This is a genomic window from Stackebrandtia albiflava (assembly GCF_007994225.1).
GTDB classification, from domain to species: Bacteria; Actinomycetota; Actinomycetes; order Mycobacteriales; family Micromonosporaceae; genus Stackebrandtia; species Stackebrandtia albiflava.
In genome coordinates, this window is sequence record NZ_VLLL01000011.1 from 1 (window position 1) to 55850 (window position 55850).

Consider the following 55850-nt stretch of genomic DNA (forward strand, 5'->3'; position numbering starts at 1 on the left):
CACACGACTAGAGGGTCTGAGCCCGGTCGAGTACCGGGCCCAGACCCTCGCGGCCTAACCTTCAATAACCGGTCCAACTATCAGGGACCAGTTCACATGACCGCCGGCCCCCTCCACGTCATTGCTTGAGTCCCTTGATGCCCTGGAACAGGGCGATCGGGTCGCCGTCGTCGACGGGTTCGATCATGTCCTCTCTGGACGCCCGGCCGATCCGCCACCGCGCGCGTTTGCCGCGCCGCAACGCGGCGACCCCCAGGAGGGCGGCGGTGAACACCGCGAGCGCGGCCACGCCGGCCGACGTCGCCCACCGCATGGCCATCGCGTCGAACTCCTGGTTCTGCACCTGTTGCTCGGTCAGTACCGGCGGGTCCATGCTGAGCACCGGTTCGGGCTCGGAACCGCTGAGTCGTTCGGTGGCCGCCCGCACCGGGTCCACCATGCCGTACCCGTACTGGTCGGAGCGGGTGGCGCCGGCGACGCTGCTGGCGGTGCCCATGATCTGGATCGCGATCTCCTCGGGCGTCCAGTCCGGGTACATCTCGACGAGCAGCGCGGCGGTACCCGCCACGTAGGCGGCCGCGCTGGAGGTGCCGCCGAAGGCGATCTGGAAGTTCCCGTCGTGTTGCGGCGCACCGATCTCCAGGCCGGGAGCCACCACGTCCACCCACGGCCCCCACTGCGACTCGGCGGTCTTGACGAGGTGGGAGTTGACGGCTCCGACACCGATCACGCCCTCGTACGCGGCCGGGTACGACGGCGTGGTGGCCGCCTCGGGGTCCTCCTCGATGTTGCCCTCGTTGCCGGCCGAGGCGACGAGCACGATCCCCGCGTCCACGGCGGCGGCGACGGCCTCGGCGATCACCGGGTGGTCGACGGAGAACTTCAGCGACATGTTGATGACGTCGACGTCCTGCGAGACCGCGTAGTCGATGGCGGCGGCGAAGTCGTTCTGGTCGACGAGGATGTTGTCGTCCTTGTCCTCGTTGGCGTCGTCCTGGTCGGCGGGGACGGTGTTGGCGATCCGGATGGGAAGGATCCGGGCGTCGGGCGCCATACCGTGGAAGCCGTTCTCCGGCGATTCGCTGCCGGCGATGATGCCGGCGACCGCCGTGCCGTGACCGACACAGTCCCGTGTGGCGCCGTCGCCGAGGTTCTGTTCGTCCTTGTCGGTGGACTCCACGTCGATGTACGCCTTGCCGGAGTCGACCTTGCCGTCCAGCAGCGGATGATCGGCCTGCACACCCGAGTCCAGAACAGCGACGGTGACGCCCTCGCCGGTGGCGTTGGGCCACACCAGTTCCGGCTTCAGAAGCCGTTGCGGCCACAGGTTGGCGTCGGGTACCTCGTCGGCGACGACGCTGTCCCGAGGCTTGTTCTCGCAGTCGTCGCCGGCCCACGCGGGCTGCGGTGACGCGACCAGCAGGCCGGCGGCGGCCACACTCGATACGGTCAGAGCGGCGAGCCGGGGGACGAGTCTCATTCCTCGGGCTCCTTGTCGTTGGCGAACGCCGTCTCGATCGCCGCCTGCGGGTCGAGGGCCGCGCCCTGCGGCACCAGGCTCAACAGGCCCGCCGACATGACGACGGCGTGGGAGGGCTCGTATCCCATGGCGGACAACGGGTCTTTAGCCGCGACGATCTCGTACCGGGCTTCCTCGTTCTTGGTGGGCATCACGATCGGGAAGTTCTGGCCGCCGACGATGAGCGAGAACGCGCCCTCGGTGCCGCCGGTGCGCACCAGCATGCCGCGTCCCGGCGGCACGACGATGCGGTCGGCGTAGACCTCGCCCTCGGTCGACAGGCGCTGCGTCTCGATCCCCGGGTTCACCGGGAGAGAGGCGGACAGTTCGATGCCCGGCTCGTCGCCGTCGAAGCCGACGCAGGCCGGGGAGGCCGCCCAGTTGTCCGGGACGGTGGGGATCTCGGTCGGCAGCGCCGCACGCCAGGCCGCCTCGTCGTCACGGTCGGGAAGGAACATGTGGAGGTTCTCGCCGACGCTGGCCGACGCCTCCTGGGCGGCGTTGCCGGAGAGGTACTGGGACTGGCCGGTGGCGCCCATGAACAGCTCCGCCTGCAGCGGGCTGATGGGAGCGGCACCGTCGCGCAGCGCCACGTAGTACTCGGTGTTTCCGCCGGCGGTGTTCTCGATGACCTGGCCGACCTTCGCGCCGGAGATGCCGGAGTCCTCGCCCATGCCGCTGACGGCGGGGACCTCCAGGTTCTCACCCGAGGGGAGCGACTTGGTGAACGCCGGTGCCACGATCGCCCGCTGCTGCGATGCCAGGCCGAGCGCGCTGAGCGTCAGTTCGGGGTCGGGGATGAGGTGCTTGTATCCGCCGGAGGAAACCAGGTACACCTCCTCGCCCTCGTTGATCAGCAGGGCCTGGTTGGCCGCCATGGGGGTGCCGCTGGTGAGGCGTTCGCCCACGTACAGCAGTGAGATCGCCGCGTTCTCCTCCTGCGTCGGGTCGGTGCAGACGGTGAACAGCGGCGCCGCGAGCAGGTGTTCGGGGAGGGGGAGCGAGTCGGGGGCGCCCACGATGCCGACCGGCATGCCACGTGGCGGGACCTCACCGTCGATCCCCTCGCCGGTCAGGGAGCGTTGGCTCACCTCGACGGTCGCCGTGGTGCCGGCCAGCAGCGCCGCCGACGCGAAGTTGGTGACGGGGTAGAGCTTCTGCGGGAACTGGTCGGTGGCCTGCTCCTCGGACGGGAACACCACGTACTTGGTGCCGGTCTCCTCCTCCAGGACGATGAAGTTCCCCTTCCACCAGGTCTCGTCCTTGCCGAAGCTGGCGAACAGGCCGATGAGTGCCGTGACGGCCAGTGCCAGGATGCTGATCATGATTCCGGCGAAGACGGCGCCGCCTGCGCGGCGGAACGGGGACTCGGCGGGGTCGGTCCTGCGGTACACCAGGGCCGATACCACGCGTTGCAGCAGGAACTGGTAGCTCTGCAACTGATCCCGTCGGGTGGCCATGTGGGGTTCTCCTTGAGGGTGTGCCGGCGTCGGTAACACGATATCGGGCGGAGCCCGTCCGGCCTGCGCTCCGGTGGCGGTTCCGGAGGGGTGGACACGCGACGGCGCCCCGCACGATGGGATCGTACGGGGCGCCGTCAATGCACGGTCGGCGTCGTGGCGACGCCTTCAGCCCAGGAGGCTTATCCGCCGAAGTAGGCCGCGGAACGGACGTCGGCGGCGCGGATGCCCTCGGAGCCCTCACCGAGCGCGACCTTCAGCGCGACCAGCGACTCGGCGATCGCGCCGGCGGCGGCGCGCCACTGCGACTTCAGGTCGTGGTAGGCGACCTGGGCGTCGGAGCCACTCCAGGCCTCACCGGTGTCGAGCGGCTTGAGCTTGCTCTCGATGGCGTCCAGCTCCATGTCCATCTGCATGATGAACTTGTCGATGGCGTCCTGGCCGTTCTTGATGCCGACGTAGTTGTACCTGATCAGATCACCCATTGTGATCTCCTTCTAAGAATCGATTCCGGGTAGGGATGTGAACGGGTGATCACTGACCGTTGGTCAGCAGGGCGACGGCGTCGGTTCCCAGCGAGTTCTCGATGGTCCGCGAGTTGGTGTCGTCCTCGTTGTTGAAGTTCAGGCTCGAGTCCTTGATACCGTTCCCGACCTGGTTGAGGGTGCGGTCGATGATGTCCAGGTTGACGCGCATTGTTTCCTGCACGTTCTGGAACGCCCGGCCGCCCTGACCCACGAGGTCGTACTTCATGGACTCCAGGTCGGAGAACATCTGACCGGCGAACTTGGCGATCTCCTCGCCACCGAGCAGGGCGGCGTCGGCGCCGTCCTGCATCGCAATGAGATCGGATTCCATTGACATGGTTGCCTCGGTTTCGCTAGGGGGTGTGACACCCGGTGAACGTGTTGCAGACGACAGTACCGCCCCCTGTCAAGGCACGCCAGCCCCCGATCCGAGACGGCACGAACCGGGGATTCACCCGAAACCACTGCCGCACCGGAGAAGCCGGTTCACCTGCGGAGACGGCCGTGGACCGGCACGCGGCCGGTCCACGGTGAACGATGGATGAATTATGGTCAGGCGGTCAGTCCCCGGAAGAAGGTGAACAGGCCGATGGCCGTACAGGCCACCGGGACCACCGCGACGATGAGGATGATGTCCACAATGTCGGCGATGCGGCCGATGTACGGCGACGGCGCCCGCTTGGAGTACAGCAGGCCCGCGGCGGTGCCGATCGCGATCAGCGGCACCACGACCGCCAGCAGGCCCAGCAGTTGCAGTCCCTCACCGAACAGGCCGACGGTGTCGTCGATGAGCATCACCAACGCCAGCAGGCCCGCCGCCAGCAGCGGCACCCGCTGCCGGACCGCCGGGAACAACCGCGCCCGCAGCAGGAACACGCAGGCGACGACCGCCACCAGGATGGGCGCGGCGGCGGGGAAGCCGTCCCGGTCGACCACGTACAGGCACAGCACGGTCGAGATGGAGGCGCCGATCAACAGGCCGGTGAGGAGTTCGTCGGCGCGCAGCACCTTCGCGAAGATCTCCTCCTTCGGCGGGTTGGGTGTGTCCTTGATGAGTTCCTTGGCGGATGTCGGCAGCTCCGGCATGGGCAGTTTCGCGAACCGCATCGACAGCACCGGGATGGACGGCAGGAACGCCACCACCAGCGACACCGAGGCCGCCGCGACACCGTCCGAGGTCCAACTCGTGAAGCTGAGGGCCGAGGCGATCAGGCCGATGAACCCGACGAACACGCCCGCGGCGAACACCCGCAGTCCCTCGCCGACCGCGTAGAAGCCGATGATGCTGAACATCAGGACCGCCGAGGAGGCGACCAGCAGTTGCGGCGTCCCGAACTCGGCGATGGTGTAGCCGCCGCCGAGGACGGTGTAACCGCCCAGCGCCGCGAACGGCAGTGCCAGGCCGCCCAGGGTCGCGCCGGCCTGGGAGTCGCCGGTCGCGCGCGACAGGGCCACGCCGATGACCAGCAGCACCGTCGCCACGACGATGCCCGCGACCCCCGGCCACAGCCAGGTGCCGCTGACGGGCGGGCCGGCGTTGAACAGTCCGTACAGGGTCAACGCGGAGGCCACGCCCGCGACCGACAGACCGGTGACGCGGGTGTGGTTGCCGTCCCAGGGTTTGCCGAGGACCTTGGCGCCGGCGGCGATCGCCTCCACGACGTCGTCGTACTCGCCCTCGGGCCAGTCGGCGTGCCGGGGTGCCAGGTGCAGGATCTCGCCGTCGCGGATCTGCTGCATCGCCATGGACTGCGAGGGGTTGATCGTCTTGCCGTCGGCGCGGCGCAGGTCGAAACCGCCGTGCTTCTCGGCGTCGTCGGCCGCGCCCTCCCCCGCGTAGTCGAGCACGGTCGGCAGCAGTTCGCTGACCGGAACGTGGTCGGGTAGCACGAGGTCGATACGCCGTCGTGGCGCGGAGACCGTGATCCGCGTCAGGCCGGTACGAATTGCCGTGGTCACCGTCAATGTTCCTTACATCTATGGGCTCGGTTGGTGGTTCCGATCCGCGGCCGTCGGCCCCGCCCGCCCCGGCGTCTCCCGCCGGTGGGAACGGTCCGCTCCCCGCGAGGGGGTGGGGGTGGCGTACGCCGCGGCGCGTGGAGCGCGCCACACCTTCGGCGATGTGCCGCATACTGCCACGTGAACCGGAGTCACCGCCTGCCGGACACCCACCTGGTGTGGCGGTGTGACGTCAGGTCCTTCAGACTATCGGCTATCCGCCAGCGGGTGGACCGGTGATACAGGGGCTTTGATGATGGTGCGCCGTCACCGTAGAGTGTGTGCTCACCCTTGAACTTCTCGACGTGACTCCCGCTGTCGAACGTCCCCACGAGAGCCAGAAAGAGGCGATCCGCTCATGGGTCTAGTCATGGTGAAGAAGCGCCCCCGGCGCCCGGCACCGGAATTGCCCGACGGCGACCTCCAGGTCGAGGCGCCGCCCGAGCTGCCGCCACCCGCCGGTAAGAACTGGCAGTCGATGCTCATGGTGCTGCCGATGGTGGCGGGTGCCGGTGCGATGGCGATGATGATGATGGCCTCGGGAACCGGCAGCGCCGGTATGGGCATGCTGCGCGGTATCAGTGGTGGTCTGTTCGCCGTCTCGATGCTGGGCATGGTCTTCATGAACATGTCGCAGGGACGCGGCCCCTCCAAGGAGGAGATGCTGCAACTGCGGCGCGACTTCCTGCGCAAGCTCGCCCAGCTGCGCCGGCAGGTCCACAAGACGCGGCGGGAGCAGCGGCGCGGCCTGTTCTACCGGCACCCCGACCCGGACACGTTGTGGAGTTCGGCGAGCAGCAGCCGCCTGTGGGAGCGGCGCTCGGGTGACGGCGACTTCGCGGTCGTCAGGATGGGCCTGGGGCCGCAGCAGTTGGCGACGCCGATCCGGGTGCCACCGTCGAAGCCGGTGGAGGACCTGGAACCGTTGTGCACGGCCGCGTTGCGGCGGTTCCTCAACACCAACGCGGTCGTCAACGACCTGCCGGTGGCGATGGACCTGCGCGGCTTCTCGAAGATGTACTTCCGGGGCGAGGTGGAGCGCAGCCGCGGCCTGGTGCGCGCGATGATCTCGCAGGTCGCGACCTGGCACAGCCCCGACGAGATGCTGGTCGCGGTGTGCGCGTCCCCGGCGAACATGGGCCACTGGGACTGGATGAAGTGGCTGCCGCACGTGCTGCACCCCGAGACCACCGACGCGCTCGGCCAGGTCCGGTTGATGGGCAACTCGCTGCGGGAGCTGGAGGAGCGGTTCGGTGAGCTGCTGGCGGGCCGGCCCCGGTTCAACCCGGCGTCGTCGCCGTGGGACGGCCACCACGTCATCGTGATCATGGACGGCGGGAACACACAGGGCGCCGACCACCTCGCCACCGAGGGTGGCGTGGAGGGTGTCACGATCCTCGACCTGAGCACCCCGCCGCCCCGCCAGTTGGAGCCCGGTCTGCTGCTGTTGCAGCACCAGGACAACGGGATGCTGCGGATGGGGACCGTCGACGCGATCGACGACATCCGCAAGCCGGACAGCCTGTCGCTGCCGGAGGCCGAGGCGCTGGCGCGCCGGTTGTCGCCGCTGCGGCAGAGCTTCAGCACCGGCGGCGGTGACGCCGACGACGACGGCGCCTTCGAGGGCAACCTGAGTTTCACCGACCTGCTCGACATCGGCGACCCCTACGACTACAACCCCGAGCGGGCCTGGGCGCCGCGCCCCAACCGGGACCGGTTGCGCGTGCCGATCGGTGTCGGCCCGGACGGACTCCCCGTCGACCTGGACATCAAGGAGTCCGCGCAGGACGGCATGGGCCCGCACGGCCTGATGATCGGTGCGACCGGTTCCGGTAAGTCCGAGGCGCTGCGGACACTGGTGTTGGCGCTGGCGGCGGTGCACTCGCCGGAGACGTTGAACTTCGTGCTCGTCGACTTCAAGGGTGGTGCGACGTTCACCCGGCTCGACAAGTTGCCGCACACCTCGGCGGTCATCACGAACCTGTCGGACGAGCTGGTCCTGGTGGACCGGATGAAGGACGCCATCGAGGGCGAGACGCTGCGGCGGCAGGAACTGCTGCGGTCGGCGGGCAAGTTCGCCTCGCTGCGCGACTACGAGAAGGCCCGGGCGGCGGGGGCGCCGATCGCGCCGCTTCCGAGCCTGCTGATCATCTGTGACGAGTTCTCGGAGCTGTTGGCGGCCAAGCCCGACTTCATCGACATGTTCGTGCAGATCGGCCGGGTGGGCCGGTCGCTGGGTGTCCACCTGCTGCTGGCGAGCCAGCGGCTGGAGGAGGGCAAGCTGCGCGGCCTGGACACGCACCTGTCGTACCGGATCGGTCTGCGGACGTTCTCGGCCATCGAGTCGCGGACCGTGCTGGGTGTCTCCGACGCCTACGAGCTTCCCCGGGCGCCCGGTCACGGTTACCTGCGGTTCGGTACCGAGCCGCTGATCCGGTTCCGCGCCTCCTACGTGTCGGGCGTCTACCAGCGCAGCGCGGCCGAGAAGGCGATCGCGGCGGCGGGCGGCCCGCAGGTCCGCGAGTTCACCGCGTCGTTCGTGGCTCCGCCGCCCAAGCCGAAGAAGGAGGAGAAGCCCGTCGAGGCCATCGACGACGAGTCGGTGGGCGAGTCCCTGATGGACATCCTCGTGTCCAAGATGGAGGGTAAGGGTACTCCGGCGCACAAGGTGTGGCTGGACCCGTTGGACATCCCGCCGACCCTGGACGAGTTGCTGCCGTTGACGACCACGCGGGAACGCGGTTTCGGTACCTCGCGTCCCGAGCAGCAGGGCGCGCTTTCGGTGCCGATCGCGTTGGTGGACAAGCCGTTCGAGCAGCGGCGTGACGTGGAGTGGCTGAAGCTGTCGGGTGCCTCGGGGCACCTGGCGATCGCCGGTGGCGCCCAGTCGGGCAAGTCGACGGCGTTGCGTTCCATCGTCGCCGGTCTCGCCCTGACCCACACCCCGGCCGAGGCGCAGATCTACTGCCTCGACTTCGGTGGTGGTGCCTTGGCGACGGTCCGGGACCTGCCGCACGTCGGCGCGGTCTACCAGCGGCTCGACGGCGACGAGGTGCGCCGGACCGCCGCGGAGGTCTACAACGCCCTGGAGGCGCGGGAGCAGCGGTTCGCGGCCAAGGGGATCGACTCGATGCCCACGTACCGCAAGATGCGCGCCGACGGGCGGGTCACCGACGACCCGTTCGGTGACATCTTCCTGATCATCGACGGCTGGCAGACGTTGCGGCAGGACTTCGACGACGTCGAGGCCGTCATCACCCAGATCGCGCAACGCGGTCTGTCCTACGGCGTCCACGTCATCGCGACGGCCTCCAAGTGGGGCGAGTTCCGGTCGGGCATCCGCGACCTGTTCGGCTCGAAGCTGGAGCTGAAGATCAACGACGTGTTCGACTCGCACGCCTCCCGGAAACTGGCCGAGGCGGTGCCCTCGGGACGCCCCGGCCGGGGCATCACCAAGGACGGCCTGCACCTGCTGACCGCGTTGCCGCGGGTGGACGGCCGGCCCGACGGGACCGACCTGGCCCCGGGCATCGAGAACCTCGTGGCGAAGGTCCGCGACGCGTGGACCGGCCCCGCCGCCCCCGCGGTGCGGCTGCTGCCCGCCCAGTTGCCCTACGAGGCGATGCGGGCCGAGGAGTACACCAACAAGTGGCACGTCCCGATCGGCATCGCGGAGGCGAACCTGCGGCCGGTCTACCTGGAACTGGACGTCGATCCGCACTTCATGTACCTGTCGGACGTCGAGACGGGCAAGAGCACGTTCCTGCGGCAGCTCATCAAGACCCTGGTGTCGCGGTGCAGCTCCCGCGAGGTGCAGTTCGTGCTGTTCGACTACCGGCGCAGCCTGCTGGGTGCGGTCCCGGAGAAGTACCTGGTCAAGCACTGCTCCACCAGCGAACAGTCCACCGAGATGGTGCAGGCGCTGGTGGCGGCGGCCAAGAGCCGGACCGCCCCGGACAACGTCACGCCGCAACAGCTGCGGGACCGCTCCTGGTGGGACGGCCCGGAGATGTTCGCGATCATCGACGACTTCGACCTGGTCGCGTCCGGCTACAGCAACCCGCTCACCCCGCTCATGGAGGTCGTGCCGCAGGGCCGCGACACCGGGCTCCACCTCATCGTGACCCGGCGCACCGGTGGTGTCAGCCGCGACCTGCACAGCGGCATCCTGGGACGCATGAAGGACCTGGCCACCCCCGGCTTCCAGGGATCCGCACCCAAGGCCGAGGGCCGGGTACTGGGCGAGATCAAGGCGTCCAAGATGCCCGCCGGACGCGGTTGGCTGGTCGACCGCAAACACGGAAACCGCAAGATCCAGACCGCCTACCTCCCACCGGAGATCTAGGCCTGCGAAGACACGCACGACGTGCCCGCCGCGGCCACCTTTCGCGGCGGGCACCACAGGGAGGAAATGTGCCAGGTACCGCCGAGTCACGTCCTGATTCGCTGCCTCGCCGGGGTGTCCGCGTGGACGCGGCCGGACCCGTCGCACCGGGAGACGCCGACACCCCCGCCGGAGACCGGATAGTGGTGGACCACACCGGGGAACTACTCGAACTCGCCTTGACCGACGCCGCGCTGACGGCCGGGCACCACGCCGTCGCCGACACGGTGCTGGGCCTGTACCGCAGGGCGCTCACCGTCGCCGAGGGCAACGCGGCCACCGCGAGCCACCCGGTGGGCGACCGGCTGCCGAACCGCCGGGCGGGTCTGCGGTGAACGGGCACGAGACGGAGTCCCCGGCGGGGGTGTCGGAACTCGACCGCGCCATGCAGCGGGAGGCCGTGCACGCCGACGCCCTGCAACGGCGGCTGGAGTCGGTGCGTTCCACGGCGGTGTCCTCGGACGGGACGGTGACCGCCGAGGTCGACTGCGCCGGTGCGCTGTGCCGTCTGGACCTGACACCGGAGTCGGTCGGGTTGGGCGCGGTCCTGCTGGCCGACACGATACGGCTCACCACCGCGCACGCCCGGGCGAGACTGCCGGAACGGCTTCGCGAAGCCGCCGACGCGGGCTGACGGCGGTCGGCCGCTCGGTCGGCCGACCCGGCCCGGCCGTCACGTTCCCCGTCGTCGCGGGGCGTGCCGTGCCGCATCCGTCACGCTCCCCGGTGGTGGTGACGGGTTAGGCTTGACACACCCGCTCGTCTCCCTTCAGTTAGCAGAGGTCCCATGTCAACGTCATCCCGATACGACTCGGACGATTGGTCCGGTAGGTCACAGGGTTTTGACGAGCCCGTCGAGGCCGCCGACACCGACGACGACTACATCGACGAGGAAACCCTCTGGACGCCCGCGCAGAAGGCGTTGCCGCCGGTCTTCGGCCGTTACGACAAGGACTCCGGCGAACGGCTCATGCACTACAGCGACGACGTCATCCAGAGCGCCAACAAGGACGACGACTTCGACTGGCAGGACAGCGAGGGCACCTCGATCGACATCGGCTTCTGAGCCGCCGAGTCCTCCCACCTTTTCGCGCCTTGGGTGGCGGCAGGCCCATCGACATGCCTCGAATGGGCCCGGATGTCCGTTTTCCGCCGGGCCTGTGCCCACCCAAGGCGGGCCCGTGCCCACCCAAGGCGGGCCTGTGCCCACCCAAGGCGGTTCGGGGTGATGGGAAAGGTGGGGAGGCGGCCGGACTGTGATCACCGTGATCCCGATCGGTCGGGGCGGCCGGCGGTGATGCCACGTAGGCTCGACCGCGTTCGCATCACGACTGTCAGGAGCCACCAGCACGATGATTGCCTTCGATCGCCGCCACACCGACGACCTGATCGAATTCGCCGCAGCGGCGACCTCCCCTTACCACGCCGCCGCCGAGGCCGCCGCCATCCTGTCGGAGGCCGGGTTCACCGCCCTGTCCGAGCGGGACGCCTGGGACGACAGCCCCGGCGGCAGGTACGTCGTGAGGGGTGGTGCCCTGATCGCCTGGGTGGTACCCGATACCGCCACCCGGACCACCGGTTTCCGTGTCTTCGGCGCGCACACCGACTCGCCCACCCTGAAGGTGAAGCCCACACCCGACACCGGCGGGTCCGGGTGGCGCCAGATCGCCGTCGAGATCTACGGCGGCGTGCCCCGCGACACCTGGCTCGACCGCGACCTGGGCGTGTCGGGGCGGCTCGTCACCCGCGACGGTGAGACCCACCTGGCCCGGATCGACCGCCCGCTGCTGCGGGTCCCCAGGCTCGCGATCCACCTCGACCGGCAGGTGAACGAGGGCCAGGTACTGGACGCGCAGACCCACATGACCCCGCTGTGGGGCCTGGGCGAACCCCACGAGGGCGAACTGATCGCGGTGGTCGCCGAGGCCGCGGGCGTCGACGCCGACGAGGTCACCGGCTGGGACCTCATGGTCCACGACGTCCAGCGTCCCGCCTACCTCGGCCGGGACGGTGAACTGCTGGCCTGCCCCCGCCTGGACAACCTGGTGTCGGTGCACGCCGGTGCCCGCGCCCTGGCGGCGCTCACCGGGCGGCCGCTCACGCACATCCCCGTACTGGCCGCCTTCGACCACGAGGAGTCCGGCAGCGAGTCGTCCACCGGCGCGGCGGGGCCGTTCCTGGAGACGGTGCTCCACCGGGTCCTGGCGGTGCGGGGCGCGTCGGTGGAGGACACCGCGCGGGCGTTCGCCGACAGTGTCGTGATGTCCTCCGACACCGGGCACTCGATCCACCCCAACTACCCCGAACGGCACGAGCCCGGCGACCCGCCCATCGCCGGTGGCGGCCCGATCCTGAAGGTCAACGTGAATCAGCGGTACGCCACCGACGGCCTCGGCCGTGCGGTGTTCGCCGCCGCCTGTGAACGCGCCGGGGTGCCGTGGCAGACGTACGTCAACCGGAACTCGCTGCCGTGTGGAACCACGATCGGCCCGATCACGGCCGCCCGGCTGGGGATCCTGACGGTCGACGTCGGCATCCCGATCCTGTCGATGCACTCCGCCCGGGAGCTGTGCGCGGCCGACGATCCGGCGCGTCTCGCGGCCGTGGCGGCGGCGTTCCTGTCGGACTGACCTCGACGCGGCGGCCGCCCGGGAGCGGTGGTGGCCGGTGTGGCCGCCGCATGCGAGGATGCTCACCATGCTGGAGTTGGTCCTGGTGTCGGCGGTGCTGGTGCTCGGTTGCGCCATCGCCTTCGCGATCGTGGTGCTGGTGACGGGCGACGACCCGGGACTGGTTCCGGTGTCGCAGGACGGCGCGCCGCTGGACCTGCCGTCCGACCGGCCGCTGTCGGAGGCGGACGTGCTGGCGACCCGGTTCGACACGGGACTGCGCGGCTACCGCACCAGCCAGGTCGACGACGCGTTCGCCAGGATGGCCTACGACGTCGGCTTCAAGGACGAACTGATCAAGGTATTGGCCGGTGAGGTCAGCGCGTTGCGGGCCGGGCGGCGCGACGAGGCCGACTCGTTGCGCGACGTCCGGCGCAAGGCGTTGGGCGAGCTCGGTGACGACACCGGTGCCACCGCGGCGATGGACCCGGACGCCGAGGTGGGTTCCGTCGAGGAGGGGAAGACGCCGTGACCGACCTGGTCACCGGGGACGACGGTCTGGCGCGTTGCGCGTGGGGCGTGGCTCCGGCCGTCTACCGGACGTACCACGACACCGAGTGGGGGCGGCGGCTCACCGGTGACGTCGCGTTGTTCGAGCGGATGAGCCTGGAGGCGTTCCAATCGGGACTGTCGTGGCTCGTGATCCTGCGTAAGCGGGAGGCGTTCCGTGCCGCCTTCGACGGTTTCCGGTTCGACCGGATCGCCGAGTACGACGAATCCGATGTGGAGCGACTGCTGGCCGACGCCGGCATCGTCCGCAACCGCGCCAAGATAACCGCGACCGTCGGCAACGCCCGTGCGGTCCTGGGACTTCCCGGATCGCTGTCCGATCTACTGTGGTCGTACGCTCCCGATTCGGGCCGGCCGCGACCGGCCGACTTCTCGGAGGTCCCCGCCGTCACACCGGAGTCCACCGCGATGGCCAAGCGGCTCAAGGGACTCGGATTCCGGTTCGTCGGACCGACCACCGCCTACGCACTCATGCAGGCCACCGGCATGGTGGACGACCACCTGGCCGGATGCCACGTGGCCACCACCCGAGAACCAGAAGGGACACCCCGATGACCGAGACCCCGGAACCGCAGCGGCAATGGCTGGTCACCCTGTCGATGCCGATCGAGGCCGGTGACCGGGCGCAGGCCGCCGCCGGATTCTGGGAGTACGTCAAGAACCTCGGCGCCGACGAGCTGCCGGTGTTCGTGTCCCCGATGACCGACGAGATGGCGATGCTCGCCTACGTCGGCGGAGTCGAGTCCGATCAGGACCCCGAGGAGGAGTGAGGCACCGGGCCTCACCGGCCCTGGAACTCCGGCTTCCGCTTGGCCACGAACGCGTCCACCGCGTCACGGTGATCGGTGGTGAACCCGCACGCCGCCTGCGCGTCGGCCTCCCCGGCCAACGCCGCCTCGAAATCCCCGTCCTGCCGAAGCTGCCGCCTGATCTCGGCGAAGGCCCGGGTGGGACCGACGGCGAGCCGGGCGGCGAGCGCGGTCGCCCGGGGCAGCACCTCCGCGTCGTCGTCGACGAGTTCGGTCAGCAGTCCCAGCTCGCGCGCCCGGTCGGCGGTGACCTTCCGGTTCAGCATCAACATCTCCGTGGCGACGGCGGTGCCGACGAGCCGGGGGAGCGTGTAGCTGGCGCCGGTGTCGGCCGCCAACCCGATCCCCGCGAACGCCATCGTGAAGCTGGTCGAGGGACCGCCGACCCGGAAGTCCGCCAGGAACGCCAGTGACGCCCCCGCCCCCGCCGCCGCGCCCCGCACCGCCGCCACCACGGGCTTGGGCATCGTGAACAGCAGGCGCGCGATCGGGTTGAAGTGGTCGCGCACCGTGGCGAGCGGATCATCCCCCGCGAGGTTCCCGACGTGTTCGCGCAGGTCCTGCCCGACACAGAAACCGCGGTCACCGGCCCCCGCCAGCAGCACCGCCCGGCAGGCCGGGTCCGCGGCGGCCTCGGTCAGGGCCTCCAGCAGGGCCTCCTTGACGGCCACGTCCAGGGCGTTCAACGCCTGCGGCCGGTTCAACGTGATGGTCGTCAGGCCGCCTTCGCGCGACGTCAGGACTGCATCGGTCATCGGTTCACCTCATCTGTAGACAACGATCGACGAAACGGTCCGCCGCCGGGCGCAGCCGGGCCGCCTGGGCGTCGAAGAACGCCGCCGCGGTGCTGCCCGCCCAGTGTGGCGGACACAGTTCCGCGGGCAGTTGCGGATCGGAGAACAGGAACACCCGGAACGCGTGCACCAGTTCGCAACGCGCCGTGTACGCGATCTGGTCGGGCGTGCCGGTCCCGACCAGCGACACCATCGGTTCCATCACCGCCACGAACTCCCGGTACCTCGCGGCCAGCGCGTCCAGGTCCCAGGCGCGCCGCGTCAGCGACACCGTGTCGCCGTGGTGCTCGGCGGCGAACCGGTCGTAGCCGACGCCCGCCTCGGCGAACACCTGCGGCAGTTCCCGCGACCGCCACGGCGAGATCCAGGTGCCGGCGGCGAGCGGGCCGTAACCGTGGAACCGCAGCACGTCCGCCAACCGGTGCCGTTGCCGCCGGTCACCGGGCGGCGAGAACATGACCAGGTCGAGCCGGCCGTCCCACGCCGGGTCACGGGTGCGGTAGATCCGGGCCGCCGCCTCGTCGAGCCGTTGGGTGCCCTTGACCGTCAACGCGTAGCCCCGTTGCCCGTCGATGGTGACGCCGGTGAGCCAGCCCTGTTTCACCATCCGGGACACCGCCGTGCGGACCGCGGGCGCGTTGACGCCCAGCGGCGCCATCAGGCTCACCAGCGCCGCGATCGGGGCCCGCCCGCCACGCGGGCGGAGGTGGTCCCCGAACAGATCGAACAGCGCCGAGCGGGCGTGCATCGTGGTGACGGTTCCTCGCGGGTCGAGCGCCGCGAGGGACGGCGTCGCGGCGGTGTCTTGGCTGGTCGGCGCGGCGGTCGTGCGAGCGGCGCCGGGGTCGGTGAGCAGGCGACGAGTGTGACAGAAAACCGGCGGAATCTCAAGTCGGCGTCACATCACGGCCGGGGTGGTTTGGAATTCGAGGTGCTCATCAGGGAAGATTGTTCGTCGAGCGTTTCGGCACCGAGTTGGAACGACTGACATAATGTCCCACCCATGAGAGCCGCGTACCGCGGCAACGAGTCGAGGGGAGTCAACACATGGCGGCCATGAAACCGCGGACAGGCGACGGTCCGTTGGAGGTCACCAAGGAGGGCCGCGGCATCGTCATGCGGGTCCCGCTCGAAGGCGGCGGCCGGCTGGTGGTCGAGATGACCCAGGACGAAGTCGACACCTTGTCCGAGGAGCTTCGAAACCTCAACGGCTTATTGTTACCGGTTTGCGAAAGACAACACCCCGGAATTCACACCACCGGCGCTTCCCGCCACGCGAAGTGGCCGTGGTGCATCTCGACCGGACGGCTCCGGCGGCAGGGAGGATTTTGCCGCCGGAGCCGTCGCCGTGCGGGCACCACCGCGCAATTCGATACGGCACGGCTCCGCGCCCGGGCCACCGGGTAGGATCGGTGGACTGTGTATCGGGTCACTTCGACCACCGGGTACGCGGCCCGGAAGGCGGCCCCGCCGCCGTTCCGGAGCCGGCGCGAGAGGTTGCGGACCAGCGGCTCGGCGTTCCACCACCGCGGTGACACGCCGGCCGGGGAGAGGGGCGCCCACCGACCCGAGGCGCCCGGTTTGTCGCGGGCGGGCATCATACGAACCACAGGGTGGGTGACCGGCGGCGATCCGCCGACGGCCGAGGAGAGGACGACACCATGGTGGACGGCAATCCGCAGCCGAACCGGACCAGCGGGTGGGCGGCACCGTCGACCGACCACCCGGCGCAACCCCGCCAGCCCTACCAGCCGCCCGCTCCGGCCACGTCGCCGTGGTGGGCCAAGGACGCCGCCACGGACCCGTGGCGTGACCCCGCCGCGCCCGCCGTCGTACGGCACACCCCTCCGCCGGTGTTGCCCCCGACCGAGCCCCCCGCCCCGCCCGAACCCGCCCACGCCCCCACCACGCGCCTCGTCGTCGTCATCGCCGTCGTCACGGCCCTGCTGGCCGGTGGGATCGGGGCCGCCCTCGCCGTCTACGCCACCTCCAGCGGCCGCACCGGAGTGGTCACCCAACCCAACACCGACCGGCCCGCCGGCTCCTATCAGGACATAATCTCGCAACTGCTGCCCAGCGTCGTCACCATCTGGGTCGACAGCGACGAGGGCGGCGGCAACGGCTCCGGATTCGTGTACTCCTCCGAGGGCTACATCGTCACCAACCAGCACGTCGCCAACCTCGCCGACGCCGACGGCGCCCGGATGACGGTGCAGTTCAACGACGGCACCGAGATCCCCGCCGAGGTCGTCGGCGGCGCCGAGTCCACCGACATCGCCGTCATCAAGGTGGACCGCACGGGGCTGCCCGCCGTCGCCGTCGCCGACTCCAACGACCTGGTCGTGGGCGACCCCGTCATCGCCATCGGCGCGCCCCTGGGCCTGTCCCACACCGTCACCGACGGCATCGTCAGCGCACTCGACCGTCCGGTCGTCGCCGGTGAGTCCGAACGCGACAGCACCGTCACCGCCGCCATCCAGACCGACGCCGCCATCAACCCCGGCAACTCGGGCGGCCCTCTCGTGGACGCGGGCGGTGCCCTGGTGGGGGTCGTGTCGTCGATCTACACCATCGCCAACGAGGAGGGCGAGGGCGGCAGCATCGGGCTCGGATTCGCCATCCCGTCCAACCAGGTCGTGCGGATCGCCTCCGAACTCATCGACACCGGCGAGGCCACCCGCACCGAACTGGGCGTCTCCCTGGAACAGTCCCGGCCCGGAGTGCCCGGCGCCCAGATCGAGTCCGTCGACTCCGGGGGCCCCGCCGCCGAGGCCGGCATCACCGAGGGCGACGTCATCCGCTCCATCAACGGCACACCCGTGTTGTCCGACGTGCACCTGCGCGCCCTGGTGCTCAAGTACGGCGGAGGGGACACCGTGACCATCGGATACGAACGCGACGGAGAGACCGCCGAAGCACAGGTGACGCTGCGATCGGTGCCCGACAACTGATCCGTGACGCCCGGTGACGTGTTGCCGGGGAACGACCGCACGGCGTAGGCTGGCGACGACTTTCCGCCCTCAAGGAGCAGTTGATGTTCGAAAACCTCGGTGCCTGGGAGATCCTCCTCCTGATCCTGGTGGCACTGTTCATCATCGGCCCCGAACGGCTGCCGAAGATGCTGAAGCAACTGGGCAAGATGGTCCGCAAACTGCGGACCATGGCCTCCGACGCCACCGCCGACATCAGCCGCGAGGTCGGCACCGACATCGACATCACCGACCTCAACCCCAAGACGTTCATCCGCAAACACGTCCTCAGCGAAGCCGACGAGGAGGCGCTGAAGAACCCGCTGCGGTCCGCCCTCGGCGACCTCAAACGCGACGCCGACGGGGTACGACGCGACCTCGACGAGACCGCGTCCGCGATGCGCTCCACCCGGGCCGGCCGCGCCGCCCGGGCGGAGAAGGCCGACGTCTCGGCGACCACCGGAGGCGACGAGGCCCCCACGGTGCCCAAGCCCGCGGTCGGCGCCGACACCGAGAAGGCCGCCACCGGCGACCGCTACGACGCCGACGCCACCTGAGACCCGCCCGCCCGGTGGACACGCCCGCACCGGTCGTCCCGGTATACAGCGTCGCCAAGACCTACACCGCCGCCGCGGCGTTCCTCACCCTCGACCTCGCCGCGCCGGTGAGCGCGTACCTCCCGGACCCGCCCCCGCCCGTGGCCGGTCTCCGGCTCCACGACCTGCTGACCCACCGCTCCGGCCTCGACGACTACTCCGGGTGGCCCGACTACCGCGCCGCCGTGGCCGCACGTGAGACACCGTGGCCACCGGAGACGGTCCTGTCCCGGGCACGGACGTCACCGGCCGGCGGCTTCCGGTACTCCAACATCGGATACCTCCTGGTCAGGCGCTGCCTGGAGGAGGCACACGGCGACACCCTCTTCGGCGTCCTGGACACGACGGTGCTGTCACCCCTCGGGATCACCGCGCACCGGTTCGCCGAACCCGCCGACTGGACGGCCTGCACCCACCCCTCGACGACCGGGCACCTGCGCGCCTACCACCCCGGTTGGGTGTACCCGGGCACCTTCGCCGCCCGCGTCGACGACACCGCGCGAGGCATCGCCCTGATGATGCGGGGCGCACTGGGCGACGACCTCGCCGCGGCGATGCGCGACACGGCGCCCGTCGACGCGCCCGGACACCCACTCGACCCGCCCGGATACGGCCTCGGCCTCATGACCGGCGGAACCCCGCCCGTCGTCGTCGGACACGGCGGCGGGGGACCCGGTTTCCACCTGTTCGCCGCGGCCACCGCCGACGGCCGGCGTTGGCACGGCGTCGTCACGACCGAGGACACGGACCCGCTCGACCCCGCCGCGACCTGCGTCGCCGCGGTCGCGTCCGCCCGACCCGGATCCTGACCGGGAGACTCAGCCCCGCCGGGGCGACAGGCCCAGCGACTTGCCCGCCAGGCTCTCACGCCGCACCGCCAACCGGTCCGCCACACCCCGCAACGCCGCCGCCGCCGCCGACTCCGGCGCCGTCAACACCAACGGCACACCCGCGTCACCGGCCTCACGCAACGCCGGCTCCAACGGGATCTGACCCAGCAACGGCACCTGGTGGCCGAGCCGCCGCGACAACGCCTCCGACACCTGCGCGCCACCGCCGGCACCGAACACCTCCATCCGGGAACCGTCCGGGGTCTCCAGCCACGACATGTTCTCCACGACACCGGCCAACCGCTGATGCGTCTGCATTGCGATCGCCCCGGCCCGTTCGGCCACTTCCGCCGCCGCCGTCTGCGGCGTCGTCACCACCAGCAACTCCGCGCCCGGAAGCAACTGCGCGACCGAGATCGCGATGTCACCGGTGCCGGGCGGCAGGTCCAGCAACAGGACGTCCAGCTCTCCCCAGTACACGTCGGCCAGGAACTGCTGCAACGCCCGGTGCAGCATCGGGCCGCGCCACACCACGGCGGCGTTGCCCTTGGTGAACATCCCGATCGAGATCACCTTCACGCCGTGCGCCTGCGGCGGCATGATCATGTCCTCGACCGCCGTCGGCCGGGCGTCGGCCGCGCCGAGCATCCGGGGCACCGAGTGGCCGTAGATGTCGGCGTCCACCACTCCCACCGACAGGCCCTTCGCGGACAACGCCGCCGCGAGGTTCACCGTGACACTGGACTTCCCGACACCGCCCTTACCGGAGGCGACCGCGAAGACCCGGGTGCGGGAACCGGGCTGGCTGAACGGGATCACCGGCTCGCCGCCACCCCCGCCGCGCAGCGACTCCTGGAGCGTGCGCCGCTGCGTGTCGGTCATCGTGCCGAAATCCACCGACACCGACTCGATCCCCTCGACCGTCTGGGCGGCGGCCGTCACGTCGTTCCGGAGGGTGTCCTTCAACGGGCAACCCGCGATGGTCAGCAGGATCCGGATGGCGGCGTGGGTGCCGTCGACGACGACGCTCTCGACCATGCCGAGATCGGTGATCGGGCGGCGGATCTCGGGATCGTCGACGGTGCTCAGCGCGGCGTGAACCGCCTGTTCGATCGTCGTTGCTGGGGCAGAAGACATGCGCCCCATCGTACGTCCCGGGTGACGTGCCCGGCCGCCGCCAGGTGCCGGCAGCGCGCGAGATCACTCCTGCGGACCGTCACCCGGGTCGTCCGTGGGCGGCTCCGACGACGGCGACGGCGGCTCCTGCGGCGACGAGGGTTCCCCCGTCGGCGGTGAGGACGGCTCCGACTCCGACGGAGACGGCGACTCCTCCGGCTCACCGGTGCTCTCCGACGGCGACGGGGAGACGTCGTCGCTCGGCGGCGTCCACGGCCCCGTGTCGCCACCGTCCCCGTCGTCGGGGGAACCGGTCGACGCCCCCGAATCGGGTGAGCCGCCGTAGAACGCCGCCGGCGGCTGGCCCGACAACCAGGCGATACCGGTCAGGGCGGCGATACTCAACACGAAGACCACGACGCTGCTGATCAGGACCGGCCGCCACGCGAACCGGCGGCCCGGCACCGGCGTCGACTCCGGAACGGCCGGATCCGCCTCGGGTACCGCCGCCGGGCGGATCACCGGAGCGCCGTCGCCTCCGGCGGGTTCGGCCGTGACCGTCACGGCGCCCGCCGCGCCACGCCGCCGCACCCGCCGCAACCGTTCCCGGGTACGGTTCATCGAATGTAGATAGAGGACGGTCGCCACCGAGGACACCACGCTGACCACCGCGACACCCACGACCGTGCCGTAGATGCCCATGGCGTTGGCGACGACCGCGGCCGTCGTCGCGGCGGCGGTGGCCGCCACGATCTGCAGGGAGTTCAACCGGGTGTCGGACTCCTCGGCCGCCTTGCCGGGCTCGCGGGAGACCTCCTCGGCGGTCTCGTCGCGGTCTTTCGGCATGGCGGGACCCCCTTCGCTGCGCTCACACGGTCGAGACCGGTTGTCAAGCCTGCCCGGCGGCCACCACACCGCCCAGGCTTTGTGCCGCGGCTCACCGGGACTCGCGGGCACCGCCCCGGGAGCCGGCGTCCCGGCGCTCGTCTTCCTCCTCGACCGGTTCACGCGACCGATGCAGCTCCGCGCGCAGGAAGTCACGGGTCGCGACCTCACCCAACGCGATCCGCAACGCCGCGATCTCCCGGGCCAGGAACTCGGTGTCGGCCTTGGCGGCCTCCGCCCGGTTGCGGTCCGCCTCGATCTGCACCCGGTCCCGGTCGGCCTGCCGGTTCTGCGCCAACAGGATCAGCGGGGCCGCATAGGACGCCTGAGTGGAGAAGAACAGGTTCAAGAGGATGAACGGGTACGGGTCCCACCGCAGACCGAACAGGCCGATCAGGTTCAACGCCACCCACAGCAGGACGAAACCCGTCATGTACACCAGGAACGTCGCGGTGCCCATGAACCTGGCGAACCGCTCCGCGAAGACGCCGAACGACTCCGAGTCCAGTCTGGGCAGCCGGACCCGGCGAGACACCCGGGGCTGTTCCAGCCGACGGTCCCGGCCGTCAGACATTGCGTTCCCTCCAACCCGGCGGCAACAGGTGATCCAGCACGTCGTCCACCGTCACCGCGCCGATCAGCCGGTCGTCCCGCACCACCGGGATCGCCACCAGGTCATACGCCGCCAACCGCCGCGTCACCTCCATCAACGGCGCGTCCGGGTCCAGCGGATCGATGTCGGTGTCCACACACGCCGCCAACAGGTTCGACGGCGGCTCACGCAGCAACCGCTGGAAGAACGCCGTCCCCAGGTAACGACCGGTCGGGGTCGCGGTCGGCGCCCGGCACACGAACACCTGTGCCGCCATCGTCAACGGCTGCTGCGGAACCCTGATGAACGCCAACGCCTCCGCCACCGTCGCGTCCGGAGCCAGGATGATCGGCTCACTGGTCATGATGCTGCCCGCCGTGCCCTCCCGGTACTGCAGCAACTGCCGCACCGGATCGGCCTCGGCCGGTTCCATCAGGCTCAGGATCTCCAGCTTCTCCGCGGCCGGCATCGAATTGAGCAGGTCCGCGGCGTCGTCGGGACCCATCTCGCCGATCACCGTGGCGGCGCGCGGCCGGTCGAGCGAATGGATCAACTCCACCTGGTCGGTCTCCGACAGTTCCTCCAGCAGCGCCGCCAACCGGTCGTCGTGCAGCGCCGCCGCCAACTCGACCCGGCGCCGCAGCGGCAGGTCCCGGACCAGGTTCGCCAGGTCCGCGGCACGCAGGTCCTCGGTGGCCTCCACCAGTCCCGCCGCGCCCTGGGCACGGTTGCCGCTTCCCAGACCGGTCACGTCCTCCCAGTTCAACTGCAGGAGTTGACCGCGTCGCGACAACCGCTTGGTGCGCCGCCGTACCGCGACCCTGGTCAGCCACCAGTCGCCCTGCCGGTCGCGTTCCATCGCCACGTCCACGACCTCACCGTCGCCGTGACCGTCCTCCCGGGCGAAACCGACCCGGCGGTCCAACAGCTCCCCGATCGTCAGGACCTCACCCGGACGGGTGGAGAACTTGCGCAGGTTCAGCGTCCCGGTCGACAGGACGACCGCCTCCGACGCCACCGACGTCACCCGCCCCATCGGGATGAAGATGCGCCGGAACGCCTGGATCTCGGCGACCAGGCCCAGCACCGGGGGAGGCCGGGAGTCGCTGCGGGGACGCACCACCGCGTCCGACACCCGCCCCACCTGGTCACCGTTGGGGTCGAAGATCGCCGTCCCGGCGAGCTGCGCGATGTAGACCCGGCCAGCCGTAGTCGCCACAGCGCTCACAGTAGTCGCGCCCGGGCGGTGGGCAGGGCCAATCCGATTCAGCGCCGTGGCGCGGTGGCATACCGTGTCACAATGCTGCGTTACGAGATCCTCGACGTGTTCACCGGCCGCGCCTACAGCGGGAACCCACTCGCCGTGGTGTTCGGCGCCGACGACCTCACGGCCAACCAGATGCAGCTCATCGCCAAGGAGTTCAACCTGTCGGAGACCTCCTTCGTGATGGAGCCCTCCATCGAGGGAGCCACCTACCAGGCCCGGATCTTCACGCCCGCCGAAGAGCTCCCGTACGCGGGGCATCCCAGCATCGGCACCGCGGTCGCGCTCGCCCGGCAGGGACGGATCCCGCAGGGCGAAGTGGTACAGGAGTGCCGTGCGGGGCTGCTGATCCTGAACGTCGACGAGGAGTTCGCGACGCTCACCGGGGCGGAACCCACACTCGGCGGCGAGGCCGACGCCGGCCCGTTGCTGGCGGCCACCGGCCTGACCGAAGCGGACCTGGCGGGCACGCCACGCTACGCGGGCACCGGCCTGGAGTACCCGTACCTGCCGGTGCGGCCCGAATCCGTCGCGCGCGCCCGGTCGCACCCGCGCCCCGACGTGCCCGAGGTGTACCTGTTCGCCTGGGACGGCGAACGCCGGCACGCGCACTCACGCATGTTCGCGCCCGGCCTCGGAGTGCCCGAGGACCCGGCCACCGGATCGGCCGCGCTGGGGCTGGGCGTGTACCTGGTGGCAGCCGGACTGCTCCCCGGTGACGGCGAGACCGGCTACCTCATCGAACAGGGCGCCGAGATGGGCCGCCCCTCGCAGTTGGAGTGCGCCGTGACCGCCGAGGCGGGCGCCGCGACCGCCGTGAGGGTGCGCGGTCAGGCCCTGCGGGTGGCCTCCGGGGAACTGCTCCGGCTGCCGTGAGCCGGCGGGAGCGACCGGTCCCCGTGCTCGGGGGCCGCCACTCCTCCTCCCCATGGCGTCGAGCCTAGGGCCTCGGCGGCGGCTCCGTCGACTCCGCAACCGGGGGCCTGTGGAAAACCGGTGGGTTGTGGACGACGCGGTGGACCGGAAGCCGACGCCTTCCCCGCCGTGGTGACCGGGTCGCCGAGACCTGGGGGCCGGGCGCAGGGGTGTCACGGCTCGTAGGAGGCGCGGCGTGCCGCCCGGCACCCTGAGCCGGTCCCGGCGGCCGGAACCGGGCGAGGCACCCGGCGGACCGGCGACAGACCACCACGGCCGACGGTGTGATGCCGGCCCACCCGGAGCGGCACCAGCCGGAACACCGACCCGGGCCGCGCGTACCCTGTCCGGTATGGCGGCGATTGTGCGTATCGGCACCCGTTCCTCTCCCATGGCGATGGCCCAGGCCGAACGGGTCCGCGCCGACCTGCTGCGCGTCTCACCCGACGTGACCGTGGAGATCAACCCCATGACCACCTCCGGTGACCGTTGGACCGGCCCGCTGTCTCAGCTGGGCGGCAAGGGCGCGTTCACCAAGGAGGTCGACGCCGCGATCCTGTCCGGAGAGGTGGACCTGGGGGTCCACTGCGTCAAGGACATACCCGGTGACCGCCCGGTCCCGGAGGGCACCGTCATCGCCGGTTACCTGACCCGCGACGACGTACGCGACGCCGTCGTCATCCCCGGCGGCGGAGAACTCGCCGACCTGCCGCCCGGCAGCCGGATCGGCACCTCGTCCCCCCGCCGCGTCGCGCAACTGGCACTGCACTGGCCGCACCTGCGGCCGGTCCCGATCCGCGGCAACGCCAACACCCGCCTCGCCAAGCTCGACGACGGTCGGTTCGACGCCCTGCTGCTGGCGGTCGCGGGCCTGGAACGCATCGGCCTGACCAGCCGGATCAGTCAGATCCTCTCCGAGGACACCATGATCCCGGCGGTCGGTTCCGGCACACTCGCGCTGCAGTGCCGCACCGACGACACCGCCACACTGGAACTCGCCGAGAAGTTGGCCGACTCGCTCACGACCCGCCAGACCGTCGCCGAACGCGCGATGCTGCGGGTGCTCGACGGGCACTGCCATTCCCCGATCGCCGGTTACGCCGAACCGCACGGCGACGGCTCCCTCACCCTGCACGGCAGGGTGATCTCACCGGACGGCAAGACGGTGCTCGACGCCACCGACCGTCACACCGACCCGGAGGCGTTGGGCGTCGCCGTGGGGGAGGCGCTGTTGCGCCAGGGCGCCCGCGAGGTCATCGACGCCGATCGGCCCGCTTGACCCTGTGCAACCGGAAAGGCTTACGGGTCGGCCGTGCGGCCGGACTCGGCCTCGGGACCGCCGCGAGTGAGCCCTCGGGCAGCGTGGCGCCCGCCTGGTCGGGCACCGGGTGCGGCGCGAGCCGGTAGACGGCGCACTCCGCCGCCCACCTGGCGACGGTGTCACCGGCCGGGGCGTTGAGCCGTTTCGCCGCCAACGCGGTCGCGACGCCCTCCCACTCGGGAGCCGCCGGGTCCACCCGTGTCACGTCGGCGGTGAAGCCGACGATCCTTCCGCCGTGGTCGCCGCGCAACCGGACACCCGCGGTGTCGGCACCGTCGAGTCCCGGATCGTCCTGCTCCCCGGGGCCGCACACCACGTACAGGGCGTCGTCGATCCACAGGCACCACAGCGCCGTCTCGGTGTCGCCGGCGGCCACCCACGCCACGGCGGCACGCTTCACCGCCTCCACGATGAGGGCGGCCGGTGTGGACTGCGCGTCTGTCACGGGACCTCCAGGGGCTGCCGCGGCGGAAGATCCGCGACGGTGTGGGTGGTGTAACGCTCGGCGGTCATGCCTTCGGGCCACTGCGGCCAGCCGCCCTTGGCCAGCAGGGCGGCGAGGAAACGCTCCGGGTCCGGAAGCGACCGCCACACCGCCGGGAGGAACGTCGCCCGGCGGTCGCCGTGCCGCAACGTCAGGCCGTCCACATCGGGACGCAGGCCGTCGAGCAGATCCGAGGGACCGGTCACCCGGAACGGCGAGGGCGTCGACAGCACCGACACCTCGACGGTCAGGTCCGGCCAGTCGTCCACCGTCACCGGCGGCATCCTGCGGTCCACCATCGACTGCCGCGCGTTGTGGACCACGTCCAGGAACAGGGGGCGCCGCGCCACGAGGCTGCCGATGCAGCCGCGCAGCCGTTCGCCGCGCCGCAGCGTCACGAAGCTCGCGCCGGGGCGGCGCAGGGTCTCGGCCTCGTCGCCGGACGCGGTGCGTTCCAGCAGTTCGGTCGCGGAGTGGAACCGCTCGGTCAGCCGGGCGTGCACCGCGGCCACCGCGAGCGCGCCGACCGCGGTGGCGGGTCCCGGGTTGTCGGTCACCCGTCGATACTGTCACGTCCGGAACGTCCACGGGCGGGCCGTTGTCGGCGGTTCGTGCGAAGATCGGGCGATGCAGTCGCCGAACCCGCCACGACCCGTCGGGGAAGCCACGGTAATCCGGCACCCCACCGCCCGCGTACCCGCGTCACAACCCACCGAAGTGGACTCGTTGGAGGGCCGGGTCGCACTCGTCACCGGTGCGGGCAGTCCCGACGGCATCGGCTTCGCCGTGGCGCGTCGCCTCCGCGCCGCCGGCGCCGAGGTCGTCGTGGTCTCGACCACCAAACGCATCCACGAACGCGCCTCCGAACTCGACGCGACGGGCTTCGTCGTGGACCTCACCGAGGACGCCGAGGTGGCGGGCCTGGCCGACGCCCTCACCGACCAGATCGGTCCGGTGGACGTGCTGGTCAACAACGCCGGTCTGGCCTCCAAGACCGGTCCGGCGGTGCTCCGCCCGGTGGCGCAGCTGTCCCCGGCGGAGTGGCGTGACGAGGTCGACCGGAACCTGTCCACGACGTTCCTGGTGAGCCGGGCGTTCGTGCAGGGGATGGCGGAGCGGGGCTGGGGCCGGGTCGTCAACGTCGCCGCCACCGCCGGAGTCGTCAACGGCGTCCCGGCCGAGGCCGCCTACGCCGCCGCCAAGGCGGGTGTCACCGGTCTGACCCGGGCGCTGTCGATGGAGCTGGTCGCCGACGGCGTCACCGTGAACGCGGTCGCTCCCGGCCTGATCCGCACGGGTTCCTCGACGGTGCCGGAGTTGCAACGCGGCCTCGACATGCCGATCGGCCGTCCCGGTACCGCCGACGAGGCCGCCGCCGCCATCGCGTTCCTGTGTTCGCCGTCGGCCGGTTACATCACCGGTCAGGTGCTCGTCGTCGACGGTGGTGCCGGCGTCCGGGCGTGACACATCGTCGGTGTGACGGCGTTCGCGCGGTCGCCGTACGGGGACGGACGCCGGGCGTGGCGGCGTTAGGCTAGCCGCATGACCGAGGCTGCGGTGTTCCTCTACGACGGCGACTGCGCGTTCTGTAGCAGGTGCGCCGGTTTCATCGAACGTCACATCGCCACGCCCGCGCGGGTCGCGCCCTGGCAGTGGACCGACATCGACACCCTGGGGCTGTCGGTCGACGACTGCGACGCGGCGGTGCAGTGGGTGGCTCCGGGAGGGCGGCGCGCCGCCGGCCCGGACGCGATCGCGGCGATGCTGCGCACCGCGCCCGGCGCGCTGGGGTTGTGGAAGACCGCCGGGTTGTTGCTGAGGTTCCCGCCGGTGCGGGCGGTGGCGTGGCCGGTGTACCGGTGGGTCGCCCGTAACCGGCACCGGATGCCGGGCGGTACCGCGGCGTGTTCCCTGCCGCAGGCGCAACGGAACGCCGGTAACGCCGCCTGACGCACGACGCGCCGGCACCGGTGGGACCGGTACCGGCGCGTACGTCCGGGTCTCAGGCAGTGACGGGCCGTGTGTCGGGTTGCTGCGGCGGGCGGCCGGTGGCCACCGTGTGCGGGTCCTTGCCGAGCGCCCGCATGATCGCCTGCACCGGTTTCTCCAGCGGCAGGAACGCCGCCATCGCGATCAGGTGCGGTACGAAGGCGATCGTGACGGTCAGGAACACCACCAGGTGGAACGAGTAGAAGAAGGCCACGATCCAGTACCGCAGTCGCTGCGAGACGACGAACACCACCGGGCTGAACAGCTCGAACAGCAGGATCCCGAACTGCGCCAGCACCAGCATCCCGGGCACCTTCAGCATCCACGTCGCCGCGATCGTTCCGCGCCGCATGACGGCCCGGGTCATGGTGGAGCCGGTGAGCCATGCGAATCCGCCGTACCGCAGTTTCGCCAGCGCGGCCAGGAAGTAGGTGGCGACGACGGCGAGTTGCGTGGTGCGCAGTGCCCAGCCGCCGCTCTCCGACAGCGTCGGGTCGCCCTGCCGGGCACGCCCGACGAACGGCACGACGGCCAGCGCGATGAGGAACCCGAACCGGTCGTGGTCGACCTTCCCGTAGCTCATCGCGATGATCATCCACTCGGTGAACAGCAGGAACACCAGGAAACCGAAGATCTGGGGCCGCCAACGGCCGATCTTGGGGTTCCAGCCGGTCGCGGCGATCGGGGCCAGCACGACCATCGCCCAGAACAGCCCGTGGACGAGCCCGGGTGTGGGTACCGGCAGGTGGAGGAAGTCCGCTATGTACAGCGGCATGTAGAGGTTGCCGGGGGCTCCGGCGTGCCCGTACACCCAGTGCGTGAACATCGTGATGTCGGCCAGGATGTACAGGTACAGCAGGGTCCGGAAGGCCGCGATGCGACCGTAGGGGACCGGGGCGGTCGCCCAGTGCAGGAGTCGCCGTCCGATGCCGCGGCGTGGCGCGGTGGCGGTCACCATGACGAGAACCCCCGTTCGCAGGAGAGCGGACTGAGTGACCCGTCGGTCGGCGGAGGCACCTCGTCCTCGTACCAGGAGGCCGCGAGTACCGTGTCGCACTCGCCGGTCAGCGACCCGTCCTCCAGTTGGTAGTTGGACACGAGGATCTCCACGGCGATCAACTTCGGCTTGTGCGGCCCGTGATGGTGGTAGGCGTCGGCCAGCGTCTTGACCAGCATCGGGTCCTCGGCCATCTTGTCGCGTTGTCCGTCGACCTCGGCCCAGCGGATGCCGGAGTTCTCCTGGGACAGCAGCATGCGCTGCCCGTTCTCGTTGACGGCCTCCACGCGGAGGATCTCGATGACACCGTTGGGATCGGCGGCGGTGGCGAACATCCGCATCGGGGCGAACGGGAACCACGAGTCGTTGCCCCAGGCCGTGGTCGCGAACATGACCAGGGCGCACACCGTGGTCACCGCGAGTGCGGTGACACGGGCGCCCAGGCGCATCCTCACGACGGGCGGAGTCGACTCGGCCGTCGCTTCGCCGGTGGCGTCGGGGGAGTCGGTTGGCATCCTGGCAGGTTACCGTGCCGGTTCCGCGGTGCCGAACCGTCCCCGAGGCCGCGAACCGCCCGGCCGGCCGGGTCGCGCGGCGGTGATCCGGCACGTCTCGTCGTCGCCGCGACTCGCCTGCTTAAGCTGGCGGTATGAGCGGGGAACCGGAGGACGACGTCGCGCGTCGCTGGCGGTGGGCCGAGCCGGGGGCGGTCCTGTTGGACGGTTTCCACGCGGTCAAGCACGCCGTGCGGTTCGGCGCCCGGCTGCGCTGTGTCGTGGCGGTGGACCCGGAGGGGACGGCCGGCCTGGCGGCGGACCTGGCCCCGGACGTGGCCGCGCCGCTGCGGGAGTCGGCGGTGCGGGTGTCGGCGCGGCTGCTCCGGGAGCTGGTGTCGCGGCCGCACCCGACGGCGGTGGCGGCGTTGGCGGACCGTCCGGAGCCGGTGGCGGCCGGGCGTGTCGCGCCGACGGTGCTGCTGGACAACCCGCGCCACCTCGGCAACGTGGGCGCGGTGGTACGGGTGGTGGCGGGGTTCGGGGCTGCGGGGGTCCTCACCACCGGGGACATGGATCCGTGGCATCCGCAGGTGGTGAGGTCGGCGGCGGGACTGCACTTCGCGACCGGCGTGGCGCGCACCGGGCTCGAACGGCTGCCGCGGGGGCCGCTGCTGGCGTTGGACGCCGGAGGTGAGGACATCCGGTCGGTGGCGATCCCCGACGACGCGGTGCTGGCCTTCGGTTCGGAACGGCGGGGCCTGTCGGAGCGGGTGTGGGCGCGGGCGGACGGCGTGTTGTCGCTGCCGATGCGGGACGGCGTGTCCAGTTACAACCTCGCGACCAGCGTCGCGATGGTCCTGTTCCACTGGTCCACCCGGGCGCGATAACCGGCGGCTGTTCCACGATCGGGTTCACTGACGGTTATCCGACACTCCACCATCACACCAGGTCACGGATCCGAGGCGGCCCAGCGATTGCCCGACTTACGGCTTTCGGGTGATTTAGGATGGCCGTTGGTCGTTACGGTGCGTACTCGGGGGTGCGCTCGGGGCGAAAGGGGGCTAACCTGGATACGGCCGAACCCATGGGAAGGGACAGCCGTGGCCGTAGATTTGACGATTGACATCAAGTGCGCCAACACGACAGAAGTTGTACGCTCTGGGGTGTCCACGAATCCCGGTGGCTGCCAATACATCGAGGCTAGTGGCCATTGTGGTTCGATCGAGACGCCATGGGAGGGGGTTCGCCCGACATGAAAAAGATACTGACCTGGGGTGGCATTGCGTTCCTGGTCTTCTTCGTAGCCTTCCGGCCCGAAAGCGCCGGCAACGTCGTCACGACGATTGTCGGAAGCATCGGAGACATCGGCCGGGGCTTCGCCACGTTCATCTCCAGTCTTGTCGCCTGATCCATGTCCGATGCCGACAAGCAGATCGGCGGTGACCCGGATTTCCGGGTCACCGAGCCGGTCGATCCTCCGAATCAGCGAAGGCCCACCGAGAGCGCCGCTCCGGACATAGCCGAGGACGACCTCACCGGCTTTCGCTTCGACGCCTCCGGTTCCCCGTTGGGTCCGTCGACGCTTCCCGTCCCGGACGTGCCGTCGCCGTTGTCGGCGCGGTACCTGTTCCCCACCGAGAAGTACCGCGGCGAGTGGCGCCGCCACTGGATCCACCTCATGCCCGTGATCGTCATCGGTGTGCTCGCCACGTTTATCGGCGGCTACGCCATCGGCCTGCTCGGCAAGGGCGGCGTCGGCGCGGCGGGGCCGGAGTTCGCGGTCACCGCCGTGGTGGTCGTCTACCTGGCCGTCCTGTCGTGGGTGGCGTGGAAGATCGCCGACTGGTACTTCGACCGGTTCATCCTGACCAACAAGCGGGTCATGGTCATCAGCGGGATCATCACCCGCAAGGTCGCCATGATGCCGTTGTTGCGCGTCACCGACATGAAGTACGAGCAGTCGCCGTTGGGTCGGATGATGAACTACGGCACCTTCGTGATGGAGTCCGCCGGTCAGGACCAGGCGTTGCGCGAGGTCAAGCACCTTCCCGACCCGAACGAGCTGTATCTCCAGATCTGTGAGGAGATGTACGAGCCGGAGGCCGTCGAGGCCCGCGACAAGGTCGACGAGGAGGCGCTCGACGCCGAGTTGGAGACCGACAGCGCCCGCGGCGGCGACGCCTGACGTCCCGGCATCCGGACGTCGCGCTCACTTTCCGGTACCGATCGATGACGCGGTCTTTACATCGGCCGGGTCCACGCGGATCATGGGTGGGGACTTCCAGGTGAGGAGGCCCTGCCATGGTGACGGGTGCGGACGCCGCAGACCGGGACGCGGCCGGTATCTCGCGGCTGGAACAGCTCGTGCGCGGTCCCTGCGACCGGCAGTGGCGGGCACGGGTGGAGGCCGGGCTTCGCGCGTTGCGGGCGTGGCTGGCGGGGCAGGACGGCCTCGACGGGCAGGTGCGCGCGGATTCGCCCCGCATGATGTACCTGGCGCGCAGGCTGGACAGGCAGCGAGGCCATCTCGACGGCGACGTGGAACGGCTGCGGCGCACGTTGTGGGCCGGGACACCGGCGCAGTTGGAGACGATGCTGTGGCAGGTGGTACGTGAGGCGCGGCTGTACCGGCGTGGTGTCGCGGAGTTGCTGTACCAGACGTACGAGGTGGACCTCGGGGGCGAGCGCTGAGTCGGTGTGGCGGTGTCCCCCCGTGGCGGGCGTGTCGTACCGCGACAGTATGTTGTGGACGACGGCCCGTCGCCGGATTCGCCCCGTTTCCCGCGTGTGCGCCCTATGTCGGATAGTTGACGGATTCGTGGCCAATCCCGAATAAAGTGCGAGACGCTGTTTGCATCAACGACCGGATTCGATAGCGTGCGGGGGAAAACGTGAACGGTCGCCCATAGGGAGGAGGTCAAGGCAATGGCATCGCAGGAACCGGGCATGGTGGAGCACCAGGCTCCCGAATCCCTGGTGGGACGGCTGTTGGTTGCCACGCCCGCCTTGCAGGATCCCAACTTCGAGCGCACCGTGGTGCTCTTGGTGGGAAGCGAGCCCTCGGGATCACTGGGGGTGGTGCTCAACCGGGCCACGGAGGTGCCGGTCGCCGACGTCCTCGGCGACTGGGGTCGGCTCGCTCAGGAGCCGGCGGTGTTGTTCGAGGGCGGCCCGGTGCAGCCGGAGGCCGCGATCGCCCTGGGATGGGCGCGGAACGGCGCCGGTGAGGCCGACTGCTTCAAACCCTTCGCCGGTCGACTGGGCACAGTGGACCTCGGTGCGGACCCGGACGTCCTCACCCGTACCCTCGACGGGATGCGGGTGTTCGCCGGATACGCCAGTTGGGGTCCCGGGCAGCTCGACGGCGAGATCGAGGAGGGCGCCTGGATGGTGTTCGACTCACTGCCCAGCGACCCGTTCGCCTCCCGGCCGGAGGACCTGTGGCCGATGGTGTGGCGCAGGCAGGGCGGCCTGCTCGCCGCCATCGCGATGTACCCCCCGGACCCGAGCCACAACTGACCCGTCGCCGGTGACGCGCGGCCGGTCCGGGCGCGTCGTGGCGTCCCGAACCGGCCGCCACGTCACCGCAGGCCGGCGAACAGGTCGTCCTCGGGGAGCCGGGACGGCACCAGCGACTTCACCAACTCGTAGTCCTCGGTCGGCCACGCCTTCTGCTGCAACTCCATGGGGACCTGGAACCAGAAGCCGTCCGGGTCGACCTGGGTCGCGTGGGCGCGCAGCGCGTCGTCGCGGACCGGGAAGTACTCCGAACAGTCCACTTTGGTGGTGACGCGTTCGCCCTTGTCGTCGGTCCAGTCGCGGTTGGCGAGCCAGTCGGCGTAAGGCGACTCCAGCCCCTCGGCCAGCATCGCCTCGTGCAGCGCGGTCATGCGCGCCCGTCCGAACGACATGTGGTAGTACAGTTTGGACGGCTTCCACGGTTCACCGAACTCACGGTAACGATCGGGGTCACCCGCCGCCTCGAACGCCTCCATGGTGATCACGTGGGTCTTGATGTGATCGGGATGGGGATACCCGCCGTCCTCGTCGTACGTCACGACGACCTGCGGCTTGAACTGGCGGATCAGCCGCACCAGCGGTGCCGCGGCGACCTCCAGCGGTTCCAGGTAGAAGCAGTCCTCGGGGAGCGCGATGTCGGAGTCGGGGAGCCAACCCTCCGGCAGACCGGAGTCGACGAACCCGAGCCACGCCTGCTTCACACCCAGGATCTCGCGGGCGCGGTCCATCTCGCCCGCCCGGATCGAGGCGATGTCGCGCCACACCTCCGGGCGGTCCATCTTCTTGTTGAGCACGCTGCCGCGCTCGCCACCGGTACAGGTGGCCACCAGTACGTCCACGCCCTCGGTGACGTACTTCGCCATCGTGGCGGCACCCTTGCTGGACTCGTCGTCGGGGTGAGCGTGGACACACATCAAGCGCAGTTGCTCTGTCATGCGTTGGTACCTTCACAGTAGGGCCGGTCAGAACGGTCCGGTCGGAGACCGGCGGTTGTGTGAAACAACCGTCTGTCACAATCGATTCTTCCCGAACGGTACGACGAGTCATCAGGAACAGGCGGTGATCATGGACGAGACGCGCACCACTTCCGTGCGGTTTCCTCCGGGCCGCTACGGACGGCGTCGTCCCGACACGGGAGCCGGCACCGGCCTCACGGGGCGAAGGCCCTCCGCCTGGTTGACCGGGCTCGCGGCACTCGCCGTCGTGATCGCGGGGGTGGCGATCTCGCTCAAGCTGTACGACCAGTACGGGGACCGGGAATACCACGGTCAGGTACTGGCGTTCGACACCGCCGAGGAATCGGTGTCGATCACCTTCGAGGTGTTCAAGCCGGCCGGAGAGCCGGCCGTCTGCCGAGTGCGAGCCAGGTCGGCGGACGGCGCGCAGGTCGGCATGGCCGAGGTGTCCATCACCGCCCGGGAGTCCCACGTCACCGTGGAGTACGTCCTGGAGACCACTGGCAAACCGGTCACCGGCGAACTTCAACGCTGTTACGCCGCCGAATAGCACCGGTCGATCGCGGCGATCACCTGTCCGGCAGTTCGGGCGGCGGTTCCGCGCATCAAGAATCCGATTAATCAACACTTCCGTCCGGGAGGATGCGATCGTGTCTCAGAACAATTCCGGGGCGTGGCTGTCCAAAGACGCCCACGACCGACTCACCGCAGAACTCGAGGAGCTCATCGCGTCACGTCCGGCCATGGCCGCCGAGATCAACGCCCGCCGGGAGGAGGGCGACCTGCGGGAGAACGGCGGTTACCACGCCGCCAAGGAGGAGCAGGGCAAGATGGAGTCCCGGATCCGCTACCTCCAGGACTTCCTGCGCACGGCGCAGGTCGGCGATGCCCCCTCGGCCAACGAGGTCGCCGCGGGCAGCGTCGTGACCGTCGCCTTCGACGACGACCCCGACGACACCGAGACGTTCCTCCTCGGTTCCCGGGAGATCGCCGCCACCACGGACCTGACCGTCTACAGTCCGGAGTCGGCGCTGGGCGCGGCCATCCTCGGCCACGCCGAGGGCGACACCGTCACCTACGCCACGCCGACCGGTGCCCAGATGAAGGTCACCATCGTCAAGCTCGCACAGTTCGAGGGCTGACCAGTCCCGGCCGCCGGTGGACCACCGGCGGCCGGTGAACCGCCGGATCACGGATCGTCCTCTGGCATGATCACCGCTATGACGCCATTGGTCACCGTCGAGGAGGTCCGTCAGGCGCGCCGCACGCTCACCGGCGTGGTGCGCACGACCCCCATGGAGCCGTCCCGGGGGCTGACCGGCATCACCGGACCGGTGTACTACAAGTGCGAGAACGTGCAACGCGCCGGGGCGTACAAGGTGCGGGGCGCGTACGTGCGGCTCAGCCGCCTCGACCACGCCCAGCGGGCACGCGGCGTCGTCGCCGCCAGCGCCGGGAACCACGCGCAGGGAGTCGCCGTCGCCGCCGGGGAGCTCGGCATCCGCGCCACCGTCTTCATGCCGCAGGGCGCCCCGCTGCCGAAGGTCGCCGCCACCCGCGGATACGGCGCCACCGTCGAACTCGTCGGCTCCTCGGTGGAGGACGCCCTCGCCGCCGCCCAGGACTTCGCCGCACGCACCGGCGCCGAGTTCATCCACCCGTTCGACCACCCCGACGTCATCGCCGGGCAGGGCACCGTGGCGTTGGAGGTGTTCGAACAGTGCCCGGAGGTCAGGACGATCATCGCCGGGGTCGGCGGTGGCGGGCTCATCTCCGGCATCGGTGTCGCCGCCAAGGCGCTGCGCCCGGACGTGCGGGTGGTCGGTGTCCAGGCGCACGGTTCGGCCGCCTACCCGCCGTCGCTGCGCGCCGGGAACCCGGTCGGCCTGTCGGAATCGGCGACGATGGCCGACGGGATCCGGGTCGCCCGGCCCGGTGACGTGACCTTCCCGCACGTCCGCGACCTCGTCGACGACGTGGTCACGGTCTCCGAGGAGGAGATATCGCAGGCCGTACTGCTCCTGTTGGAACGCAACAAGCTGCTGGTGGAACCGGCCGGCGCGGTCGGGGTGGCGGCCCTGCTGGCCAAGGCGGTCGTGGCCGAACCGCCCGTCGTGGTGGTCCTGTCGGGCGGCAACATCGACCCGTTGCTGCTGCTGCGGCTCATCGAACACGGCCTGGCCGCCTCGGGCCGGTTCCTGCGTTTCACGGTCCGCTGCTCCGACCGGCCGGGCGTGTTGGCCGCCATCCTCGGCATGATCGCCGAACGCGGCGGCAACGTCATCGACGTCATGCACCAGCGTTACGACCCGCGTCTCGCGGTCGGTGAGGTGGCGGTGGCGTTGTCGGTGGAGACCCGCGGCGAGGACCACGCCGCCCACCTGTCGGCCGCGCTGCGGGACGCGGGATACCGCCTGTCGTTCCAGTCGGTCGCCAGCCAGTGAACCGTTCGCACCGGCGGTCCGTCGGGGATGTCGCCCCCGTCCTCTACGCTTTACAGCCGTGGTGAAAGCATTGCATGAAATCGTGGAACCGGGCTGGGCCAAGGCATTGGAGCCGGTCGCTGATCAGATCACGGCGATGGGCGAGTTCCTGCGCGCGGAGCTGGCGGAGGGACGTAGCTACCTGCCCGCCGGTGAGAACGTGTTGCGGGCGTTCACCCAGCCGTTCGACAGGGTCCGGATCCTGATCGTCGGCCAGGACCCCTACCCCACGCCGGGACACGCCGTCGGGCTCAGCTTCTCGGTCGCTCCGGACGTGCGGCCGCTGCCCAAGAGCCTTGTCAACATCTTCAAGGAGTACGCGGCCGACCTGGGACACCCGCTGCCGACCAACGGCGACCTGACGCCGTGGGCGGACCAGGGGGTGCTGCTCCTCAACCGTGCCCTGACCACCGCGCCCGGCAAACCCGGCGCGCACAAGAACAAGGGCTGGGAGAAGGTCACCGAACAGGCGATCCGGGCGCTCGCCGAGCGCGGTGGACCGTTGGTCGCGATCCTGTGGGGCCGAGACGCCCGCAACCTGCGTCCGCTGCTGGAGCCGGTGCCCTGCATCGAGTCCGCGCACCCGAGCCCGCTGTCGGCGCGCAGCGGCTTCTTCGGGTCCACACCGTTCAGCCGCGCCAACACGCTGCTGGTGGAGCAGGGCGGCGAACCGATCGACTGGCGGCTGCCCTCGCCGGAGGACACCTGATCCTCAATGGATTGAAATCGCTTGATCGCATAGGGTGACGGCGCCGTGGGATTCCCCCTCACGGCGCCGTCTCCGCGATCAAGGAGCCCACATCGGTGGTCACCGTCGAACACGAAACCCTCATAGAACTGTTCCGTACCGCGAAACCACTCGCCCTCGACCTGCTTCAACAGGTGTACGGCTTGTCCGTACCCGAATACACCGACCTCCGCGACGAATCCGAAAGCTGCGGTGAGGTCGTCCCGGTGGAGCGCCGGGCCGATTCGGTGCAGACCCTCCGCGACGGCTCCGGCAGGGCGCGCATGGCGCTGATCCTGGAGGTCCAGCGGAAGTACCGCGTCGAGAAGTGGCCCAGCCTGCTGGCGTACGTATCCGCCGCCGCGAACCGGTACCGATGCCCGGTGGTGTTGTTGCTGCTGTGCCCCGACGACAAGGAGGCACGCGAGTTCCGCACCGTCAGGGACTTCGGGTACGGCAAGGTCACGCTCGAACCGGTGGTCGTCTCCTACCGAGACGTACCGTTGATCAAGGACGTCACCGAGGCGACGGCTCACATCGGGCTGGCGATGCTGTCGGCCCTGGCCCACGGCCACCGGGCGGACGAGGGCGAAACCGCGTTGAACGCGCTGGCGGCGGCGTTCGACACGGTCGACATCGGCGCCGCCACCCAATACTCTGATCTCATGCTCGCCTCTCTCGAGGGGTTGGCGCAGGCGCACTGGAGGGAACTGATGGCATCGGGCACGTACACGTACCAGAACGAATACGCGCGCGAGTTGATCGCGGCCGGCGAGGCCCGGGGCGAGGCGAAGCTGTTCCTGAAGCTGCTGGCCAAACGAGGCCTGGAGGTGTCGCCGCAGCGGCGGGAGCAGATCGAGTCGTGCACCGACGCCGGACAGGTGGAGGAGTGGTTCGACCGCGCGCTGACGGCCCGGTCGATCGACGAGGTGTTCGACGGCGAGTGATCCCGGTTGCTCCGGTGAGGTGTCACCCCCCTTCGGGGGGTAGCGTGAAGGCGTGATCGAGATCCTGGCCGACGGCGTGAACAACTTCGGCGACACCCGAGGCGGCGGGCTTGCCGGGCCCACCGGCCTGTTCATCATCCTCGTGCTGGCCGTGGCGACCGTCCTGCTGATCAGGAACATGAACAAGCGCCTCAAACGGCTCCCCGCCGAGTTCCCCGCGATGGAACGCCGCGCGGACACCGAGACCGACCGCACCGACGACTGACCCGCGACGACACCGACGCCCCGCACCGCACAGGTGCGGGGCGTTCTGCGTGTCCACCGATCCACGCGCCGGGAAACGGACTCCGGGGACCGGTGGGCGTTGACGGGACGACACGTGGGAAACCAGCCGTTCGGGGGAGTGTCCCCGAACGAACAACGACTGTAATCTTGTAAGCGTCGATACGGCGTATACCGAGGACGTGGCCCGGTCGCCGCGCTGACTGGAGGCTGCGATGCAACAACGAGACAACACCGGTTCCTGGCGCTACGCCGACGTCCCGTACGCCGACGACGCCGCGATGTGGATCGCCGGCCGCCTGCCCGACGACTGGTTCATCGCACCGCCCGAGGTGTCCGCAGACCGGGACGAACTCATCGTCATCGGTCGACTGGAGACCCCCGACTACGAACCCGACGCCACCGACGCCGACCGCGCCGCCGCGGAGGAGAGCCGCATCAGTCGGTTCCGGGAGGCCACCCGCGACCACCGGGTCCGCATCTCCCAACAGATTCAGCACCGCTACCAGCGTCGCGCCAGTTGGGGCGCCGCCTGCGGTGACACCCGGATCGTCTTCACCCACCAGACCGTGCCGGTCATGTCGCGGCTGCGGCAACCGGAACGGCAGGTCCTCGACACCCTCGTCGACTCCGGAGTCGCCCGCTCCCGGTCCGACGCGTTGTCGTGGTGCGTCCGCCTGGTGGGCGAACACGCCGACTCCTGGCTGGCCGAACTCCGGTCGGCGATGGAGGGAGTGGACGAACTGCGACGACAGGGACCCAACATCACCTGAGGTCCGTCGCGGTACCGCCACACAGCGTCGACGCCGTTCTCGCGCCGGGAGGGGAGCACGAGGGCGGCGTCCGCCGTGTGTGTGACGCGTTCTGCGCATCCGTGCGCGAGGATGCGTGATCATGTACCACTTTTCGCGCAAAGCTGCTCATGTACACATCGGGTGCCGCGGCGACGCCGAATTGTCGAGGTTTATGGGCTTTTGCCGCCCCGCGGTCCCGGCATCCGGGCATACCCTGTCGGCAGTCATGCGACGTCGCGGTAACCGTCCGGTGCCCGCGTCCGTCCGCCGCCGTCAACAAAGGAGCAACCGAATGAGCGCACCGGTCGCGATCCAGGGACTGGACACCACCGCCACGACACATCCCGGGTTGCTTTCCTGGGTCGCCGAGATGGCCACGCTGACCACCCCGGACCGGGTCGTGTGGTGCGACGGCTCCGACGCCGAATGGCGCCGCCTCACCGATCAACTCGTGGAGGCGGGCACGCTCGTGCGCCTCGACGAGAAGCACAAGCCCAACTCGTTCTGGGCACGCACCGACCCCTCCGACGTGGCGCGCGTCGAGGAACGCACCTTCATCTGCTCGGAACGCGAATCCGACGCCGGCCCCACCAACAACTGGATGGCGCCCCACGAGATGAAGCAGACCATGACGGAGCTGTACCGCGGCTGCATGCGGGGCCGCACCATGTACGTCATCCCGTTCTGCATGGGACCGCTCACCGCGGAGAAACCGATGTTCGGTGTGGAGTTGACCGACTCCGCCTACGTGGTCGCCAGTATGCGGATCATGGCCCGGATGGGATCGGAGGTACTGGCGGCCATGGGCGACACGGCGGAGTTCGTGCCGGCCATGCACTCCATCGGCGCACCGCTGGAACCCGGCGAGGCGGACGTGGCGTGGCCGTGCAGCCAGACCAAGTACATCTCCCACTTCCCCGAGACCCGCGAGATCTGGTCGTACGGGTCCGGATACGGCGGTAACTCGCTGCTGGGCAAGAAGTGCTTCTCGCTGCGCATCGGCTCCGTCATGGGACGCGACGAGGGCTGGCTCGCCGAGCACATGCTCATCCTGCGGCTGACCAGCCCCGCCGGCAAGGTCTACCACATCACCGGCGCGTTCCCCAGTGCGTGCGGCAAGACCAACCTGGCGATGCTGGAACCCACCATCCCCGGATGGAAGGTCGAGACGCTCGGCGACGACATCGCGTGGATGCGGTTCGGGGAGGACGGCCGTCTCTACGCCGTCAACCCGGAGTACGGCCTGTTCGGGGTCGCCCCGGGCACCGACTACACCACCAACCCCAACGCGATGCGCACCATCGCCAAGGGCAACTCGCTGTTCACGAACGTGGCGTTGACCGACGACGGCGACATCTGGTGGGAGGGCATGGGCGAACCGCCCGCGCACCTCACCGACTGGAAGGGCCGGGACTGGACCCCCGACTCCGACGAGCCGTCGTCCCACCCCAACAGCCGGTTCTGCACCCCGATCACGCAGTGCCCGATCCTGGCCGACGCCTACGACGACCCCCGGGGCGTCCCGATCGACGCCATCCTCTTCGGTGGCCGCCGCGCCGGCACGATCCCGCTGGTGAGCCAGTCCCGCGACTGGAACCACGGCGTCTTCCAGGGGGCGACGTTGTCCTCGGAGACGACCGCCGCCGCCGTGGGCAAGGTCGGTGTCGTGCGGCGCGACCCGATGGCGATGCTGCCGTTCATCGGCTACCACGCCGGTGACTACTTCTCGCACTGGATTGACATGGGCAAGGGTCCGGCGGGCGGCGGTGACGCCGACCGGCTGCCGAAGATCTTCTACGTGAACTGGTTCCGCCGCGGCGAGGACGGCCGGTTCCTGTGGCCGGGGTTCGGTGAGAACAGCCGGGTCCTCAAGTGGGTGGTGGAACGCCTGGAGGGCACCGCCGAGGCCCGCGAGACGCCGGTCGGTTTCGTGCCCACCCCGGAGGCGTTGGACACCGACGGCCTCGACATCTCACGCGACGACCTCGTCGCCGCGCTCGCGGTGGACCCGGAGGAGTGGCGCGCCGAGCTGCCCTCCATCAACGAGTGGTTCGAACGCTTCGGTGACAAGCTGCCGGGCGTGCTGTGGGCCGAGCTCGACGCGTTGAAGGCGCGGCTGGCGAACGACTGAGCGGATCCGACCGAGCCGAACGCGCACGTGGTCGGCCATGCGACCGTGGGGAGACCGGACCGGGGTGTGATCCGGCGGCCCATCGACGGTCGGGTGGCCGACCACGTCATCGTGGGGCAATGTGCCCATTCCCGGCCAATGGTGAGAGACCGGGCCACCCCCGGCGAGATCACCGTACGCGGACTACGCTTACCTGCTGTGGCGATGCGTGATCTGCTGTACCGGCTCTACGAGAAGCGACTGGCCGCCAAGCTGGCGGGCGGGCCGCTCCCGGCGCATGTCGGGGTGATGGTGGACGGCAACCGCCGGTGGGCCAAGGACATGGGTTTCGTCAATCCGAACGACGGCCACCGGGAGGGCGCCGAACACATCAAGCGCCTGTTGCGCTGGTGCGACGAGGCCGGAGTCCGGCACGTCACGATCTGGCTGTTGTCCACAGAGAACATGGGGCGGCCGGCGGTCGAGCTGGAGCCGCTGTTGCAGATAATCCAGGACCTCGCCGTCGAGCTCGCCGAAGCCGGGCAGCCGTGGCGGCTTCGGACCATCGGAGCGCTCGACCTGCTACCCGCCCACCACGCCTCCGCGATCAAGCGGGCCGCCGAGAGCACAGTGGACCGTACCGACGGCGCGGTCGTCAACCTCGCCATCTGCTACGGCGGCCACCGCGAGATCACCGACGCGGTCCGCGCCCTGCTGCACGAGTACGACAGGCGCGGCAAGACCCTCCACGAGGTCGCCGACGAGCTCGAGGCGCAGGACATCGCCGACCACCTCTACCTGAAGGACCAGCCCGCCCCCGACCTGCTCATCCGCACCAGCGGCGAGCAGCGGCTGTCGGGGTTCCTGCTGTGGCAGTCGGCGTACTCGGAGTTCTACTTCTGCGACCTCAACTGGCCCGACTTCCGGCGCGTCGACTTCCTCCGCGCCCTACGGTCCTACTCCTCCCGCCAACGCCGCTACGGCGTCTGAGCCGTCAGAACCGTCTTCCGGTCTCGGCCCAACACCGAGTGAGCCATCCCGCCACGAACGCCGGCGAACAGAAGACGGGCCCGACCACGATGGATATCGCCGTGCCCTGGTCCCACACCTCGTTGTTGAAGCCGGGCGGCCCCTGGTGTTCCGCGCTCACTCCCGCCAGGCCCAGCAACAGGAGCATGCTGAGGCCGACGAGACCGCCCGAGATGAGTAGAAGACGTGGCGAGGGAGGCCCGAGCCGTCGCACCTCGGTGCCGCCGTCGCCATCCTTGCGCGCGTCCCATTCCTCGTACCACCAGAACAACCACAGGAAGAAGCCCATCGCGAACGCTCCTGTCCACGCGATCGGCCAGTCGGTCAGCCACGAGTGTTGTTCGGGAGAGTCGGTGAAGAAGACTCCGAGTTCGGGCCGTCCGGCCACCTGATAGGCGAAGAGCCGGTGATCCTCGGGGGCGACCCCACGGGGATCGTATGCGAGTTCAACGGTCTGGGTCACGGTCCGGCGGTCACTGCCGTCGGGTACCACCGCGGTCATCAGGAACTCGTAGGTGGTGCGGCGGCCGCCATGGACATCGACGTCACCGATCTCCACGACCTCCACCGGGACGGCGACCGGACCCGCCGATGCGAACTCCGACCAGCCCGGCAGGTGAAGGGACGTGTTGAGCCCGATGGACAGCCACGCCGTCAGCCCCAGGTAGTAGACGAAACGCACCGCCCGTCGGCGTCGAGGCCACCATCGCCGCTGCACCTGACCCGGTGGTACGTGCCGGGCCAGAAGCAGCCATGCGACGACGGCGAGTACCCCCACCACCATGGACCACAGCGCGATCGGGACGGGAGCGCGGTGTCCCAGCGCCACGAGGTTCGCGGTGACGCAGACCGAGAACGCCGCCACGGCGACGACGGCGACCAGCCGTCGTGTGAGCCGAGTCGACATCATCGGATTCCTCGGAGTTCATGCCGGGGCGATGGGGCGAGACCGTGGTGCGCCCGAGGCCGGGTTCGCCACGGGTCCCGGGCGATCCGACGATCGACGTGGCGAGCCGGCGGTGCGGTGGGATCGTTCGGCGGGATCGGGCGGGAGCCCGCCGGCACGTAGGTCGCGTGGGTCATTCTGCTCCCGGGGCATGGCATGAGGGGATGCGCGTGCCGGGGCGCATCACCATTATGCGGGACATCGTCCCGCCGCCACCGAGACGGACGAGCCGTGGAGGGTGGCGACATCGTCACCGACCGTTGTGGACTCGGGCCTGTGTCGGCGGCTCGAAGCTTGTAGTGGAACCGTTACGGCGTCGAGGTTGCAGTCGGGTTGGCCACCTCCTGAACCACACGCGTCACGGCGCATGGCCCGTACCGGTGGTCTTCGTTCATCACTTCGTGTCCTGCCCTTGTCGTGCCCGTGATCCGGCTGTCAGGCTTCGCAGCCGGTGTCCGCCCGACGGCGCGACACCGGACACCCCGAGAAGGAATGGATCAACGGTGAGCAGTTCTGCCGACGAACGGCATGAGACCGAACCCGAGGACACCACCCCGGCGCACTCCGCGGGAGAACACCGGCGCCCGCCCCGTGTCGCGCGCCCACGGCTGCGTCACGGACTCCTCACGGTCGTGGCGCTGCTGGCCGTCGCAGGTGCCTGGCTCGGCTGGTCGCTCAACCCCGAGACCGTCGAGCCCGTGACGTCCACCGCCGCGGAACCGGCCGCCGCCGGCGACGAACGCTGGATGGACGAGTCGATCAGCCGCGACAAGGAACGGCTCGCACCCGATCCGACCGAGCCGGAACCCGAGCCCGCACCCGAACCGGAGCCGGAACCCGAGCCCGAGGAACCGCAGTCCGAACCGGACACCCAGGCGGCCCCCGGTTGCGAGTCCTACTCCGGAAACCAGCGGATCGCGTGCGGGCAACTCGCCGACCACGGTCTCGGCACCGACCAGATGAGCTGCCTGGTTCCGTTGTGGGACCACGAGAGCGGCTGGAACGAGTACGCGGAGAACCCGTCGTCGGGCGCCTACGGGATCCCGCAGGCCCTGCCCGGCGACAAGATGGCTTCGGCCGGTGGTGACTGGCGGGACAACCCGGCGACGCAGATCGCCTGGGGCCTGGACTACATCACCGGCCGGTACGGCGATCCGTGCGGCGCATGGGGTTTCTGGCAGGCCAACAACTGGTACTGACCGGTTGACCGTCGCGGCGCACCCGGTGCGGTCGCGACGGGGCCGACTCCGGCCCACGGATCGGACGACGGCCCGGCGAGGTCACGGACCCGCCGGGCCGTCTCTGCGCACCGATCCGGGACCGTCACGTCGGGTGGGGTTTCGGTACCGTGCCGGTATGACGTGGAACGGAGTGCGCCGGAGGGTCGACGCCCTCGCCGGCGACGGCCGCTCCGAGGCCGTCTTCGGTGCGCGCAGACACCGGTTCCGGCTCGCCCCACCGCTTTCCGACGCACAGGTATCCGAGATCGAGGCGGCCTGCGGCGTCGTGTTGCCCGAGGACTACCGCGAATTCCTGGTCAGGGTCGGTGCGGGAGGCGCCGGACCCTGGTACGGCATCGCGACACCGACGTCCCGCGACGGCGGCTGGGACTGGGTCGACGACGCGGCGGAGACGGATTCGGCGACGCTGTCACGGCCGTTCCTCGACGCGCCGGCGAGAACGGCGGTCGTCGCGGAGTACGACGCACGGGAGCCGACTCGCGACGGGTTCGACGACGACGAGACGTACCGCAACGCGTTCCGCGCCTGGGACGACGAGTGGGACACGGTGGAGTCGCAGCTGTTCGCCGGGTCGATCTGCCTGTGCCACTACGGTTGCGGAGTATTCCTGCGGCTCGTGGTCACCGGCGCGGAGCGCGGAACCATGTGGAGTCACGACGGTGGCCCGGCCGATCTGACGCCGCTGGGCGTGGACGGCCGGCGGGTCTCGTTCTCGCAGTGGTACCTGGATTGGCTTGAGGAGTCCGAGCGCACCACTCGCGGGTGACCGCCGGGCGGTCGCACCCGGTTGTCCACAACCGCCGGGTTATCCACAGGGGTGCCGCAACCGGCTGGACGACGTTCCGTGATCGGTTCTATGCTCCTAGTATGGGGCGGAGGTTGGAGGCCCCCGGTGAACTCCGGCCCGGATACCGCACCGCCCGATCAGCCCGCACCCTCCGTCATCGCGTTCCCGGTAGCCCGGTTGGCCGGATCCGTCAGCGATCCGCGTCGCTTCGAGGCGGGCGTTTGACGCCCCCACCCTCTATGTTGAGAACTGTGACGGGAGCCCGTCCCGCCACTCAAGATCCGGTGGGAGCCGCCATGACCGCGCGCACGTACGTTCTTGACACCTCCGTTCTGCTGTCCGACCCGGCCGCTTTCAGCCGGTTCGACGAGCACACCGTCGTCCTGCCCCTGGTGGTGATCTCGGAACTGGAAGGCAAGCGGCACCATCCGGAACTGGGCTGGTTCGCCCGCTACGCGCTCCGTTCCCTCGACGAACTGCGGATGAAGCACGGTCGCCTGGACCGGCCGCTGCCGATCAACGACACCGGCGGTCGCCTGTACGTGGAACTGAACCACGCCGACACCGGTGCCCTTCCTGCCGGTTTCCAGGCCGACGGCAACGACGCCCGCATCCTGTCGGTGGCGTGGAACCTCGCCAAGGCGGGCGCCGACGTCAGTCTCGTCACCAAGGACATGCCGTTGCGGGTGAAGGCCGCCGCCGTCGGGTTGCGCGCCGAGGAGTACCGGCACGGCCAGGCACTCGACCCGACCTGGTCCGGTATGGAGACGCTGTCGGTGACCGACGCGGAGATGTCGAAGCTCTACAGCGACCAGCGGATCCCGTTGGACGCCGCCGCCGGGCTGCCCTGCCACACCGGTCTGGTGCTGACCACGGGCTCGGGATCGGCCCTGGGCCGGGTGACGCCCGACAAGCAGGTCCGCCTGGTGCGAAGCGACGCCGAGGCGTTCGGTATCCACGGCAGGTCCGCAGAACAACGGGTCGCGCTAGACCTCCTCCTCGACGATGAGGTCGGCATCGTCTCGTTGGGTGGCCGGGCGGGGACGGGCAAGTCCGCGCTGGCGTTGTGCGCGGGCCTGGAGCAGGTGCTGGAACGCGACCGGCACCGCAAGGTCATGGTGTTCCGGCCGATCTACGCGGTGGGCGGTCAGGAGCTCGGCTACCTGCCGGGCACCGAGGCCGAGAAGATGCAGCCGTGGGCGCAGGCGGTGTTCGACACGCTCGGCGCGGTCAGCGGCGACAACGTCATCGAGGAGGTCATCTCCCGGGGGATGCTGGAGGTGTTGCCGTTGACGCACATCCGGGGCCGCTCGCTGCACGACGCGTTCGTGATCGTCGACGAGGCGCAGTCGTTGGAACGGGGTGTCCTGCTGACCGTGTTGTCCCGGATCGGCACCGGTTCCCGGGTGGTGCTCACCCACGACGTGGCGCAACGGGACAACCTGCGGGTCGGACGTCACGACGGCGTGAGCGCCGTCATCGACGCCATGAAGGGCCACCCGTTGTTCGCGCACGTGACGTTGACCCGTTCGGAGCGGTCCCCGATCGCGGAGATGGTCACCGATCTGTTGGAGGACTTCGGCTGACGTCTCCGGCACCGCCCGGTGCGGTACCGCATCCACCGAACGGCTGAATTCCGCGCCGCATCGGGTGTTCCGGACCAATCGGAATCCCACGTCGATAAGGGACACGGCCCGGCTGTCCACCTGCGGTGCCGCGCTTGTATCGTCGGCTGGCGACGTGATCCCGGTCGCCGCGGGCGTTGCCGAACCGGACCGGTTCGGGCAGTGTGGTGTCGGCGATTCGCCGCGTCGCCGGGTAATTGACGCCTCGGAAAGGTTTTGCCCACGTGGTTCCTTTGTTGACCAGGATGGCTTGCCGCGCCTTCGCCGTGATCCTGTTGCTGGCGGGAGTCGGTTTCGGCATTCACATCGGACTCACCGGTGAGGAGGGGATCCAGGACCCGCGCCAGTCGGCCGAGGAGGATCTCCGCGCCGCCGATGCGGAGCAGCAGGCCACCCGTGACTGGCACCGCGACTACGCGTTGACCGCCGCCGACACCGACGCGGAGGCCAAGGCGGAGAACATCGCCCAGGTCGCCAGCGACCAGGCCAAGGCGTTGGACGACACCTTCGCCGCGGTCCAGGAGGCCGAAGAGGCCGAGGAGCAGTCGGGCAGTGGTTCGGTCGACATCGGCCCGATCCCCGAAGACTGCAACGGATACTCCGGGAACAAGGCCGCCGGTTGTACGCTGCTGCTCGAACACGGCTTCGGCCTCGACCAGATGCCGTGTCTCGAACAGTTGTGGGACAAGGAGAGCGGCTGGAACGAACACGCCCACAACCCGTCCTCGGGTGCCCACGGCATCCCGCAGGCGTTGCCGGGCAACCAGATGGCCTCGGTCGGTGACGACTGGGAGACCAATCCCATCACCCAGATCACCTGGGGTCTGCAGTACATCTCGAACCGGTACGGCACGCCCTGCGACGCCTGGGCGCACTCGCAGGAGATCGGTTGGTATTAGCGGGGAGGGCGTGGGGATCCACGCACACCCCCGTCGTGGCGGTCCCGGCCTGTTCCCGTGCCGGGAACGGGCCACCGCGGCCGTGCGGGTACGTCGGCCGGACCCGGGTCACCGGGTCCGGCCGCACTCGCTCTCGGCCTCTCAGATGGGGATCCGGTGGTCGGCGGCGGAGCGCGCCACCTCGGCCGCCGTCGGCGGGTCCGCTCCCACTCGGGTGCAGGTGATCGCGGCGACCGCCATCGCGTAGTTGAGGCACTGGGTGAGTGCCTCGGCGTCCCCGACGACCGCCGACAGCCGCCCGGGTGTCAGGGCGTCGTGTCGTCGCAGCCGCGCGAGCAGGCCGGCCATGAAACTGTCCCCGGCGCCGACGGTGTCGGCGACCGGTACGGACGGTCCCACGACCTCGATGACTTCGCCGGAGTGGTGGGCGCGGGCACGGGGGCCGTCGGTGACGACCACGACCCGGGTGCCGCCGGCCAGCCAACGGCCGATCGCCGCCTCGTGGCCGTCCTCGCCGTACAGGTCGGTGAGATCCTGCCCGGAGGCCTTCACCAGGTGGCTGAGGCCGGCCAACCTGTCGGTGCGCCGCCGGGCGGCCGCCAGGTCGGCGGTCACGACGGGCCGGATGTTGGGGTCGAAGCTGACCAACACGCCGGAGGGCAGGTCGCTCAGCCACTTCTCCAGCACGTCGGCTCCGGGCGGCAGGTAGGCCGCCAGGGAACCGAGGTGGACGGCCGTGCCGCCGTCGGCCAGGACCGACCCGTCGGGCAGCTCCCCGGGCAGCCGCCCGAAGTCGGCGGCGCCGGTGAGCCGGAACCGGTAGCTCGCGCCGCCGGACTCGTCGAGCGTGACCTCGGCGACCGGTGAGGGCTCGGACGTGTGGACCCAGTGGCGGTCACCCACTCCCGCCTCGCGCAGCCGGGCCTCGATGAGTCCGGCGTGGGCGTCGCCGCCGAGCCGGGCGGCGAACTCTACGGGGCAGTCGAGCCTGGCGAGTCCGACCGCGGTGTTGGCGGGGCCGCCTCCGGCGACCGGGCCGCCGGGCAGTACGTCGACGACGTTCTCGCCGATGACCAGGATCATGGTTCCACCGGCAGCGGTGTGCCGTCGAAGTCGACGAGCGAGTAGTTCCGGAGCTTCTCCAACTGGTGGTAGGAGTCGATGACCCGGACCGTCCCGGACTTCGACCGCATCACGATCGACTGGGTGTACGCGCCGCCCCTGCGGAACCGGACGCCGTGCAGCAGGTCGCCGCTGGTGATCCCGGTCGCGCAGAAGAACATGTTGTCGCCCTTGACCAGGTCCGTGGTGGTGAGGACGCGGTCGAGGTCGTGGCCCGCGTCGACGGCCTTGGCCCGTTCGGCGTCGTCGCGTGGCCAGAGCCGGGCCTGGATGGCGCCGCCCAGGCAGTTGAGGGCGACGGCGCTGATGATGCCCTCCGGCGTGCCGCCGATTCCCATGAGAACGTCGACGTCGCTGGTGTCGCGGGCGGCGGAGATGGCGCCCGCGACGTCGCCGTCGGAGATGAACCGGATGCGCGCGCCCGCGTCGCGGACCTCCCGGACCAGGTCCTCGTGGCGTGGCCGGTCGAGGATGCAGACGGTGACGTCGGAGACCCCGCCGCCCTTGGCCGCGGCGATGCGGCGCAGGTTCTCCCGGGCGGGCGCGCTGATGTCGATGACGTCGGCGCACTCGGGTCCGACGGCCAGTTTCTCCATGTAGAAGACGGCGGACGGGTCGAACATCGCGCCCTGTTCGGTGACGGCCAGCACGGCGAGTGCGTTGGGCATCCCCTTGGACATGAGCGTGGTGCCGTCGATCGGGTCGACGGCGACGTCCACACCGGGCCCGGTGCCGTCCCCGACGGTCTCCCCGTTGTACAGCATCGGCGCGGCGTCCTTCTCGCCTTCGCCGATCACCACGGTCCCCTTCATGGGGATCGAGTTGATGAGTTGACGCATGGCGTCGACGGCCGCGCCGTCACCGCCCTCCTTGTCGCCGCGTCCTACCCAGCGTCCGGCGGCCATGGCGGCGGCCTCGGTGACGCGGACCAGGTCCAGGCCGAGATTCCTGTCGAGTTCTTCGGTCTTACGTGGGGACATCGGTGTCCTCTCGCAGCAGGTGTGGTGGCGGGCTCCCATTATGGTGCAGCCGAGTCGTCGCAGCCGGTGCGGCACTCCGGTGGTCGTGGGGCGTGGTCACGGCCACCCGGCCCGCCGTGGCGGCGCGGGGCGCGGTCGGCCAAGATTGTGGTATGAGCAGCACCGCCGCACCCGCCGCACCGTCACGCCCCCGGGGCGATCGCCGCCCGCGTGACATGGTCATCTCGCTCGCGGTGCTGCTGGTACCGATCGGCGCGTTCTTCCTGCTGTGGGGCTTCCTCACCTCCGACCAGCCGGTGAACGGTGTGGATCCGCGCCCGGCGTACACCGAGGCGGAGGGGCTGGGCCTCGACGCGCCGGCGCCGGAGGGACTTCCCGACGGGTGGGACCCGTTGAGCGCGCAGACGACGCAGGGGGACGGCGCGGTGACGCTTCGGGTGGGTTACCAGACGCCCTCGGGTGGCGGGATGCAGTACGTGGCCGGTGACGGCCTGGCCGAGGAGATCCTGGTGGCGGAGCTGCGGGACGGCCCCCGGCCGACCGGGGCGGTGACGCTCGACGGCCGGGAGTGGATGAGTTACCTCACTGTGGACGGTAATCCGGCGTTGGTCTACACCGACGAGTCGATGACGCTCGTGGTGCACGGTGACGCCTCCATGGCCGAGCTGGAGGCGTTCGCGAAAGCGCTCGGCTGAGCACCGAGCGCGCAGAAACGCACATCCGCCACGCGCCCGCTGCGCGTTTCACCTGGGACGCGGATCACCATGTCCCGCCCCGGGCGGCGCCGCCGCGCACCGCCGGGTTGCCCGAAGCCGGCCCTTGACCGGCGGTACCGACGGTGACGGACGCCATACTCCTCCTTTGTGGAGCGATGCTCACATCACAGTGGACTCTCCGTGTGCCGAAATAACCATGTGGACAATCTATCGGTTATCTTCAATATGGTGATCATGTCGTGACCTGGCGGCCGGGCAATGTCGGGGTTATTCGGGCCGGCGGCCGGAGGCGCGGCGACGGCGGTCCGGAGCATTTTCTTTTAGGGTCGAACAAATTGTGTGCCGAAGGTTTCCGGGCGGCGACGGTGCCGGTGAAACACCAGGTGGTGGGCGGTGTGTCGAGGGCTCGCCCGGAAGTCCGCGATCCGAAGAGGGCGTAGTCGACGAATTGTGAAGATAGTTCAATGTAAGAATCGCGCGATTATGGGTCACCCCCGGGATATCGACGTCCCATGAATCGAATCATGAACGTAGGTCGATACGATTTCGTGATCTTCCCCCGCTCCCACATCCGGTGGGTTTCTTGTATGTTCGTGCCCACGAGACGCAGGTCACGTCGAGCTCTGGAGAGGTGGAATGGTCGGGATAAAAACCGCAACCGTCGAGGCGGCGGCACCACGGTCCACGCCGACACTCAACGGAGTGCTCCGCCTCGCCGGTTGGCTCGCCGTCACCGTCGTCGTCGTGGTGGGGCTGTGGCAGTTCGCCGGAATGGGGTGGATCAGCGCCCTACTGCTCGCCGTCTTCATCGCCTCGACACTGCTGTACTGGGGCTCCTACCTCACCAAGCGCATCGCGCGGGCGGTACTGGCCATCTTCATCGTCGCCAGCGGCGTCTTCTTCATGGTCAGACTGCTACCGGGAAACCCGGTGGACGTGTACATCGCCAAACTCACCGCCGAGGGCGTCCCCTACGAGGACGCCGCCGCCCAGGCGGCCGCCTTCTACAGCTTCGACCCCGGCACCCCCATGTGGCAGCAGTACCTCGACTACCTGTGGGGCCTGGTCAACGGTGACTTCGGCACGACGCTCTCCCACATCCCCGTGCTGGAGAAGATCGGCCACCACCTGCCGTGGACCCTGTTCAGCGTGGGACTCGCCCTGATCATCTCGGTCGCGATCGGGCTGTTGCTCGGCATGGTGATGGCCTACCGTCGCGGCGGCCTCATCGACCACTCGGTCTCGGCGATCGGGTCCACACTGCACGCGATACCCAACTACCTGCTGGCGTTGATCATCGTCGTCATCGGCGGTGTGCAACTGCGGCTGTTCTCGCTGTCGGACATCCGAGGCACCTACACCGCCGGGCAGGAGCCGGGGTTCAGCCTCGTCTTCCTCCAGGACGCGCTCTACCACGCCAGCCTCCCGATACTCGCCTACGTTCTCACCACGGTCGGCACCTGGGCGCTGATCATGAAGGCGTCGACCACACAGGCGCTGGGGGAGGACTACGTGATGGTCGCCCGCGCCCGGGGGCTCGGCGGCGGACGCATCGGCGCGATGTACGTGGGCCGCAACGCGGTCCTGCCGTTGGTCGCCCAGATCGCCACGCAGGCGGGCTTCGTGGTCGGCGGCGCGATCTTCGTGGAGATCATCTTCGCCTACAACGGCATCGGATACGCGCTCTACAACGCGCTCAACGACCGCGACTACTCGCTGATCCAGGGCCTGTTGCTGATCATCACGATCACGGTCGTCTTCGCCAACCTGCTGGCCGACCTTAGTTACGGGCTGCTGGATCCGCGCATCCGCACGTCCGGGAAAGAGGTGGATTCCTGATGTCGGCACTCGCCCCCACCCCCGGAATCCCCCGCCACGGGTTGTTCTACCGGTTGACCCGCAACAAGGTCGGCGTGGCCGGATTCGTCATCGTCGGCCTGTTGCTCCTGATGACGGTGCTGGCGCCGTTGTTCCTGGACTCCACCATCCCCGGCGACGCCCAGGCCACCTGGCAGGCGCCCAGCGCCGACCACTGGCTCGGCACCGACAACGCCGGCAAGGACGTCCTCCACCAGACCCTGCTGGGCGGCGGCACCGTCATCTACGTCGGCCTGGGTGCCGCGGCGATCACGACGCTGATCGCGGTCGTGCTCGGCTCCCTCGCCGCGTACCTGCGGGGACCGATCGACTCCTTCCTGCTCCAGACCACCGACATCGTCATGACGGTCCCGCAGATCGTGCTGCTGGCGGTGCTGGGGTCGTTCTTCCAACTGACCTCACCGACGGTGCTGGCGCTGCTCATCGGGTGCCTGTCCTGGCCGATCCTGATGCGGTCGATCCGGGCACAGGTGCTGTCGTTGAAGGAACGCGAGTTCGTCGAGGCCGCGAAGCTGCTCGACCTGGGGACCTCCCGCGTGGTGTTCGTGGAGATCGTGCCGAACATGGCCGGTTACATCCTGATCAACTTCATCATCGCCGTCACCAACGCGATCTACGCCCTGGTCGGCATGTACGTGCTCGGTCTGGCGCCGTTGGCGGGCGCGAACTGGGGGATCATGATCCGCAAGGCGTGGACCTACGGCGCGATGTCCCTTCCGGAGGGCACGCTGTTCATGATGGCGCCGGTCGCGATGATCGCGCTGCTCCAACTGGGGCTGATCATGCTGACCCGTTCGCTGGAGGAAGTCTTCAACCCGCGGTTGTCGGAAGGGTAGCGAGCCATGTCCACTCAGGAACCGATTCTGTCGGTACGCGATCTGGAGATCAGCTACCGCACCGGTGCGGGCCGGACCGTCGCGGCGGTGCGCGGCGTCGACTTCGACCTGTACCCGCAACAGTCCCTGGCGCTGGTCGGCGAGTCCGGCTGCGGCAAGACCACGCTCGGGCTGGGCCTGCTGAGGCTGCTGCCGAAACTGGGCCGGGTCACCGGCGGTGAGATCGCCTACCGGGGAAGGGACGGCGCCACCCGCGACGTCCTCGCCATGCAGGGCCGGGAACTGCGGCAGTGGCGGTGGAGCGAGGTCGCCATGGTGTTCCAGGGCGCGATGAACGCATTCAACCCGGTGTTGAGGATCAGCGAGCACTTCGCCGACACGATCCGCGCCCACCGGGTCGACGGCCCCCGGCCGTCCCGCAAGGCCGTCCACGAACGGGCCGCCGCCGCGCTGGAGGCGGTCAGGCTGGAGCCGGCGCGGGTGCTGCCCTCGTACCCGCACGAGCTGTCCGGCGGAATGAAGCAGCGGGTGCTCATCGCCCTCGCGCTGCTGCTGGAACCGCAGATCCTGGTACTCGACGAGCCGACCACGGCCCTGGACCTGCTCACCCAACGGTCCATAGTGAACATGCTGCACGAGCTGCGCGAGCGTTTCGGCTTCGCGATGATCTTCGTGTCGCACGACCTGCCGTTGGCCTCCGAACTCGCCGACCGGGTGGCGACCATGTACGCCGGCCGGATCATCGAGTCCGGGACCGTGCACGACGTGTTCACCACCCCCCGGCACCCGTATTCGGTGGGGCTCATCAAGGCCGTGCCGCCGGTGCGGGCCGGTGCGGCGGAACCCGCCTCGATCCCGGGTTCACCACCGGACCTGGCGCACCTGCCGCAGGGATGCACCTTCCGTGCCCGGTGCCCGTACGCGATCGACGAATGCGCCGAGACCGACCCCGAGCTGCTTCCCGTGGAGTCGCGGCCCGACGGCCTGGTCTCCCACGAGGCCGCCTGCATCCGCTGGGAACACGTGAGTCTGCACGAACAGAAGGAGGTGGCGGGACGGTGACCGACCCCAAGAGCGATAAGGCGCCCCTGATGGCGCTGCGGAACGTCTCGCAGGTGTTCCACACCAAGCGGGGCGACGTGCCCGCCGTCCGCGACGTCACCCTGACCGTCGGCGCCGGAGACGTGCTGTGCCTGGTCGGGGAGTCCGGCTGCGGCAAGACCACCACCGCGCGGATGGCCGCCGGTCTCGCCCGGCCGACCTCCGGCAGCGTGGAGTTCGAGGGCGAGGACGTCGACACCATGGACTCCCGGCGGCGCCACGAGTTCCGGCGCGCCGTGCAGTTCGTGCACCAGGACCCGTACGCCTCACTGAACCCGATCCGTTCGATCTTCGGCACCCTGTCGTCGCCGTTGCGCAGGCACGGGCTGGCGAAGAACCGCGCCGAGGCGTGGGAGCAGGCGAAGGCACTCCTGGAACGGGTCGACCTGACGCCGGCGGAGAACTTCCTGCCGAAGTACCCGCACCAACTGTCCGGCGGGCAGCGGCAGCGGGTCGCGGTGGCACGCTCACTGACGCTCAACCCGCGGCTCATGATCGCCGACGAGGCCACGTCGATGCTGGACGTGTCCATCCGGGTCGGTGTGCTGCGCACCCTGACGCGGCTGCGCACCGAGCTCGACGTCGGTTTCATCTTCATCACCCACGATCTGGCCATCGCCCGCTACTTCGGGACCGGCGGCAAGATCGCCGTCATGTACCTGGGCCGGGTCGTCGAGTACGGCGACGCGCACGAGGTCATCGACAACCCGCAACACCCGTACACCAAGGCGTTGCTGGCCGCGGTCCCCGACATCGACCCCGACCAGCGGCACACCCACGACCCGGGTCTGCGCAGTGTGGACATTCCCAGTCTCACCGCGCTGCCGTCCGGCTGCTCCTTCCACCCCCGCTGCCCGCTGTACCGCGAGGGCGACTGTGACACGGTTCCGCCGCAGCTCGCGGAGGTGTCCCCGGGTAGGGAGGTCTCGTGCCACGTGGTGGCCGGGGACGCCGCCGAGCGGGACGGGGCGGCGCGATGACCGTCCTGGTCCGCACCGCGATCCAGGTCTCCTCGCTGGTGATCGTCGGTTCGCTGCTGATGCTGTCGGCCACCGCGCCGGACTCCGCCGAACGGGTCGTCACCGTCGTCACGCTCGCGGCCGGCCTCGCCGTCGCGGCGACCACCATTGTCCTGTCCCGGTTCGGCCGACAGGCGCTCAACCTGATCCGGCCCGAACGCGAGGGCGATTCCGGCCGGACGGTGTCTCCTCAGGAGGATCAATGAAGAACCCAGATTTCGACATCTCCCGCCGACGGCTGTTCCAGATCGTCGGCCTGGGAGCCGTCGGAGCAGCCGGGCTGGGCACCGCCACCGCCTGTTCCCGCGCTGACGAGACGGTGCCCGAGGGGGAACGCGGCTCGTTCCACGGCGCCTACCCGTACGAGCAGCCGCCGGACGGGCACTACAACATGTCCGGCGCACCGTATGCCCCCGTGCCCCGGTTCATGCTCGAAGGCCCCTACCGCGACCTGATCGTGCTCCCGTCGGCGTACTACTACTGGAACGACAAGAAGTGGGAGTACATGCTGGCGGAGAGTTCCGCCCTTGACACCGAGGCGCAGACCTTCACCGTGACCGTGCGGGAGGGCCTGACCTGGAGCGACGGCGAGCCGTTGACCTCCAAGGACTACATGACCACCCACTGGCTGCAGTGGATCCAGCGGGCGGCGTCCTGGGCGTCGATCGCCAAGATCGAGGCCCCCGACGAGCGGACCTTCGTCGCGACCCTGGACTCCCCGTCGGCCG

At 69.8% G+C, this 55850-nt stretch carries 58 protein-coding genes and 2 pseudogenes (1 of these 60 running past the window's edge); 41 read left to right on the top strand and 19 right to left on the bottom strand.

What is annotated here, in order from left to right; all coding sequences use genetic code 11:
• Nucleotides 1–118 precede the first annotated feature (118 nt).
• The 5 genes from LX16_RS24510 to eccD form a co-directional block, all read right to left on the bottom strand.
• Nucleotides 119–1480: a S8 family serine peptidase gene (locus tag LX16_RS24510; protein WP_147144147.1), complete on the bottom strand. Its 1362-nt coding sequence runs from the start codon at nucleotides 1478–1480 to the stop codon at nucleotides 119–121.
• Nucleotides 1477–2979 carry a type VII secretion protein EccB gene (gene eccB, locus LX16_RS24515; RefSeq protein ID WP_147144150.1) on the bottom strand — a complete coding sequence of 501 codons (1503 nt, stop codon included), beginning with the start codon at nucleotides 2977–2979 and terminating at the stop codon, nucleotides 1477–1479. The genes LX16_RS24510 and eccB overlap by 4 nt, the downstream gene beginning before the upstream one ends.
• Before the next feature lie 182 nt (nucleotides 2980–3161).
• Nucleotides 3162–3464: a WXG100 family type VII secretion target gene (locus LX16_RS24520; protein WP_147144153.1), complete on the bottom strand. Its 303-nt coding sequence runs from the start codon at nucleotides 3462–3464 to the stop codon at nucleotides 3162–3164.
• A gap of 49 nt (nucleotides 3465–3513) precedes the next feature.
• Nucleotides 3514–3843 (bottom strand): hypothetical protein, encoded by a 330-nt coding sequence (locus tag LX16_RS24525; RefSeq protein WP_147144156.1) that lies wholly within the window; start codon nucleotides 3841–3843, stop codon nucleotides 3514–3516.
• A gap of 215 nt (nucleotides 3844–4058) precedes the next feature.
• Entirely contained in the window at nucleotides 4059–5465 is a 1407-nt protein-coding gene (gene eccD / locus LX16_RS24530; protein WP_158645728.1) for a type VII secretion integral membrane protein EccD, read from the bottom strand.
• A 397-nt stretch (nucleotides 5466–5862) separates the two neighbouring features.
• Between eccD and eccCa the strand changes: the two genes are divergently transcribed.
• The 8 genes from eccCa to LX16_RS24570 all read left to right on the top strand — a co-directional run bounded on the left by eccCa (nucleotide 5863) and on the right by LX16_RS24570 (nucleotide 13837).
• Nucleotides 5863–9849, top strand: a complete 3987-nt coding sequence (gene eccCa / locus LX16_RS24535) for a type VII secretion protein EccCa (protein ID WP_147144162.1) — start codon at nucleotides 5863–5865, stop codon at nucleotides 9847–9849.
• Between the two features lie 122 nt (nucleotides 9850–9971).
• The gene (locus LX16_RS24540) at nucleotides 9972–10223 is read left to right on the top strand and encodes a hypothetical protein (RefSeq protein ID WP_147144165.1); all 252 of its coding nucleotides are present in this window, start codon (nucleotides 9972–9974) and stop codon (nucleotides 10221–10223) included.
• Nucleotides 10220–10522: a YbaB/EbfC family nucleoid-associated protein gene (locus tag LX16_RS24545; RefSeq protein WP_147144168.1), complete on the top strand. Its 303-nt coding sequence runs from the start codon at nucleotides 10220–10222 to the stop codon at nucleotides 10520–10522. Before LX16_RS24540 ends, LX16_RS24545 begins: the two co-directional genes overlap by 4 nt.
• 153 nt (nucleotides 10523–10675) lie before the next feature.
• Nucleotides 10676–10954, top strand: coding sequence for a hypothetical protein (locus tag LX16_RS24550; protein WP_147144169.1), 279 nt, complete (start codon nucleotides 10676–10678; stop codon nucleotides 10952–10954).
• 286 nt (nucleotides 10955–11240) lie between these two features.
• The gene (locus LX16_RS24555) at nucleotides 11241–12518 is read left to right on the top strand and encodes a M18 family aminopeptidase (protein WP_147144171.1); all 1278 of its coding nucleotides are present in this window, start codon (nucleotides 11241–11243) and stop codon (nucleotides 12516–12518) included.
• Nucleotides 12519–12585: 67 nt separating this feature from the next.
• Nucleotides 12586–13029, top strand: coding sequence for a DivIVA domain-containing protein (locus tag LX16_RS24560; protein ID WP_244615969.1), 444 nt, complete (start codon nucleotides 12586–12588; stop codon nucleotides 13027–13029).
• Nucleotides 13026–13622 (top strand): DNA-3-methyladenine glycosylase I, encoded by a 597-nt coding sequence (locus LX16_RS24565; RefSeq protein ID WP_147144173.1) that lies wholly within the window; start codon nucleotides 13026–13028, stop codon nucleotides 13620–13622. Before LX16_RS24560 ends, LX16_RS24565 begins: the two co-directional genes overlap by 4 nt.
• The gene (locus tag LX16_RS24570) at nucleotides 13619–13837 is read left to right on the top strand and encodes a hypothetical protein (RefSeq protein WP_147144176.1); all 219 of its coding nucleotides are present in this window, start codon (nucleotides 13619–13621) and stop codon (nucleotides 13835–13837) included. Before LX16_RS24565 ends, LX16_RS24570 begins: the two co-directional genes overlap by 4 nt.
• 11 nt (nucleotides 13838–13848) lie before the next feature.
• Here LX16_RS24570 and LX16_RS24575 read toward each other — a convergent pair whose 3' ends face one another.
• Both LX16_RS24575 and LX16_RS24580 read right to left on the bottom strand, forming a co-directional pair.
• Nucleotides 13849–14631, bottom strand: coding sequence for an enoyl-CoA hydratase-related protein (locus LX16_RS24575; RefSeq protein WP_147144179.1), 783 nt, complete (start codon nucleotides 14629–14631; stop codon nucleotides 13849–13851).
• Between the two features lie 4 nt (nucleotides 14632–14635).
• Entirely contained in the window at nucleotides 14636–15418 is a 783-nt protein-coding gene (locus LX16_RS24580) for a PaaX family transcriptional regulator (RefSeq protein ID WP_147144182.1), read from the bottom strand.
• 299 nt (nucleotides 15419–15717) lie between these two features.
• On the opposite strand from LX16_RS24580, the pseudogene LX16_RS24585 reads away from it, so the two are divergent.
• The 4 genes and pseudogenes from LX16_RS24585 to LX16_RS24600 form a co-directional block, all read left to right on the top strand.
• Nucleotides 15718–15882: pseudogene (locus LX16_RS24585) on the top strand (DUF3117 domain-containing protein); the annotation flags it as partial.
• Between the two features lie 449 nt (nucleotides 15883–16331).
• Entirely contained in the window at nucleotides 16332–17621 is a 1290-nt protein-coding gene (locus LX16_RS24590; protein WP_147144186.1) for a S1C family serine protease, read from the top strand.
• A gap of 83 nt (nucleotides 17622–17704) precedes the next feature.
• On the top strand, nucleotides 17705–18196 hold the full coding sequence (tatB, locus tag LX16_RS24595) for a Sec-independent protein translocase protein TatB (protein ID WP_147144189.1): 492 nt from the start codon (nucleotides 17705–17707) through the stop codon (nucleotides 18194–18196).
• Nucleotides 18197–18210: 14 nt separating this feature from the next.
• Nucleotides 18211–19044 carry a serine hydrolase domain-containing protein gene (locus tag LX16_RS24600; protein WP_158645729.1) on the top strand — a complete coding sequence of 278 codons (834 nt, stop codon included), beginning with the start codon at nucleotides 18211–18213 and terminating at the stop codon, nucleotides 19042–19044.
• A gap of 9 nt (nucleotides 19045–19053) precedes the next feature.
• Here LX16_RS24600 and LX16_RS24605 read toward each other — a convergent pair whose 3' ends face one another.
• From LX16_RS24605 to LX16_RS24620, 4 genes are all read right to left on the bottom strand, one after another.
• Nucleotides 19054–20211, bottom strand: a complete 1158-nt coding sequence (locus LX16_RS24605; protein ID WP_147144192.1) for an Mrp/NBP35 family ATP-binding protein — start codon at nucleotides 20209–20211, stop codon at nucleotides 19054–19056.
• A 54-nt stretch (nucleotides 20212–20265) separates the two neighbouring features.
• Nucleotides 20266–21027: a hypothetical protein gene (locus LX16_RS26795; protein ID WP_158645730.1), complete on the bottom strand. Its 762-nt coding sequence runs from the start codon at nucleotides 21025–21027 to the stop codon at nucleotides 20266–20268.
• A gap of 91 nt (nucleotides 21028–21118) precedes the next feature.
• A complete protein-coding gene (locus tag LX16_RS24615) occupies nucleotides 21119–21640 on the bottom strand; it encodes a DUF1003 domain-containing protein (protein ID WP_147144199.1) in 522 nt (173 codons plus the stop codon).
• Nucleotides 21633–22877, bottom strand: a complete 1245-nt coding sequence (locus tag LX16_RS24620) for a magnesium transporter MgtE N-terminal domain-containing protein (RefSeq protein ID WP_211354751.1) — start codon at nucleotides 22875–22877, stop codon at nucleotides 21633–21635. Before LX16_RS24620 ends, LX16_RS24615 begins: the two co-directional genes overlap by 8 nt.
• Before the next feature lie 81 nt (nucleotides 22878–22958).
• Here LX16_RS24620 and LX16_RS24625 point away from each other — a divergent pair, with 81 nt between their 5' ends.
• A complete protein-coding gene (locus tag LX16_RS24625; RefSeq protein WP_147144202.1) occupies nucleotides 22959–23798 on the top strand; it encodes a PhzF family phenazine biosynthesis protein in 840 nt (279 codons plus the stop codon).
• A gap of 391 nt (nucleotides 23799–24189) precedes the next feature.
• Nucleotides 24190–25116 carry a hydroxymethylbilane synthase gene (gene hemC / locus LX16_RS24630; protein ID WP_147144205.1) on the top strand — a complete coding sequence of 309 codons (927 nt, stop codon included), beginning with the start codon at nucleotides 24190–24192 and terminating at the stop codon, nucleotides 25114–25116.
• On the opposite strand, the gene LX16_RS24635 is transcribed toward hemC, so the two are convergent.
• Both LX16_RS24635 and amrA read right to left on the bottom strand, forming a co-directional pair.
• Nucleotides 25091–25603: a hypothetical protein gene (locus LX16_RS24635; RefSeq protein ID WP_147144208.1), complete on the bottom strand. Its 513-nt coding sequence runs from the start codon at nucleotides 25601–25603 to the stop codon at nucleotides 25091–25093. The two genes, hemC and LX16_RS24635, sit on opposite strands and share 26 nt — an antisense overlap.
• Nucleotides 25600–26199 (bottom strand): AmmeMemoRadiSam system protein A, encoded by a 600-nt coding sequence (amrA, locus tag LX16_RS24640; RefSeq protein WP_147144211.1) that lies wholly within the window; start codon nucleotides 26197–26199, stop codon nucleotides 25600–25602. The genes LX16_RS24635 and amrA overlap by 4 nt, the downstream gene beginning before the upstream one ends.
• A gap of 70 nt (nucleotides 26200–26269) precedes the next feature.
• Between amrA and LX16_RS24645 the strand changes: the two genes are divergently transcribed.
• Nucleotides 26270–27106 (top strand): SDR family NAD(P)-dependent oxidoreductase, encoded by an 837-nt coding sequence (locus tag LX16_RS24645; protein ID WP_147144214.1) that lies wholly within the window; start codon nucleotides 26270–26272, stop codon nucleotides 27104–27106.
• Nucleotides 27107–27184: 78 nt separating this feature from the next.
• The gene (locus LX16_RS24650) at nucleotides 27185–27592 is read left to right on the top strand and encodes a thiol-disulfide oxidoreductase DCC family protein (protein WP_147144217.1); all 408 of its coding nucleotides are present in this window, start codon (nucleotides 27185–27187) and stop codon (nucleotides 27590–27592) included.
• A 52-nt stretch (nucleotides 27593–27644) separates the two neighbouring features.
• Here the strand turns inward: LX16_RS24650 and LX16_RS24655 are convergent, their stop codons facing one another.
• Nucleotides 27645–28589 (bottom strand): hypothetical protein, encoded by a 945-nt coding sequence (locus LX16_RS24655; RefSeq protein ID WP_211354752.1) that lies wholly within the window; start codon nucleotides 28587–28589, stop codon nucleotides 27645–27647.
• Nucleotides 28583–29143, bottom strand: coding sequence for a hypothetical protein (locus LX16_RS24660; protein ID WP_147144220.1), 561 nt, complete (start codon nucleotides 29141–29143; stop codon nucleotides 28583–28585). The genes LX16_RS24655 and LX16_RS24660 overlap by 7 nt, the downstream gene beginning before the upstream one ends.
• Nucleotides 29144–29277: 134 nt before the next feature.
• On the opposite strand from LX16_RS24660, the gene LX16_RS28075 reads away from it, so the two are divergent.
• The 5 genes from LX16_RS28075 to LX16_RS24680 all read left to right on the top strand — a co-directional run bounded on the left by LX16_RS28075 (nucleotide 29278) and on the right by LX16_RS24680 (nucleotide 32644).
• Nucleotides 29278–30012: a TrmH family RNA methyltransferase gene (locus LX16_RS28075; protein ID WP_147144223.1), complete on the top strand. Its 735-nt coding sequence runs from the start codon at nucleotides 29278–29280 to the stop codon at nucleotides 30010–30012.
• Nucleotides 30013–30377: 365 nt separating this feature from the next.
• Nucleotides 30378–30533 (top strand): hypothetical protein, encoded by a 156-nt coding sequence (locus LX16_RS26960; RefSeq protein WP_170283891.1) that lies wholly within the window; start codon nucleotides 30378–30380, stop codon nucleotides 30531–30533.
• Nucleotides 30534–30536: 3 nt separating this feature from the next.
• On the top strand, nucleotides 30537–31310 hold the full coding sequence (locus tag LX16_RS24670; protein ID WP_147144226.1) for a PH domain-containing protein: 774 nt from the start codon (nucleotides 30537–30539) through the stop codon (nucleotides 31308–31310).
• Between the two features lie 116 nt (nucleotides 31311–31426).
• Nucleotides 31427–31816: a hypothetical protein gene (locus tag LX16_RS24675; RefSeq protein WP_147144229.1), complete on the top strand. Its 390-nt coding sequence runs from the start codon at nucleotides 31427–31429 to the stop codon at nucleotides 31814–31816.
• Nucleotides 31817–32050: 234 nt separating this feature from the next.
• Complete coding sequence (locus LX16_RS24680) at nucleotides 32051–32644, top strand: YqgE/AlgH family protein (RefSeq protein WP_147144232.1); 594 nt, start codon at nucleotides 32051–32053, stop codon at nucleotides 32642–32644.
• A gap of 62 nt (nucleotides 32645–32706) precedes the next feature.
• On the opposite strand, the gene mca is transcribed toward LX16_RS24680, so the two are convergent.
• Nucleotides 32707–33579, bottom strand: a complete 873-nt coding sequence (gene mca, locus LX16_RS24685; RefSeq protein ID WP_147144234.1) for a mycothiol conjugate amidase Mca — start codon at nucleotides 33577–33579, stop codon at nucleotides 32707–32709.
• Nucleotides 33580–33709: 130 nt separating this feature from the next.
• Here mca and LX16_RS26800 point away from each other — a divergent pair, with 130 nt between their 5' ends.
• The 9 genes and pseudogenes from LX16_RS26800 (at nucleotide 33710) to LX16_RS24730 (ending at nucleotide 41933) form a co-directional block, all read left to right on the top strand.
• The gene (locus LX16_RS26800) at nucleotides 33710–34150 is read left to right on the top strand and encodes a DUF4307 domain-containing protein (RefSeq protein WP_211354753.1); all 441 of its coding nucleotides are present in this window, start codon (nucleotides 33710–33712) and stop codon (nucleotides 34148–34150) included.
• A 97-nt stretch (nucleotides 34151–34247) separates the two neighbouring features.
• Nucleotides 34248–34742 carry a transcription elongation factor GreA gene (gene greA / locus LX16_RS24695; RefSeq protein ID WP_147144240.1) on the top strand — a complete coding sequence of 165 codons (495 nt, stop codon included), beginning with the start codon at nucleotides 34248–34250 and terminating at the stop codon, nucleotides 34740–34742.
• A gap of 78 nt (nucleotides 34743–34820) precedes the next feature.
• The gene (gene ilvA / locus LX16_RS24700) at nucleotides 34821–36044 is read left to right on the top strand and encodes a threonine ammonia-lyase (RefSeq protein ID WP_147144243.1); all 1224 of its coding nucleotides are present in this window, start codon (nucleotides 34821–34823) and stop codon (nucleotides 36042–36044) included.
• Between the two features lie 58 nt (nucleotides 36045–36102).
• A complete protein-coding gene (locus tag LX16_RS24705; protein WP_147144247.1) occupies nucleotides 36103–36792 on the top strand; it encodes a uracil-DNA glycosylase in 690 nt (229 codons plus the stop codon).
• 95 nt (nucleotides 36793–36887) lie between these two features.
• Nucleotides 36888–37757 carry a hypothetical protein gene (locus tag LX16_RS24710; RefSeq protein WP_147144250.1) on the top strand — a complete coding sequence of 290 codons (870 nt, stop codon included), beginning with the start codon at nucleotides 36888–36890 and terminating at the stop codon, nucleotides 37755–37757.
• Nucleotides 37758–37809: 52 nt separating this feature from the next.
• Nucleotides 37810–38016: pseudogene (locus LX16_RS24715) on the top strand (hypothetical protein); the annotation flags it as partial.
• A 238-nt stretch (nucleotides 38017–38254) separates the two neighbouring features.
• On the top strand, nucleotides 38255–38812 hold the full coding sequence (locus LX16_RS24720; protein ID WP_147144256.1) for a hypothetical protein: 558 nt from the start codon (nucleotides 38255–38257) through the stop codon (nucleotides 38810–38812).
• Between the two features lie 313 nt (nucleotides 38813–39125).
• Nucleotides 39126–40964, top strand: a complete 1839-nt coding sequence (locus LX16_RS24725) for a phosphoenolpyruvate carboxykinase (GTP) (protein ID WP_147144258.1) — start codon at nucleotides 39126–39128, stop codon at nucleotides 40962–40964.
• 204 nt (nucleotides 40965–41168) lie between these two features.
• Nucleotides 41169–41933, top strand: coding sequence for an isoprenyl transferase (locus tag LX16_RS24730; protein WP_211354763.1), 765 nt, complete (start codon nucleotides 41169–41171; stop codon nucleotides 41931–41933).
• 4 nt (nucleotides 41934–41937) lie between these two features.
• On the opposite strand, the gene LX16_RS24735 is transcribed toward LX16_RS24730, so the two are convergent.
• A complete protein-coding gene (locus tag LX16_RS24735) occupies nucleotides 41938–42879 on the bottom strand; it encodes a hypothetical protein (RefSeq protein ID WP_147144264.1) in 942 nt (313 codons plus the stop codon).
• A 542-nt stretch (nucleotides 42880–43421) separates the two neighbouring features.
• On the opposite strand from LX16_RS24735, the gene LX16_RS27300 reads away from it, so the two are divergent.
• The 4 genes from LX16_RS27300 (at nucleotide 43422) to LX16_RS24760 (ending at nucleotide 47470) form a co-directional block, all read left to right on the top strand.
• A complete protein-coding gene (locus tag LX16_RS27300) occupies nucleotides 43422–44117 on the top strand; it encodes an aggregation-promoting factor C-terminal-like domain-containing protein (RefSeq protein ID WP_211354756.1) in 696 nt (231 codons plus the stop codon).
• Nucleotides 44118–44274: 157 nt separating this feature from the next.
• Nucleotides 44275–44925, top strand: a complete 651-nt coding sequence (locus LX16_RS24750; RefSeq protein WP_147144267.1) for an SMI1/KNR4 family protein — start codon at nucleotides 44275–44277, stop codon at nucleotides 44923–44925.
• Between the two features lie 317 nt (nucleotides 44926–45242).
• Nucleotides 45243–46532, top strand: a complete 1290-nt coding sequence (phoH2, locus tag LX16_RS24755; RefSeq protein WP_211354757.1) for an RNA 5'-3' helicase PhoH2 — start codon at nucleotides 45243–45245, stop codon at nucleotides 46530–46532.
• Between the two features lie 284 nt (nucleotides 46533–46816).
• A complete protein-coding gene (locus tag LX16_RS24760) occupies nucleotides 46817–47470 on the top strand; it encodes an aggregation-promoting factor C-terminal-like domain-containing protein (RefSeq protein WP_483263577.1) in 654 nt (217 codons plus the stop codon).
• Between the two features lie 141 nt (nucleotides 47471–47611).
• Here the strand turns inward: LX16_RS24760 and LX16_RS24765 are convergent, their stop codons facing one another.
• Together LX16_RS24765 and glpX are read right to left on the bottom strand one after the other, a co-directional pair.
• The gene (locus tag LX16_RS24765) at nucleotides 47612–48553 is read right to left on the bottom strand and encodes a PfkB family carbohydrate kinase (protein ID WP_147144277.1); all 942 of its coding nucleotides are present in this window, start codon (nucleotides 48551–48553) and stop codon (nucleotides 47612–47614) included.
• The gene (gene glpX, locus LX16_RS24770) at nucleotides 48550–49572 is read right to left on the bottom strand and encodes a class II fructose-bisphosphatase (protein ID WP_147144279.1); all 1023 of its coding nucleotides are present in this window, start codon (nucleotides 49570–49572) and stop codon (nucleotides 48550–48552) included. Before glpX ends, LX16_RS24765 begins: the two co-directional genes overlap by 4 nt.
• A gap of 152 nt (nucleotides 49573–49724) precedes the next feature.
• Here glpX and LX16_RS24775 point away from each other — a divergent pair, with 152 nt between their 5' ends.
• From LX16_RS24775 to LX16_RS24805, 7 genes are all read left to right on the top strand, one after another.
• Nucleotides 49725–50267 carry a DUF4245 domain-containing protein gene (locus LX16_RS24775; protein ID WP_147144282.1) on the top strand — a complete coding sequence of 181 codons (543 nt, stop codon included), beginning with the start codon at nucleotides 49725–49727 and terminating at the stop codon, nucleotides 50265–50267.
• A 723-nt stretch (nucleotides 50268–50990) separates the two neighbouring features.
• On the top strand, nucleotides 50991–52127 hold the full coding sequence (locus LX16_RS24780) for an ABC transporter permease (RefSeq protein WP_244615971.1): 1137 nt from the start codon (nucleotides 50991–50993) through the stop codon (nucleotides 52125–52127).
• Nucleotides 52127–53002: an ABC transporter permease gene (locus LX16_RS24785; RefSeq protein WP_147144286.1), complete on the top strand. Its 876-nt coding sequence runs from the start codon at nucleotides 52127–52129 to the stop codon at nucleotides 53000–53002. Before LX16_RS24780 ends, LX16_RS24785 begins: the two co-directional genes overlap by 1 nt.
• A 6-nt stretch (nucleotides 53003–53008) precedes the next feature.
• Nucleotides 53009–54064, top strand: a complete 1056-nt coding sequence (locus LX16_RS24790) for an ABC transporter ATP-binding protein (protein WP_147144289.1) — start codon at nucleotides 53009–53011, stop codon at nucleotides 54062–54064.
• A 29-nt stretch (nucleotides 54065–54093) separates the two neighbouring features.
• Nucleotides 54094–55083 (top strand): oligopeptide/dipeptide ABC transporter ATP-binding protein, encoded by a 990-nt coding sequence (locus LX16_RS24795; RefSeq protein ID WP_147144483.1) that lies wholly within the window; start codon nucleotides 54094–54096, stop codon nucleotides 55081–55083.
• A complete protein-coding gene (locus LX16_RS24800) occupies nucleotides 55080–55328 on the top strand; it encodes a hypothetical protein (RefSeq protein ID WP_147144291.1) in 249 nt (82 codons plus the stop codon). The genes LX16_RS24795 and LX16_RS24800 overlap by 4 nt, the downstream gene beginning before the upstream one ends.
• Nucleotides 55325–55850, top strand: partial view of an ABC transporter substrate-binding protein gene (locus LX16_RS24805; RefSeq protein WP_147144294.1) — the 5' portion only. The gene runs 1313 nt beyond the window's last position; 526 of the gene's 1839 nt are visible here — the first part of the coding sequence; its start codon is at nucleotides 55325–55327; its stop codon lies off the right edge, out of view. Before LX16_RS24800 ends, LX16_RS24805 begins: the two co-directional genes overlap by 4 nt.

Coding starts and splice junctions, on each gene's coding strand:
- LX16_RS24510 (WP_147144147.1), bottom strand. CDS start 1,480: ATGAGACTCGTCCCCCGGCTCGCCGCTCTGACCGTATCGAGTGTGGCC.
- eccB (WP_147144150.1), bottom strand. CDS start 2,979: ATGGCCACCCGACGGGATCAGTTGCAGAGCTACCAGTTCCTGCTGCAA.
- LX16_RS24520 (WP_147144153.1), bottom strand. CDS start 3,464: ATGGGTGATCTGATCAGGTACAACTACGTCGGCATCAAGAACGGCCAG.
- LX16_RS24525 (WP_147144156.1), bottom strand. CDS start 3,843: ATGTCAATGGAATCCGATCTCATTGCGATGCAGGACGGCGCCGACGCC.
- eccCa (WP_147144162.1), top strand. CDS start 5,863: ATGGGTCTAGTCATGGTGAAGAAGCGCCCCCGGCGCCCGGCACCGGAA.
- LX16_RS24550 (WP_147144169.1), top strand. CDS start 10,676: ATGTCAACGTCATCCCGATACGACTCGGACGATTGGTCCGGTAGGTCA.
- LX16_RS24555 (WP_147144171.1), top strand. CDS start 11,241: ATGATTGCCTTCGATCGCCGCCACACCGACGACCTGATCGAATTCGCC.
- LX16_RS24560 (WP_244615969.1), top strand. CDS start 12,586: ATGCTGGAGTTGGTCCTGGTGTCGGCGGTGCTGGTGCTCGGTTGCGCC.
- LX16_RS24570 (WP_147144176.1), top strand. CDS start 13,619: ATGACCGAGACCCCGGAACCGCAGCGGCAATGGCTGGTCACCCTGTCG.
- LX16_RS24575 (WP_147144179.1), bottom strand. CDS start 14,631: ATGACCGATGCAGTCCTGACGTCGCGCGAAGGCGGCCTGACGACCATC.
- LX16_RS24580 (WP_147144182.1), bottom strand. CDS start 15,418: ATGCACGCCCGCTCGGCGCTGTTCGATCTGTTCGGGGACCACCTCCGC.
- LX16_RS24590 (WP_147144186.1), top strand. CDS start 16,332: ATGGTGGACGGCAATCCGCAGCCGAACCGGACCAGCGGGTGGGCGGCA.
- tatB (WP_147144189.1), top strand. CDS start 17,705: ATGTTCGAAAACCTCGGTGCCTGGGAGATCCTCCTCCTGATCCTGGTG.
- LX16_RS24605 (WP_147144192.1), bottom strand. CDS start 20,211: ATGGGGCGCATGTCTTCTGCCCCAGCAACGACGATCGAACAGGCGGTT.
- LX16_RS26795 (WP_158645730.1), bottom strand. CDS start 21,027: ATGCCGAAAGACCGCGACGAGACCGCCGAGGAGGTCTCCCGCGAGCCC.
- LX16_RS24615 (WP_147144199.1), bottom strand. CDS start 21,640: ATGTCTGACGGCCGGGACCGTCGGCTGGAACAGCCCCGGGTGTCTCGC.
- LX16_RS24625 (WP_147144202.1), top strand. CDS start 22,959: ATGCTGCGTTACGAGATCCTCGACGTGTTCACCGGCCGCGCCTACAGC.
- hemC (WP_147144205.1), top strand. CDS start 24,190: ATGGCGGCGATTGTGCGTATCGGCACCCGTTCCTCTCCCATGGCGATG.
- LX16_RS24645 (WP_147144214.1), top strand. CDS start 26,270: ATGCAGTCGCCGAACCCGCCACGACCCGTCGGGGAAGCCACGGTAATC.
- LX16_RS24650 (WP_147144217.1), top strand. CDS start 27,185: ATGACCGAGGCTGCGGTGTTCCTCTACGACGGCGACTGCGCGTTCTGT.
- LX16_RS24655 (WP_211354752.1), bottom strand. CDS start 28,589: ATGGTGACCGCCACCGCGCCACGCCGCGGCATCGGACGGCGACTCCTG.
- LX16_RS24660 (WP_147144220.1), bottom strand. CDS start 29,143: ATGCCAACCGACTCCCCCGACGCCACCGGCGAAGCGACGGCCGAGTCG.
- LX16_RS28075 (WP_147144223.1), top strand. CDS start 29,278: ATGAGCGGGGAACCGGAGGACGACGTCGCGCGTCGCTGGCGGTGGGCC.
- LX16_RS26960 (WP_170283891.1), top strand. CDS start 30,378: ATGAAAAAGATACTGACCTGGGGTGGCATTGCGTTCCTGGTCTTCTTC.
- LX16_RS24670 (WP_147144226.1), top strand. CDS start 30,537: ATGTCCGATGCCGACAAGCAGATCGGCGGTGACCCGGATTTCCGGGTC.
- LX16_RS24675 (WP_147144229.1), top strand. CDS start 31,427: ATGGTGACGGGTGCGGACGCCGCAGACCGGGACGCGGCCGGTATCTCG.
- LX16_RS24680 (WP_147144232.1), top strand. CDS start 32,051: ATGGCATCGCAGGAACCGGGCATGGTGGAGCACCAGGCTCCCGAATCC.
- mca (WP_147144234.1), bottom strand. CDS start 33,579: ATGACAGAGCAACTGCGCTTGATGTGTGTCCACGCTCACCCCGACGAC.
- LX16_RS26800 (WP_211354753.1), top strand. CDS start 33,710: ATGGACGAGACGCGCACCACTTCCGTGCGGTTTCCTCCGGGCCGCTAC.
- ilvA (WP_147144243.1), top strand. CDS start 34,821: ATGACGCCATTGGTCACCGTCGAGGAGGTCCGTCAGGCGCGCCGCACG.
- LX16_RS24720 (WP_147144256.1), top strand. CDS start 38,255: ATGCAACAACGAGACAACACCGGTTCCTGGCGCTACGCCGACGTCCCG.
- LX16_RS24725 (WP_147144258.1), top strand. CDS start 39,126: ATGAGCGCACCGGTCGCGATCCAGGGACTGGACACCACCGCCACGACA.
- LX16_RS24730 (WP_211354763.1), top strand. CDS start 41,169: ATGCGTGATCTGCTGTACCGGCTCTACGAGAAGCGACTGGCCGCCAAG.
- LX16_RS24735 (WP_147144264.1), bottom strand. CDS start 42,879: ATGTCGACTCGGCTCACACGACGGCTGGTCGCCGTCGTCGCCGTGGCG.
- LX16_RS24750 (WP_147144267.1), top strand. CDS start 44,275: ATGACGTGGAACGGAGTGCGCCGGAGGGTCGACGCCCTCGCCGGCGAC.
- phoH2 (WP_211354757.1), top strand. CDS start 45,243: ATGACCGCGCGCACGTACGTTCTTGACACCTCCGTTCTGCTGTCCGAC.
- LX16_RS24760 (WP_483263577.1), top strand. CDS start 46,817: ATGGCTTGCCGCGCCTTCGCCGTGATCCTGTTGCTGGCGGGAGTCGGT.
- LX16_RS24765 (WP_147144277.1), bottom strand. CDS start 48,553: ATGATCCTGGTCATCGGCGAGAACGTCGTCGACGTACTGCCCGGCGGC.
- glpX (WP_147144279.1), bottom strand. CDS start 49,572: ATGTCCCCACGTAAGACCGAAGAACTCGACAGGAATCTCGGCCTGGAC.
- LX16_RS24775 (WP_147144282.1), top strand. CDS start 49,725: ATGAGCAGCACCGCCGCACCCGCCGCACCGTCACGCCCCCGGGGCGAT.
- LX16_RS24785 (WP_147144286.1), top strand. CDS start 52,127: ATGTCGGCACTCGCCCCCACCCCCGGAATCCCCCGCCACGGGTTGTTC.
- LX16_RS24790 (WP_147144289.1), top strand. CDS start 53,009: ATGTCCACTCAGGAACCGATTCTGTCGGTACGCGATCTGGAGATCAGC.
- LX16_RS24795 (WP_147144483.1), top strand. CDS start 54,094: ATGGCGCTGCGGAACGTCTCGCAGGTGTTCCACACCAAGCGGGGCGAC.
- LX16_RS24800 (WP_147144291.1), top strand. CDS start 55,080: ATGACCGTCCTGGTCCGCACCGCGATCCAGGTCTCCTCGCTGGTGATC.